At 62.4% G+C, this 47,601-nt stretch carries 42 protein-coding genes and 1 other RNA gene (1 of these 43 only partly in view); 16 read left to right on the top strand and 27 right to left on the bottom strand.

Features of this window, described 5'->3' with window-relative positions; translation table 11 throughout:
• The 10 genes from LY622_RS01910 to LY622_RS01865 form a co-directional block, all read right to left on the bottom strand.
• Positions 1–353 (bottom strand): aldehyde dehydrogenase family protein (locus LY622_RS01910; RefSeq protein ID WP_234289334.1); only part of this gene is annotated, 353 nt, incomplete at its 3' end.
• Positions 354–409: 56 nt separating this feature from the next.
• Positions 410–1,147, bottom strand: coding sequence for a FadR/GntR family transcriptional regulator (locus LY622_RS01905; RefSeq protein WP_234289333.1), 738 nt, complete (start codon positions 1,145–1,147; stop codon positions 410–412).
• 308 nt (positions 1,148–1,455) lie between these two features.
• Complete coding sequence (gene yiaK / locus LY622_RS01900; protein WP_234289332.1) at positions 1,456–2,469, bottom strand: 3-dehydro-L-gulonate 2-dehydrogenase; 1,014 nt, start codon at positions 2,467–2,469, stop codon at positions 1,456–1,458.
• A 76-nt stretch (positions 2,470–2,545) separates the two neighbouring features.
• Positions 2,546–3,886 carry an enolase C-terminal domain-like protein gene (locus LY622_RS01895; RefSeq protein ID WP_369413707.1) on the bottom strand — a complete coding sequence of 447 codons (1,341 nt, stop codon included), beginning with the start codon at positions 3,884–3,886 and terminating at the stop codon, positions 2,546–2,548.
• 269 nt (positions 3,887–4,155) lie between these two features.
• A complete protein-coding gene (locus LY622_RS01890; protein WP_234289331.1) occupies positions 4,156–6,153 on the bottom strand; it encodes a TRAP transporter permease in 1,998 nt (665 codons plus the stop codon).
• Between the two features lie 108 nt (positions 6,154–6,261).
• Positions 6,262–7,254, bottom strand: coding sequence for a TAXI family TRAP transporter solute-binding subunit (locus tag LY622_RS01885; RefSeq protein WP_234289330.1), 993 nt, complete (start codon positions 7,252–7,254; stop codon positions 6,262–6,264).
• Between the two features lie 14 nt (positions 7,255–7,268).
• The gene (kdgD, locus tag LY622_RS01880) at positions 7,269–8,219 is read right to left on the bottom strand and encodes a 5-dehydro-4-deoxyglucarate dehydratase (RefSeq protein ID WP_234289329.1); all 951 of its coding nucleotides are present in this window, start codon (positions 8,217–8,219) and stop codon (positions 7,269–7,271) included.
• A gap of 244 nt (positions 8,220–8,463) precedes the next feature.
• Complete coding sequence (locus tag LY622_RS01875) at positions 8,464–9,210, bottom strand: 16S rRNA (uracil(1498)-N(3))-methyltransferase (RefSeq protein WP_234289328.1); 747 nt, start codon at positions 9,208–9,210, stop codon at positions 8,464–8,466.
• Between the two features lie 11 nt (positions 9,211–9,221).
• Positions 9,222–9,743: a protein-export chaperone SecB gene (gene secB, locus LY622_RS01870; RefSeq protein ID WP_234289327.1), complete on the bottom strand. Its 522-nt coding sequence runs from the start codon at positions 9,741–9,743 to the stop codon at positions 9,222–9,224.
• Positions 9,744–9,771: 28 nt separating this feature from the next.
• Positions 9,772–10,194 carry a rhodanese-like domain-containing protein gene (locus tag LY622_RS01865; protein WP_234279897.1) on the bottom strand — a complete coding sequence of 141 codons (423 nt, stop codon included), beginning with the start codon at positions 10,192–10,194 and terminating at the stop codon, positions 9,772–9,774.
• A 261-nt stretch (positions 10,195–10,455) separates the two neighbouring features.
• Here LY622_RS01865 and gpmI point away from each other — a divergent pair, with 261 nt between their 5' ends.
• The 3 genes from gpmI (at position 10,456) to LY622_RS01850 (ending at position 14,583) form a co-directional block, all read left to right on the top strand.
• A complete protein-coding gene (gene gpmI / locus LY622_RS01860) occupies positions 10,456–12,033 on the top strand; it encodes a 2,3-bisphosphoglycerate-independent phosphoglycerate mutase (RefSeq protein WP_234289326.1) in 1,578 nt (525 codons plus the stop codon).
• A gap of 19 nt (positions 12,034–12,052) precedes the next feature.
• The gene (locus tag LY622_RS01855) at positions 12,053–13,219 is read left to right on the top strand and encodes a murein hydrolase activator EnvC family protein (protein ID WP_234289325.1); all 1,167 of its coding nucleotides are present in this window, start codon (positions 12,053–12,055) and stop codon (positions 13,217–13,219) included.
• A 71-nt stretch (positions 13,220–13,290) separates the two neighbouring features.
• The gene (locus tag LY622_RS01850) at positions 13,291–14,583 is read left to right on the top strand and encodes a S41 family peptidase (protein WP_234289324.1); all 1,293 of its coding nucleotides are present in this window, start codon (positions 13,291–13,293) and stop codon (positions 14,581–14,583) included.
• A 63-nt stretch (positions 14,584–14,646) separates the two neighbouring features.
• On the opposite strand, the gene LY622_RS01845 is transcribed toward LY622_RS01850, so the two are convergent.
• From LY622_RS01845 to LY622_RS01830, 4 genes are all read right to left on the bottom strand, one after another.
• The gene (locus tag LY622_RS01845) at positions 14,647–15,894 is read right to left on the bottom strand and encodes a UbiH/UbiF/VisC/COQ6 family ubiquinone biosynthesis hydroxylase (protein ID WP_234289323.1); all 1,248 of its coding nucleotides are present in this window, start codon (positions 15,892–15,894) and stop codon (positions 14,647–14,649) included.
• Positions 15,895–15,939: 45 nt separating this feature from the next.
• Positions 15,940–17,169, bottom strand: a complete 1,230-nt coding sequence (ubiH, locus tag LY622_RS01840; RefSeq protein WP_234289322.1) for a 2-octaprenyl-6-methoxyphenyl hydroxylase — start codon at positions 17,167–17,169, stop codon at positions 15,940–15,942.
• Between the two features lie 74 nt (positions 17,170–17,243).
• Positions 17,244–18,581 carry a Xaa-Pro aminopeptidase gene (gene pepP, locus LY622_RS01835; RefSeq protein WP_234289321.1) on the bottom strand — a complete coding sequence of 446 codons (1,338 nt, stop codon included), beginning with the start codon at positions 18,579–18,581 and terminating at the stop codon, positions 17,244–17,246.
• A gap of 44 nt (positions 18,582–18,625) precedes the next feature.
• On the bottom strand, positions 18,626–19,201 hold the full coding sequence (locus tag LY622_RS01830; protein ID WP_234289320.1) for a UPF0149 family protein: 576 nt from the start codon (positions 19,199–19,201) through the stop codon (positions 18,626–18,628).
• 156 nt (positions 19,202–19,357) lie between these two features.
• On the opposite strand from LY622_RS01830, the gene LY622_RS01825 reads away from it, so the two are divergent.
• The 3 genes from LY622_RS01825 (at position 19,358) to LY622_RS01815 (ending at position 20,541) form a co-directional block, all read left to right on the top strand.
• The gene (locus tag LY622_RS01825; protein WP_234289319.1) at positions 19,358–19,678 is read left to right on the top strand and encodes a cell division protein ZapA; all 321 of its coding nucleotides are present in this window, start codon (positions 19,358–19,360) and stop codon (positions 19,676–19,678) included.
• Positions 19,679–19,714: 36 nt separating this feature from the next.
• A non-coding RNA gene (gene ssrS, locus LY622_RS01820) (6S RNA) lies at positions 19,715–19,899 on the top strand.
• A 9-nt stretch (positions 19,900–19,908) separates the two neighbouring features.
• The gene (locus LY622_RS01815) at positions 19,909–20,541 is read left to right on the top strand and encodes a 5-formyltetrahydrofolate cyclo-ligase (protein ID WP_234289318.1); all 633 of its coding nucleotides are present in this window, start codon (positions 19,909–19,911) and stop codon (positions 20,539–20,541) included.
• A 412-nt stretch (positions 20,542–20,953) separates the two neighbouring features.
• On the opposite strand, the gene ilvA is transcribed toward LY622_RS01815, so the two are convergent.
• Positions 20,954–22,468 carry a threonine ammonia-lyase, biosynthetic gene (ilvA, locus tag LY622_RS01810; protein WP_234289317.1) on the bottom strand — a complete coding sequence of 505 codons (1,515 nt, stop codon included), beginning with the start codon at positions 22,466–22,468 and terminating at the stop codon, positions 20,954–20,956.
• Between the two features lie 265 nt (positions 22,469–22,733).
• Here ilvA and rpiA point away from each other — a divergent pair, with 265 nt between their 5' ends.
• Positions 22,734–23,408, top strand: a complete 675-nt coding sequence (rpiA, locus tag LY622_RS01805; RefSeq protein ID WP_234289316.1) for a ribose-5-phosphate isomerase RpiA — start codon at positions 22,734–22,736, stop codon at positions 23,406–23,408.
• A gap of 68 nt (positions 23,409–23,476) precedes the next feature.
• On the opposite strand, the gene waaA is transcribed toward rpiA, so the two are convergent.
• From waaA to LY622_RS01790, 3 genes are read right to left on the bottom strand one after another with little or no spacing between them, the layout of a single operon-like run.
• Positions 23,477–24,790 carry a lipid IV(A) 3-deoxy-D-manno-octulosonic acid transferase gene (waaA, locus tag LY622_RS01800; RefSeq protein WP_234289315.1) on the bottom strand — a complete coding sequence of 438 codons (1,314 nt, stop codon included), beginning with the start codon at positions 24,788–24,790 and terminating at the stop codon, positions 23,477–23,479.
• Complete coding sequence (hldE, locus tag LY622_RS01795) at positions 24,790–26,220, bottom strand: bifunctional D-glycero-beta-D-manno-heptose-7-phosphate kinase/D-glycero-beta-D-manno-heptose 1-phosphate adenylyltransferase HldE (RefSeq protein ID WP_234289314.1); 1,431 nt, start codon at positions 26,218–26,220, stop codon at positions 24,790–24,792. Before hldE ends, waaA begins: the two co-directional genes overlap by 1 nt.
• Entirely contained in the window at positions 26,210–27,307 is a 1,098-nt protein-coding gene (locus LY622_RS01790; protein ID WP_234289313.1) for a glycosyltransferase family 9 protein, read from the bottom strand. Before LY622_RS01790 ends, hldE begins: the two co-directional genes overlap by 11 nt.
• Between LY622_RS01790 and LY622_RS01785 the strand changes: the two genes are divergently transcribed.
• Complete coding sequence (locus tag LY622_RS01785) at positions 27,306–28,031, top strand: 3-deoxy-D-manno-octulosonic acid kinase (protein ID WP_234289312.1); 726 nt, start codon at positions 27,306–27,308, stop codon at positions 28,029–28,031. The two genes, LY622_RS01790 and LY622_RS01785, sit on opposite strands and share 2 nt — an antisense overlap.
• On the opposite strand, the gene LY622_RS01780 is transcribed toward LY622_RS01785, so the two are convergent.
• Positions 27,998–29,041, bottom strand: a complete 1,044-nt coding sequence (locus LY622_RS01780) for a glycosyltransferase family 9 protein (protein ID WP_234289311.1) — start codon at positions 29,039–29,041, stop codon at positions 27,998–28,000. The two genes, LY622_RS01785 and LY622_RS01780, sit on opposite strands and share 34 nt — an antisense overlap.
• A 5-nt stretch (positions 29,042–29,046) precedes the next feature.
• A complete protein-coding gene (locus LY622_RS01775) occupies positions 29,047–30,180 on the bottom strand; it encodes a glycosyltransferase family 4 protein (RefSeq protein WP_234289310.1) in 1,134 nt (377 codons plus the stop codon).
• A gap of 40 nt (positions 30,181–30,220) precedes the next feature.
• Here LY622_RS01775 and LY622_RS01770 point away from each other — a divergent pair, with 40 nt between their 5' ends.
• A complete protein-coding gene (locus LY622_RS01770; RefSeq protein WP_234289309.1) occupies positions 30,221–31,315 on the top strand; it encodes a glycosyltransferase family 9 protein in 1,095 nt (364 codons plus the stop codon).
• Here LY622_RS01770 and LY622_RS01765 read toward each other — a convergent pair.
• On the bottom strand, positions 31,269–32,048 hold the full coding sequence (locus tag LY622_RS01765; RefSeq protein ID WP_234289308.1) for a glycosyltransferase family 2 protein: 780 nt from the start codon (positions 32,046–32,048) through the stop codon (positions 31,269–31,271). The genes LY622_RS01770 and LY622_RS01765 overlap by 47 nt on opposite strands.
• Positions 32,049–32,210: 162 nt before the next feature.
• Here LY622_RS01765 and LY622_RS01760 point away from each other — a divergent pair, with 162 nt between their 5' ends.
• Positions 32,211–33,887, top strand: coding sequence for a sulfatase-like hydrolase/transferase (locus LY622_RS01760; protein ID WP_234289307.1), 1,677 nt, complete (start codon positions 32,211–32,213; stop codon positions 33,885–33,887).
• 6 nt (positions 33,888–33,893) lie between these two features.
• On the opposite strand, the gene waaF is transcribed toward LY622_RS01760, so the two are convergent.
• Together waaF and rfaD are read right to left on the bottom strand one after the other, a co-directional pair.
• Entirely contained in the window at positions 33,894–34,937 is a 1,044-nt protein-coding gene (gene waaF, locus LY622_RS01755; RefSeq protein WP_255761775.1) for a lipopolysaccharide heptosyltransferase II, read from the bottom strand.
• A complete protein-coding gene (rfaD, locus tag LY622_RS01750) occupies positions 34,934–35,899 on the bottom strand; it encodes an ADP-glyceromanno-heptose 6-epimerase (RefSeq protein ID WP_234289306.1) in 966 nt (321 codons plus the stop codon). The genes waaF and rfaD overlap by 4 nt, the downstream gene beginning before the upstream one ends.
• Positions 35,900–36,000: 101 nt before the next feature.
• On the opposite strand from rfaD, the gene glyQ reads away from it, so the two are divergent.
• The 3 genes from glyQ to gmhB all read left to right on the top strand — a co-directional run bounded on the left by glyQ (position 36,001) and on the right by gmhB (position 39,782).
• Complete coding sequence (glyQ, locus tag LY622_RS01745) at positions 36,001–36,993, top strand: glycine--tRNA ligase subunit alpha (protein WP_234289305.1); 993 nt, start codon at positions 36,001–36,003, stop codon at positions 36,991–36,993.
• A 2-nt stretch (positions 36,994–36,995) separates the two neighbouring features.
• Positions 36,996–39,062, top strand: coding sequence for a glycine--tRNA ligase subunit beta (gene glyS, locus LY622_RS01740; protein ID WP_234289304.1), 2,067 nt, complete (start codon positions 36,996–36,998; stop codon positions 39,060–39,062).
• Between the two features lie 168 nt (positions 39,063–39,230).
• Positions 39,231–39,782 carry a D-glycero-beta-D-manno-heptose 1,7-bisphosphate 7-phosphatase gene (gene gmhB / locus LY622_RS01735; RefSeq protein WP_234289303.1) on the top strand — a complete coding sequence of 184 codons (552 nt, stop codon included), beginning with the start codon at positions 39,231–39,233 and terminating at the stop codon, positions 39,780–39,782.
• Between the two features lie 314 nt (positions 39,783–40,096).
• On the opposite strand, the gene gyrB is transcribed toward gmhB, so the two are convergent.
• The 4 genes from gyrB to dnaA form a co-directional block, all read right to left on the bottom strand.
• Positions 40,097–42,517, bottom strand: coding sequence for a DNA topoisomerase (ATP-hydrolyzing) subunit B (gyrB, locus tag LY622_RS01730; RefSeq protein ID WP_234289302.1), 2,421 nt, complete (start codon positions 42,515–42,517; stop codon positions 40,097–40,099).
• Positions 42,518–42,520: 3 nt separating this feature from the next.
• Positions 42,521–43,645, bottom strand: coding sequence for a DNA replication/repair protein RecF (gene recF / locus LY622_RS01725; protein ID WP_234289301.1), 1,125 nt, complete (start codon positions 43,643–43,645; stop codon positions 42,521–42,523).
• 81 nt (positions 43,646–43,726) lie between these two features.
• The gene (gene dnaN / locus LY622_RS01720; protein WP_234289300.1) at positions 43,727–44,830 is read right to left on the bottom strand and encodes a DNA polymerase III subunit beta; all 1,104 of its coding nucleotides are present in this window, start codon (positions 44,828–44,830) and stop codon (positions 43,727–43,729) included.
• A 69-nt stretch (positions 44,831–44,899) separates the two neighbouring features.
• Positions 44,900–46,366 (bottom strand): chromosomal replication initiator protein DnaA, encoded by a 1,467-nt coding sequence (gene dnaA, locus LY622_RS01715; RefSeq protein ID WP_234279871.1) that lies wholly within the window; start codon positions 46,364–46,366, stop codon positions 44,900–44,902.
• A 502-nt stretch (positions 46,367–46,868) separates the two neighbouring features.
• Here dnaA and rpmH point away from each other — a divergent pair.
• The 3 genes from rpmH to yidC all read left to right on the top strand — a co-directional run.
• Positions 46,869–47,003 (top strand): 50S ribosomal protein L34, encoded by a 135-nt coding sequence (gene rpmH, locus LY622_RS01710; protein ID WP_043514730.1) that lies wholly within the window; start codon positions 46,869–46,871, stop codon positions 47,001–47,003.
• A gap of 13 nt (positions 47,004–47,016) precedes the next feature.
• The gene (gene rnpA / locus LY622_RS01705) at positions 47,017–47,388 is read left to right on the top strand and encodes a ribonuclease P protein component (protein ID WP_234289299.1); all 372 of its coding nucleotides are present in this window, start codon (positions 47,017–47,019) and stop codon (positions 47,386–47,388) included.
• A 117-nt stretch (positions 47,389–47,505) separates the two neighbouring features.
• On the top strand, positions 47,506–47,601 hold the beginning of the coding sequence (yidC, locus tag LY622_RS01700) for a membrane protein insertase YidC (protein ID WP_234289298.1). The gene runs 1,590 nt beyond the window's last position; the window shows 96 of its 1,686 coding nt (coding positions 1–96); the start codon lies at positions 47,506–47,508; its stop codon lies beyond the right edge, outside the window.

Here is a 47,601-nt window from a genome sequence, read left to right as displayed (position 1 = left end):
CGCACCACGCTGGCGAACAGGCGCAGCTGGCCGCAGGTGCGGCCGCGCTCGCCTTCCAGGCGCGCCCGGGGCAGGCCGGTCTCGGCCATGGCGCGTTCGATCAGGCCGTCACCGATGGCCTCAATCTCGGCGGCGATGGTTTCCAGGAACGTCGCGCGCTGCTCAAGAGTGGTCTCACGGTAGGCGCCGAAGGCCGCCTCGGCCAGTTCGCAGGCGCGCTCGACCTCAGCCTTGCTGCCGCCGCCGTAGGTGGGCTCGAGCGTTTCGCCGGTGGCGGGATTGACGGCATGGATGGGCGTGGAACTGCCGCTGACGGCTTCCTGGCCGATCAGCATCTTGCCTTGCAGGGACATAAAAGAACTCCTTGTGCTGCTTCCAGGTGCCTGGCCAGATGTAACGCGGCTAGCGGTCACTGGGTGCGATATTTGGCATACATGTTTCTGGCGCGGTTGAGGTGCTGAAACATGGTTTCCCGGGCCGCCTCGGCATCCCGCATCAGGATCGCTTCGAGAATATAGGTGTGCTCCTGCCGCACCCGCTCGAGATAGCGCTCCGATGTCACGGGATTGATCTCGATGCTGAGTAGCTTGGCACGGGGAATCACGCTCTGGCTCAACTGCTCATAGCACTGTGCGAAGAACGGATTCTGGGTTGCCTTGGCAATCGCCAAGTGAAAATCGAAGTCCTCCACGCGTGCCTGTGACTTTTCCTCTTGAGCCTTGATGAAGGCTTCATGGCGAACCTGCAGGACTCGACGGTCCTCATCATCATGCCGCAACGCTGCCAGCTCTGCTGCCGCTGGCTCCAATGTCAAACGCAACTCCAGCACGTGAAGGATATCTTCCACCGTGGTCGGATTGATGCGATTGGCGGGCCTTGCCTCAATGGTGGTCGAACGCAGGACAGTCGTACCGACCCCACGGCGTGTCTCGACTAGCCCAAGCGACTTGAGGTGGGTGATGGCTTCACGAATCACCGTGCGGCTGACACCGAAGGAGTCGCACAGGCTGTTCTCGGTAGGCAACTTCTCGCCCACGGCAATCTCTCCTTGGATGATCAGTTTCTCCAGCTGATCCGCCACATGGACTGATAGACTGCCCTGCTGTACCACCTTGCGCACATTTAGATGGGAATATCCTGTAGCCATATCAAATCTCTTGCTCATAGTCGAACTCACTCGCATAATGTATAATATAATACATTACTACAAAATAGCCAAGACATTCTCCTCGGGCATAGCCAACCAATTGAAATAGGATTCAAGGGATGGCAGTCTCAATAACCAAGCTGGTATAGCCTGAAGAAGACAATTCTGCCGGGCACACGCCAGTGAAGTCATTGAACCTTCACCTGCTTTCTTCTCAGCTATATGTCATGTGAGAAAACTTCATGTCAGATACGAACAAGTTACTTTTAGCAACATGGAAGAAATTTATGTTGTGGATCACAATAGAATCACCGCGACAATTCAAGAACTTTCTCCCAAACATCATCATCAACATTGATGCCAAACTTAAGGCCTAATCGCCTACGTTCCAAAGTGGATTGGCCTGGATACTTCACGGAATTTTCAGTATCACAAGGCAACGGCCCGCAGATATGATCGACCATACCGTTTGCCATCTCTTCAACAAATTCCTCTCCTCCAAAATGCCTCGGATCGAACACCATAAATACTTGGCTGGCGCCTGTACCGCTCCCCTTACCAACTCGGTCTATCTGGTGACTTGCCAACCCTTCAGAAAGCAAGGCAGCCATAGCATCAAGCATTATCGAGAGGCCAGACCCCTTCCAATACCCCATTGGGAGTATTCTACGAGACTCTTCTATCGCTGCAGGATCATCAGTAATTTCCCCTACCTTATTGTAACCGCCAAAAAAAGGAAGTACCCCCCCTTTTAGCCGCGTAGACTGGAGTTTCCCATACGAAAACTGAGACATTGCCATATCAAGAACAAAAGCACCTTGCTTACGAGGGACACTTATAACCAGTGGATTATTTCCAATTTTTTGATCTTCCCCCCCCCAAGCAGGCATACACGATTCAGTGTTTGTCCAACAAATGGATGCTAAGCCTTTTTCCGCAGCTCGCCAGCCATAACTCCCCCCGCGCATCCAGTGGGTTGTATTTCGCAACGCCACTATACCAACACCATTTTCCCTAGCCATGTGGATGGCTCTATCTATCGCCATCAACGCATTAACAACACCTATCCCGCAACGCCCGTCATATATTTCAACACTACCTAATGACTTTATTATCTCAGGAGAGCAATCCACCCTTACCCACCCCTTCTCCACATACTCAACAAATCGTGGAATACGGTTAACACCGTGCGAGTTAACCCCATCCAGAGTGCTTTGTGAATGAACCTCTGCACAAAGATTAGCACTATGCTCATCTAGGCCTGCATTAACTAACGACTTCTTTATTTTATCAAACAAAACACTGTATGAAACATTTACCATTACACACCCCTCCAGCCATTAACCTTACTTTATCGTGAACATCCAAACACATGATGAAAGCACGAAGTGAATGCAACTATCTCACCATGGCAGGCCTTTTGGGATCAAACTGCCAGCCGGGGATAAGATGCTGCATTGCAAAGGCATCGTTGCGATTTACAGTTGAAAGCTTATTATAAAGTTCATGAGCCTCCAGAAGTTTAGCTTCATCAATTTCGACACCTAGCCCGGGCTTATCGGAAATAGCAATCTTTCCGTTGATGATCTGGTGAGGCTCCTTGGTCAGCCGTTGACCATCCTGCCAAATCCAGTGGGTATCTAGCGCAGTAGGCTTACCGACAGCAGCTGCACCGACATGGCTAAAGATTGCTAATGAAATATCAAAATGATTATTGGAATGAGACCCCCAGGTTAACCCCCAATCATTGCAGAGCTGTGAGACTCTCACTGCCCCCGACAATGTCCAGAAATGAGGATCGGCCAATGGAATGTCGATTGCATCAAGCATGATTGCATGGCGCAACTCACGCCAGTTAGTTGCTATCATGTTAGTGGCGACTGGCAGGCCGGTAGCTCGTTTGAACTCAGCCATAACTTCACGACTTGAGAACCCTTGCTCCCCTCCACAAGGGTCTTCTACATAGGCCAAGACATCGCGCATATTCGAACAATAATCAACGGCCTCTTGAAGAGACCACGCGCCATTCGGATCAACTGTAATTCTCGCGTCAGGAAAACGCTTTGCCAGAGATTTAACCGTTTCCATCTCCTCTTGCCCATGCAGCACGCCACCTTTAAGTTTAAAATCCTTAAAGCCATAAAGATCATGTGCAGCATCTGCGAGTTCCAACACACTCGGCGTATCCATAGCTTCCTGACGCCGTAACTGATACCAAGAGTGGTTTCCCTCTTCAGCCCCGGAAGTAAAAGGCAAATCAGTTTTTCTCCGATCGCCCACATAGAATAAGTAGCAGAGAACTTCTACTTCGTCACGTTGCTTGCCTTCTCCTAGCAAATCTACAACAGGCACCCCTAGGTACTTCCCCATCAAATCAAGTAATGCCGCCTCAAGAGCAGAAACAGCATTGACGCGCAATTCAAATGTCCAGGAACCACCACCAAAGTCCTCAAAATCCGATTCTTTTCCAACACGGTGAAGCTTCGATACCAGTTGATTCATCTTAGCGATCGGCTGTCCCAAAACAAAACTCTCAATACTCCTCAGCGAGTCAAGAATGACTTTTCCACCTGGCGCTTCACCTAGACCAACATTCCCAGCGCTATCCTTGATAATGAGAATATTCCTGGTGAAAAAAGGGCCATGAGCCCCACCAATATTCATCAGCATGCTGTCATAGCCAGCCACAGGAACAACTTGAACTTCACGAATAATCGGCGACCCGTGCACATCTCTCACAGCTATCCCTCCTAACAATCAGTATATATAGACAACCGTTCCGGCATAATGACTCGCACCAAGTGACAGCTGATAAAGGTAAACATGTTCCCTAGCCTACTGACACTTCCTGCAAGCTGATATGGCTACGCCTTAACCCCAACCATGAAAAAATGCTCACTCCGACATATAAATAGACCACCATTAATACATATATACCCCCATCACCAACGGCATGTTATTCTACTTAACCTCCCACAGATTCATCAACGCACATCTCATTACCGTAGTTAATCAAGCATCTTGATTTTTTTATGAGCTGAAAATTTCTTCAACCTATTAATCTGTAAAAACCATACAACCCCTAGAACACCAATGCCAATGATATCTGCAACATATCCACCCTGAATCAGCACCAGCGCAGCAGCAAACATCAATGCTCTCTCGATCATTCCGAGGTGAACACGCCAAAACCCTACAACAGAAACCGCCAAGGCAAACACTCCAACGCTAGCGGTGACGATTGCAATAGCAACACGGGAGTAGTCGTCATGCTGGAGAAGCAAGCTTGGTGAATAGACAAACATGAATGGAACCAAGAACCCAGCTATCCCCAGACGAAGCGCGACCCAGCTTACTCGAGAGGGGTTTGCATTCGAAACACCTGCAGCCGTATAGGATGCCAAGGCCACCGGCGGTGTAATATTTGACAATACTGCAAAATAAAGGACAAACATGTGAGCTACAAGCGGCTCCACTCCTAAGTTAACCAGTGCTGGTGCCGCAACGACAACCGCCACAATGTAGCAAGCTGTTGTAGGAAGCCCCATTCCTAACACAATACAAGCCACCATCGTCATTATAAGCGTTGGGAACAAATACCCTTGGGAAGTGCTTAATATTATATTAGCTAATTGAAGCCCCACTCCAGTCAGCGAAATAACACCGACAACAATACCAACCACAGCTGTCGCCATGGTAATGAAAACGGCTCCCTTTGCACCACCCTCAAGCGTTTTCCAAAGCAAGCTAGCGCTCATTCGCGTTTCCTTACGAACCATGCTAACAAAATAAGTGGCAACGGTAGCATAAAACGCGGCAAAGACTGGTGTGTAACCCAAGAACAGGAGGGTTAAAAGCAGAATGATTGGAAGCAGCAAATGGCCCTTCCTTTTGATAAGAGGTTTCAACCTTGGCAACTGATCTTTAGGGAGACCAGTCAAATCTGTCTTCATTGCTTCGAAATGAACCATAAACCAAAGTGCAACAAAGTAAAGGATAGCAGGAACTAGTGCAGCAATTATGATCTGCGTATAAGGAACCCCCAAAAACTCTGCCATAATAAAGGCAGCCGCTCCCATAATCGGTGGCATAATTTGCCCACCGGTAGAAGCTACCGCTTCCACACCAGCTGCAAAATTCTTCCTATAGCCTACCTTCTCCATCAAAGGGATACTGAATACCCCTGTAGTTGCAACATTGGCGACAGCACTACCATTAATCATTCCTAGCGACCCACTAGCTAAAATTGAAACCTTAGCAGGACCTCCCGGCCGGTGCCCCGCTAGGGAAATGGCTGCGTTTGTAAATAAACCAGACATACCCGTGCCATTGAGGAATGCACCAAATAAGACGAACAAGAAGACGTATGTTGCCGATACTCCCAAAGCTATCCCAAATATCCCTTCATTCCCAAGATACATTCGCTCTACCAAGACCGTAAAGGAAAAGCCGCGATGTGCCAAACCTCCAGGAAGATAAGGCCCAAGATAAGCGTATGCTAAACAGATGACAGCTATGACAGGAAGCTGCTTACCGATTGACCGTCGCCCTCCCTCTAAAACGAGAAGCAGGGCTGTCACCCCCATTGCTATGTCTAGGGTGACAATATTTAACCCTCTCCTCGCAATATCTTCAAACATGAAGACAAGATAGCCTACACTCACAGCTCCTAGAATTGAGAACAGATAATCAAATACCGTAGGCCTGTCCATATTTGACTTTTTAGTCATTGGATACAGTAAAAAAACCAGCACTATAGCAAAGGTCAAATGCACAGCACGATGCTGCATCGCGCTCATTGTCAGAACACCAGCTGTCACCAAATGGAAGACAGACATCGACACTGCCACAAAAGAAACAAACAAACCAACTTTTCCTTTGATCTGGCGAAACCTGGTCGAGGCATCATACTTCTTTGCTATCTCATCTGCATCAATATCTTCCGCCTTCCTGGCTCCGATTACTGGTTCTTTCGGAACATCTTTGCCATGATTCTCATCACTCATGGGTTTGGGGCCTTCACATTTAAGAGAAAATAAAATAATGAATCGACTTGAAGCATTTGTTTTCAATAAAGATTACTCCAGGCCGAACCACCCTTTACCAGACGATTATCACTCTTTGATCTCCACCCCCCTCTCTTCAAAAAACTTTACAGCGCCAGGATGCAGGGGAATCATCGAACCTTTCTGAGAATTCTCAAGGGTCATGCTTTGATTAACATTATGCAAGTTAACCAGATACTCCTGATTACCATAGAGCACCTCCAACACATCATAGACGAATTTATCCGACAAATCTTTTCTCGCAAAAAGCCAATTCGCTTCGGCATAAGTTGCCACAGGATCTGGCTGATTTGGATAGGTGTGTGCAGGAATTTCGAAGGAAAAATAAGCAGCGTTGACCTCTTCGTTCATCTTCTCTACAAAGTCCTCGGAGAACGAAAGCAACTCATAATCGCCGGTACTCATAAGGTCCGTTATAGCAGCAAACCCCAAGGCTGCCACCATATTAGCACCATCTAACTGGTTATTTCTTAGCAAGTCAGAGGCTTGTGTACCAGTGACATACTCGGCAGAAATTCCACTTGGGAAATCGATGTCATCGATTACAGCAAACATCTCACGGGAGCTTACCTCCACACCACCGCCAACCTCCCCAACACCAAGTCTTTTTCCCGCTAAATGTTCGGGCACCTCAACTCCGGATCCTTTCCTGACGATAAACTGAAGCACATTAGGATACATGAATGTCATTCCAGACAGGTTATCCATAGGCATCCCTTCAAACTGCTCGATCCCATTAACCGCATCATAAGCAATACTCGACTGCCCAAAACCGATCTCACCATTACCTGTGTTCAATGTCTGAAATATTCTAGGCGTACCTGCAGTTGACTGTGCAGAAGCTCTCAAGCCTGGAATATTGTCATTTAACAACTGAGCTACGCCATTAGCGATAAAAAAGAAAGTTCCACCGCTAGACGCACCGACAACGGATACAAAGTCAGGAACTTCTTCATTTTTCTGAGCGAAGGCCGTGGTGCTGGTTACACAAAGGCCAATAGCACAAACACTCATGACACGAAATAGTCTTGGAATCATCATTTGGGCATTCTCCATCATGAAATTAATAATTTGGCCGTACTATTAAAAGGTCTGGCGATTCCGGTTCCAACTAGCTTCTCGAGCTGCTGCCTCTCCTCGATGCTCGGCATCACCAACGGTGCCCTGACACTCCCGGCCGATCGGCCGATGATTTCTGCGCCTGCCTTGATCAGGCTGACGGCATATCCTGCTTTTCGATCCCTTAGATCCACAAAGGGAATAAAGAATTCGTTGGTGATCTGCTTGACGACCTCACTATTCCCCTTGCGGAGTTCCTTGTAGAACTTGACGGCCATGTCCGGCACGAAGTTGAACACGGCCGAGGAGTAGGTGTTGACGCCGATAGCGAGATAGGCTTCGGCAAATATCTCTGCGGTGGGAACACCACCGATATAAACCAGGCGATCCCCCACGGTCTTGACGATCTTGTTCAGCGCCTGCATGTCGCCCTTGCCATCTTTCAGGCCGATCAAGTTCGGGCACAGGTCCGCCAACGCCTGGACCGACTCGGCATTGAGGATGCCGTTACCGCGGTTGTAGTAGATGACATTAAGCTCAGTGGCGTCGCAAATCTGACGTGCATACTCGACAAGACCGTCCTGGGGACATTCTGTGAGGTAGGGGGGCATCAGCAGGATGCCGTCAGCGCCCTCTTCCTCGGCGGCTTTCGCAAAGGCCTTGCCGCTTTCGACACTGAGACCGGCACTAGCGATTACTGGAAGCTTGCCATCAACCGCTTCGACGGCTACGCGCACGATCTTGCGATACTCATCGAGCGTCAAGCTGAAGAACTCCCCCGTTCCTCCCGCGACGAATACGGCTGAAATATCGTAGCTGACAAACCACTCAAGGCGCTGCCAATAGCTTTTGGCGTCGAATCGCCCCTGCCCATCAAAGTCAGTAATAGGGAAGGACAATAGTCCATCGCCTACGGCCGCTGCCACGGCTGCTCTGGAAAACGTCACTGGCTCACCTCTTGTCACAGTGTCTTGCTAGTAACGACGGAAACTGGGACCAGTACCAGCCATTAAGCTTGGATAAAGAAAGTCACCGCCTCTATGTCATACATCATACAACTTAGAGTCCTATCTACAGTATGGCAAGCCTCAGAATGCGAATATCGACTAAAGTTCAATCAATAAGCGGATAGCGATCTGCCCTCGCAGACTCTCGTCTCGATAGAATAATCGGGTAAGAAATGCTAGGTAATCACCCCAGATCCCCAAAGCGATACTGCAGAAGGGAGAGTGCCACCACCGGGGCGGTTTCGGTGCGCAGGATACGCGGGCCGAGGGAGAGGAGTGAAAAGTCGGCAGCCTGGGCGGCGTCGACTTCAATACTGGAGAGGCCGCCTTCCGGGCCGATCAGCAGCGCCACGCTGGGCGGCACGGTTTCCCGCGCCAGGGCACGGTCGGTGGCGGGATGAAGCACCAGGCGCAGGGCTTCGTCGCGCTCGTCGAGCCAGTCGGCCAGTGGCCTGGGGGGATGAACTGGCGGCACGGTGGCGCGGCCGCACTGCTCGCAGGCGCTGACGGCCACTGCCTGCCAGTGGGCGAGCTTTTTCGCTTCGCGCTCATCCTTGAGGCGCACGTCCCCATGCTCGGTGTATAGCGGCGTGATCGCCGCCACACCCAGCTCGACGGCCTTCTGGATGGCGTAGTCCATGCGGTCGCCCTTGGAGATCGCCTGGCCCAGGTGGACGCAGAGCGGCGACTCGCCGATGCCCGCCTCGACGGCCTCGATACGTGCCACCACCCGCTTGCGGCCCGACTCGATGAGCACTGCGCTGGCTTCCCGGCCTTGGCCGTCGAAGAGCCGCACAGGGGCGCCTTCGCCCATGCGCAGCACCCGCGCCAAGTGCCGCGCAGCCCCTTCGGGCAGAACGACGTCGCCGCCGACGGTGAAGTCGGCGGCGACGTGGATACGCGGGGCTCTTGCCACGCTCCTGGCTGACACGCGCGGTGCCCTTACTGGGTGGTCTGCTCGCCCTGCTGCTGGGCCTGTTCGGCCTCGCGCTTCTTCTTCTGGGCGTAGATCGCCTCGAAGTTGACCGGCGCCAGCATCAGGGGCGGGAAACCGCCGCGATTGACCAGGTTGTCGACGCACTCGCGGGCGTAGGGGAACAGCACGTTGGGGCAGAAGGCACCCAGTGTGTGCTCGAGCTGTGCGCCCTCGATGCCGCTGATGCGGAACAGGCCGGCCTGTTCGATCTCGGCCAGGAAGGAGGTGGTATCCTCCTCGCTGTGCTTGACCTGGGCGGTGACCTTGATCACCACCTCGAACAGGTCGTCACCCACCTTCCTGCTGGAGGTGTTGAGATCCAGGCTGACCTTGGGCTTGAACGGCTGCTGAAAAACGGCCGGCGAGTTCGGTGCCTCGAAGGAGATGTCCTTGACGTAGATACGCTGGACGGCGAACTGCAGCTGCGGCTTGTTCTGGTCGGCGGCCTGGCTGCCACCGGCGGCGTTCTGGCTATTCTCTTCGGCCATGGGAGTATCCTTTGCGTCTTGTGTTTGACTATTTCTTGACCACCGGCAAACCGTCGGCCTGCCACTGCATCATGCCGCCCTTGAGCTTGAGCACCCTGGGAAGGCCGGCCTTGGCCAGCTTGGCGACCGTAACGCCCGCTGACTGGCCATTCTTGCAGACGACGATGATCGGCTTGTCCTTCACTTTTTCCAGCTCCCGCATGCTGTCGTCGATACGACTCTGGGGGATGTTGCGCGCACCGGCAATGTGCCCGGCCTTGAAATCCCCGGCTTCGCGGGTATCAACGACCACGGCGTCCTCGCGGTTGATCAGCTGCGTCGCCTGACCGGATGTAACACCACTGGCGGCACTGTTGCGGACCTCGTAGGCGATCCAGGCAGTCAGCACCAACAGGAAGGCACCCACGAGGAGCGGGTGATTCTGCACGAATTCGAACAGCTGATCGATCATGGGTCCGGAACACTCTTCTCGATACACGTTTAGGGCAATCTGAAGGCGGCCAGTATACACCAAGCCATGGCCCCTGGCGGCATGGCCCGCGCTTTACCTGATATGACGCTCGACCATGCCGTGCGTTATGATGCCGCAAGCCGATTCAAGTCGCGACCCCCGTCGTCCCCGACGGCTGCAGATGCTGTGGGCAGCGTACCTCGCCTAGCGGGAAACCCGGAAGCCCCGGTCGCGCCAATACCCAACGAGGCCTTTACCCCGATGACGACACCTAGCCCCGCCGCCACACCTCGCCCGGTCGCCCTGATCATTCTCGATGGCTATGGCCATAACCCGGACACCACCGACAATGCGGTGGCCGCCGCTCACAAGCCGGTGATGGACCGGCTGTGGCAGGACAGGCCCCACACCCTGATCCACACCGATGGCCGTTACGTGGGGCTGCCCGAGGGCCAGATGGGCAACTCCGAGGTCGGCCACATGAACCTGGGTGCGGGGCGCGTCGTCTACCAGGAGCTCACCCGCATCACCAAGGCGGTCGAGGACGGCGACCTGGATGGCAATGCCATCCTCACCGACGCCATCGATGCCGCGGTGGCACAGGGCAGGGCCGTGCACCTGCTGGGCCTGCTCTCCCCGGGCGGGGTGCACAGCCATGAGGACCATATCCTGGCCATGGCCGAGCTGGCCGCCCGCCGCGGGGCCAGGCGCATCTTCGTGCACGGTTTCCTCGACGGCCGCGACACGGCGCCCCGGAGTGCGCTCGCCTCGATCGAGCGCACCAATACGAGGCTGGCAGAACTGGTCGGCGCCGACAACGGCTGCGTCGCCTCGATCATCGGCCGCTACTTCGCCATGGACCGCGACAACCGCTGGGATCGCGTCGAGAAGGCCTATCGCCTGCTCACCGAGGGTATCGGCGAATTCGAGGCGGCCAGTGGCGAGGAGGGGCTGCGCGCCGCCTACGAGCGTGGCGAGAACGACGAATTCGTCTCCGCCACCGTCATCCGTGGCAACGGCGAGCCCGCCAGCATCGCCGACGGCGACGCCGCCATCTTCATGAATTTCCGCGCCGACCGCGCCCGGGAGCTGACCCGAGCCTTCGTCGAGGATGGCTTCAGCGGCTTCGAGCGTCGGGTTCGGCCCGCCCTGGCGGGTGGCAGCCTGGTGACCCTGACCCAGTACGCCGCCGATATTCCCGCACCGGCCGCCTTCCCGCCGGCGGAGCTGCACAACACCCTGGGCGAAGTCATGGAGCAGCGCGGCCTGACCCAGCTGCGCATTGCCGAGACCGAGAAATACGCCCACGTCACCTTCTTCTTCTCGGGTGGCCGCGAGGAGGCCTATCGCGGCGAGACCCGGGTGCTGGTGCCCTCCCCGCAGGAGGTGAAGACCTACGACGAGAAGCCCGAGATGAGCGCCGAAGAGGTCACCGACCGCCTGGTGGAGGCCATCGACTCCGGCGACTACGACCTGATCGTCTGCAACTACGCCAACGGCGACATGGTCGGCCACACCGGCAAGTTCGACGCCGCCGTCAAGGCCATCGAGGCGGTGGACGCCTGTGTCGGTCGCGTGGTGGAGGCGATCGAGCGTGCCGGCGGTGCCTGCCTGGTCACCGCCGACCACGGCAACGCGGAACAGATGGTGAATCCGGAAACCGGCGTGGCACAGACCGCCCACACCACCTTCGACGTGCCGTTGATCTATGTCGGCCCCCAGCCGGTTCGGCTGCTCGATGATGGCTGTCTCTGCGACATCGCCCCGACCCTGCTCACGCTGATGAACCAGTCGATCCCCGAGGAGATGACCGGCCGGGTGCTGATCGAGCCGGCATGACGGGCAGGGCCCACACACCATGAGCCGAACTCGGCGCCGCCCGGCCCTGCGGACCCTGCTGCTGAGCCTTGCCGTCGCGCTGGCGGTGGGCCCGGCAGCGACGCAGGCCGCCCAGCCGAGCGAGCGTGAAGCCCGCGAACGCCTGGATGCCATCGGCAGCGAGATCCAGGCGGTCAGCCGGCGGCTCGGCGCGACCCGGGAGGCACAGGACGAGGCGACCCAGGAGCTGCGCCAGGTGGAGACGGCGCTGGCCGAAACCCATGGTCGCCTGGACGAGATCCAGGCCGACCGCCAGGGCCTGAACCGGGAGATCGCCGCGCTGGAAGCGGCCCGCGAAACCCTCGAGGAGGAGCGCGCCGAGCAGAGCGAGGCCCTGCAGGTCCAGCTCGACGCCCTCTACCGCCTGGGCCTCACCCCCCAGTTGAAGCTGCTGCTCAATCAGGATGATCCGGCACGGCTCGATCGACTGCAGACCTACCTCAACCACCTGGCACGCGCCCGCAATGCGCGCCTCGACGAGATCGCCAGCCTCGACGCCCAGCTGGCCGAGAACCGCCGAGAGCAGCACGAGCGCGGCCAACGGCTCGACGCCCTGGCGGAGGAGCTGGCCTCGCGCAGCGCCGAACTGTCCCGACGCATGGAGGAGCGGGAACGGCTGGTGGCCGACCTGCAGGGTCGTTACAGCGATGAGCAGACACGCCTGTCGGCACTCGACCGGGACCGCACCGAGGCCGAGCGAGTACTGGAGCAGGTGCGCCAGGAGATGGCCCGGCTGCAGCGGCCGCCCCCCTCCACCGCCATCGAGCAGACCCAGGGCGAGCTGCCCTGGCCGGTCCAGGGCAGCGTCACCTCGAGCTTTCGGCGCGGCGACGGGGTGCACCACAACGGCATGCTGATCCAGGCCCGGGAGGGCACGCCGGTCAAGGCCGTCCATGCCGGGCGTGTGGTCTTCGCCGACTGGATGCGCGGCTTCGGCAACCTGCTGATTCTCGACCACGGCGACCAGGTCATGACCCTGCACGCCCACCTTCAGCAGTTCCATGCCGAGGTGGGCCAGGCGGTCTCTGGTGGTGACACCATCGGCACGGTCGGCATGAGCGGCGGCCACGAATCGCCGGCACTCTACTTCGAGGTGCGCCGTAACGGCGACCCCATCGACCCCCAGGGCTGGATTGCCAGACGATGAAACACGCTATTTCACAAGCCCCTGAGCAAGGGCTATGCTGGTCTGCCTCGTCTCGATACCGCGGAGTTCGCATGTCCTTACGTTCTGTCGGCTTCCTGCCCGCTTCCCGGCGCCTGCTGGCGACGCTGCTGCTGGTCCTGCCGCTTGCCGCCCTGCCGCTGACCGCTCAGGCCACCGCCCCGGTCGATGAGCTGCCGCTGGAGGATATCCAGACCTTTGCCGAAGTCTTCGAGCGGATCAAGCGGGCCTATGTCGAGGAGGTCGACGATCGCACGCTGATACGCAACGCCATGCGCGGCATGCTCACGGAACTCGACCCCCACTCCGCCTACCTGGACCGGGACGAGTTCCAGAGCCTGCGGGAAAGCACCGAAGGCCAGTTCGGCGGCATCGGCATCGAAGTGGGCCTGGAAAACGGCCGGCTGACGATCATCACTCCCATCGACGACACCCCCGCCTCCCGTGCCGGCCTGCAGGCACGGGACACTATCCTGAGCATCGACGACACCTCCACCGAACGCCTCTCGCTACAGGAGGCCGTCACGCTGATGCGCGGTGAGCCGGGCAGCGAGATCACCGTTACCATCCTGCGCAGCGGTGAAGAGAGCGCCTTCGATGTCACCCTGACCCGCGAGATCATTCGTACCGAAAGCGTGCGCAGTGAGCTGCTTGAGACGGGTTACGGCTACCTGCGGGTCAGCCAGTTCCAGAACCGCACCGGCGAGCAGGTCAACAGCGCCATTCGCCAACTGGAGCGTGACGGCCCGCTGGACGGCCTGATACTCGACCTGCGCAACAACCCCGGGGGCGTTCTGCAGGCCGCCGTGGCCGTGGCCGACGCCTTCCTCGAGGGCGGCCTGGTCGTCTATACCGAAGGGCGGCTGCCGGACACCGAGATGAGCTTCTCCGCCAGTCGCGAGACCGCGGCCCCCGACGTGTCCCTGGTGGTGCTGATCAACGGCGGCAGCGCCTCGGCGGCAGAGATCGTCGCCGGCGCCCTGCAGGATCAGCACCGCGGCGTGATCATGGGCACCGAAAGCTTCGGCAAGGGATCGGTGCAGCAGATCATGCCGCTGGGCAACGGTGAAGGCCTGAAACTGACCACCGCGCTCTACTACACCCCCAACGGGCGCTCGATCCAGGCGCTGGGCATCGAACCGGACGTGGAAGTGGTACGCGGCCGGGTGGAAGTGACGGAAACGGGCCGCCAGCTGCGCGAGGCAGACCTGGAAGGCCACCTGCGCTCTCGCGACGACCCCCGCCAGCGCCAGGCGATGACGGAGCGACTGCGCGAGGACTACCAGCTGGGCGAGGCACTCAACCTGCTAAAGGCCCTGAACGTGCTCGACCGGCGCGACAGGTAGCGCTAGGAGCCTGTCGGATTTGACCGATCGTCGCAGTAGATCAACGTTAAGTCCGACAGGCTCCTAGCGGCAGGCGGCGGGCAGGCGCCCACGGTGCCCGGTCGCCTGCCGCATCAACAGCCGCTTGACCGGCACCAGGTGATCGACGCACGAAAGGCCGAGGTTGCGCGCCAGGGTCAGGGCCGGATGGCGGCTGCCGAAGAGCAGGCGAAATCCATCCATCAGCGCCAGCATGGCCGCATTGTCGCCGCGCCGGCGTCGCGTATAGCGGGCCAGCACACTCTCGTGCCCGATCGCCATGCCGCGTCGCCGCGCCGTGAGCACCTCTTCGGCCAGCACCGCCACGTCCATCAGCCCCAGGTTGACCCCCTGGCCGGCCAGGGGATGGATGCTGTGAGCGGCATCGCCCACCAGCACCAGGCCCGGCTGGCCATAGGTTTTCGCATGACGCTGGGTCAGCGGTACGGCAAGTGCCCGGTCCACGACCTCTACCCCGCCCAGGCGCGACTCGAAGGCCGCCGCCAGGGCATGGCCCAACGCATCGGGCGACAGCTCGACCAGCCTTGCGGCCTCCTGCGGCGACGTCGACCAGACGATGGAGCAGTAGCGGTCGTCACCATCGACAGTCAAGGGCAGGAAGGCCAGCGGGCCGGTCGGCAGGAAGACCTGGCGTGCCACGCCGCCATGGGCACGCTCCGTGCGTACGGTGGTCACCACGGCCATGTGCCCGGTGTCATGGGCGCTGACCTCGATCCCGGCCAGGGCCCTCAGCGGCGACTGGGCCCCGTCGGCGGCCACCACCAGCGCCGCCGAGAGGCGCTGGCCATCCTCCAGCAGCACCTCGCGCCCCGCCGCTGTCGTTTCCAGCCCGGAGACCCGGGCGCCGAACCGGACCGCTACGGTTGGCAGCTCGGCCAGGCGCGCCTCCAGCGCCGCCAGGATCACATCATTCTCGACGATATGCCCCAGCTCCGGCACGCCGGCCTGCTCGGCGGTGAAGGCGACTTCACCGCTGCCTTCGCTGTCCCACACCTGCATATGTTGGTATGGGGTCACCCGCCGCGCCTGCATCCAGGACCAGACACCCAGCCCCTGCAGCAGGCGCTGCGACACCGGCGTCAGCGCGCTGACCCGCATCGCCGGCTGGCCGCGCCCCACCGCCTCGGCGGCCAGCGGTTCGCCGCGGGCATCGAGCAGCGCCACCGACACCCCGGCCTGGCCCAGCAGGGCCGCCAGGGTCGCGCCCACCATGCCACCGCCAACGATGATGACCTCGAAGTGCGTGTGCGCTTCTCCATCCGCTTGCGTCATCTCACACTCCCTTATTGTCATGCTTGCTTCCGACCGCGGTAACCATCAACGCTCCAGCCCCATGGCGCGGCGGGCCAGCCCGCGACGCAGTGGGCCGACCAGGTTGAGCCCCACCAATCCCGCCGCCCGGGCATGGGAGAGCAAGCCATTGTCGATACCGAACAGCCGCACCAGGCCATCGCTGAAGCGAACGACATTGTGCCGGTCGACGATGCGCCGGGCCTCGAAGTCGCGCAGGGTGAGCATGCCACCCACCGCTTCGCCGTTGGCCAGTGCCAGCTCCAGGGCGGCCACCAGGTCCGTCACGCCACGCAGCGCCAGGTTGAAGCCCTGGCCCGCGACAGGATGCAACGAATGGGCGGCGTTGCCCAGCACCGCCAGCCCAGGCCGAATCGCCTCCCTCGCCGTGACCAGCGCCAGCGGGTAGGCGTGACGACTGCCGACACGCCGGAAGCGGCCGGCACGATCGCCGAAGGCCCTTTGCAGGTCGGCCAGGAAGTCACCGTCCCCCAGCGCCAGCCGAGCCCCTTCACGCCCCGCCCCATGGGTCCAGATCAGCGCCATCTGCTGCCCCGGCAGCGGCAGCAGGGCAATCGGTCCCTCTCGGGTGAAGCGCTCGTAGGCCGTACCCTCATGGGGCTGGCTCATCTCGACGTTGGCGATCAGCGCCACCTGATCGTAGGGCACCTCGTCGCTGTCGATGCCCAGCCGCTCCTTGAGCCCGGAGCGACCGCCGTCGGCCAGCACCGTGAGCCCCGCCTGAAACTCGCTGCCGTCGGAGAGCGTCAGCCGGTACCCCTCCGCCTCGGGCTCGATGCGATCCACGCTGGCAGGGCAGTGCCAGGCCAGGGGCAGCTCGGCCAGACGCCGGTGAAGGACTCGTCCCATCCAGGCGTTAGGGACGACATAGCCCAGGGCCGTCTGGCCGAGCTCCTCGGCCAGCAGCCGCGTCACGCCCAGCCGTCCCCGCTCGCTGACGTGGATCCGCGAGATCGAGGCGGCCTGCTCGGCCATCGCCGGCCAGAGGCCCATGTCACGGAAGCGCTGGGCAGAGCCCTGGGCGATGGCGCTGGACCGGGCGTCGAAGCTGGGCTGCCAGGGGGCGTTCGCCGCGTCCAGCATCGGCGCCGCCTCGATCACGGCCACCCGGAGCCCATGGCGCTCGATCAGCGGGGCCAGCGAGCAGGCCAGGCTGGCCCCTACCAGGCCGCCACCGACGATGGCGATATCCACGTTACGCGTGTCATTACGCGGCTGGGCCTTGGCATTGCTCATTTTACGCGTCCTGCGACAAGACATGATTCGTAATGTAAATTACATAATGGCATATCGTCCTCCGTTCCCGGTGGTCACTTATTCACCATCAGGGACTCGATTTCGCGCACTCCCTTGGGGACGCCGGCCGTCAGCACCTCATGGCCGGCATCGGTCACGGCCACGTCATCCTCGATACGGATACCGATACCGCGGAAGTCGGCCGGGATATCGTCATCGGCAGGAACATAGAGCCCGGGCTCGACGGTCAGCACCATCCCCGGCACCAGGGGACGCGGCGAGCCGTTGTGGCGATAGGCGCCCACATCGTGCACGTCGAGCCCCAGCCAGTGGGACGTGGAGTGCAGGTAGAAGCGCTTGAAGCTCGCGTCCTCGACTCGCGCCGATACCTCGCCCTGCAGCAGACCCAGGCGAATCAGGCCCGCCGTGAGGTCATGCACCACACCCTCGTGGATCTCGATCAGGGTAACCCCTGGCTGGATAGCCGCCACGGCACGCTCCTGGGCCTCGAGCACCACCTCGTAGAGGGCGCGCTGGGCCTCGCTGAACCGTCCACCAACGGGGAAGGTGCGCGTGATGTCCCCGGCATAGAGGTCCAGCTCGGCGCCGGCGTCGATCAATACCAGTTCGCCATCACGTAACGGCTGGTTATTCTCGATGTAGTGCAGCACACAGGCGCTGGCACCGCCACCCACGATGGTGGCGTAGGCCGGGCCGCTGGCACCTTGCCAGCGAAACTCGTGCTCCAGCTCGGCCTGGAGATGGTACTCGGCCAGGCCAGGCCGAGCCGCGCGCATGGCGCGCACATGGCCCCGCGCCGATATTTCCGCCGCATGTCGCATCAGCGCCAGCTCGCCCTGGCTCTTGATCAGCCGCGCCTCGTGCAGCAGGGGGGCCAGGTCGGCAAAGGCATCGGCCGGCCGCGCACCCTGGCGTACCCGCGCGGTCAACTGGCCGCGCACCTCGTCGGCCAGCGCCATGGCTTCAGGGTCCGCCAGCATCAGGTAGAGCGTGGTGCGTCCATCGAGCAGTGCCGCCAGCAGGTCGTCGCGCTCGGCATTCTCGAAGGCCTGGTCGACCCCGTGCTCGCGTACTGCGCCTTCCGCCCCCAGCCGGATACCGGTCCAGGCCTCCAGTGTCGGGTCACGGTCCTGGCAGAACAGGACGCTCTCGCCATCACTGCGCCCCGGCAGCAGCAGCAGCAGCGCGTCGGGTTCGGGAAATCCCGTCAGGTAATGGAAATCGCTGTTCTGGCGAAACGGATAGTCGCTATCCCGCGAGCGGGTGACGAGGGAGGCCCCCATCAGCAGCACGGCACTGTCGGCGGGCAGCTGCGCCATCAGCGATGCGCGGCGGGCGCGATACTCGTCGTTGGAGATGGTCGCGGGGCGGGGCAGGGGGTCTGGCAGCATGTCGGCTCCTGGCATCGGTAGGGAGACTCCTGGGACTCGGGCGGTCAGTGCTGGGTGGGCTCACCCGCTTCCACCTGCGGCTGCCCCGGCCGCTGTTCGGTATAGAGCAGCATGGCGGCCATGCGGGCGTGTTCGGTCAGCGCGAAGAGGTCGTTCTCGTTCTCGGCGCTGTCATCGATATCGGTCTCCATGGCGGCCAGTGCCGCCAGGTCGTCGACGGCTTCGCGCAGTGGCGCCGACCAGCCTTCGCGGGCCTCGGAGCCGGCATCCTCGATCACCTCGAGAAACCCCAGCGTCCATTCACGCAGCCCCTGGGCGCGCTCGGCCAGGGAGTAGAGTTCATCGGGCAGCAGCGGCTCGTAATTCAGCGAGCTGTCCGCCAGCGTCTCCAGGGTGAGTCGCCGCCACTCCAGCAGGGCCTCGCCGCTTTCACGGTCCCGGGGCTGTTCCACCCCCAGCCCCAGGCAGACCTCCTCCAGCCAGCCGCTGGCGCTCAGCTCGTGCAGGGCCAGCGAGGCGCAGAGCCTGCCGTCGAGAAAAGCGGGCGACTGCATGCTGCCGTGCAGCAGGAACAGGTCGGCGATGGTGGAAAAATCGGGGCGTTCGTCGATCGATGACATGACAACTTCCGTATGACAGGCTGTGAAGTGGGGCATCCGGACAATCCCACCGCGCGTTGACCGCCCGTGAGAGCCTCTCTTATAGTGTCCGGATGCCACGTCTTGATTGATAGGATGTTAACGCATCGGGCTGACAAGCCGACACCGGAGCCCTCCATGAGCGATGACGCCTCTCGGCCAACCGCCGAGATCACCCTGCTGGGCCGCCACTATGTGTTCGCCTGCAATCCGGGCGAAGAGCACAAGCTGGACCGTGCCGCGCGCTACCTGGACCGAGCCATGCTTGGCATCCATTCCCAGAATACCCTGTTGGGTAGCGAACGCGTCGCCCTGATGGCGGCACTCAATATTGCCCACGAGCTGCTGGAGCTGCTGGAAGAGCGTCGCAGCGGCGAACAGGACCTCAACCGACTCAGCGAACAACTGGAGCGCGCCCTGGCGAATACGTTGCCCCCCGATCGGATCCCCGCCGAATGACGTTGGACGGACTGGCCAGCTCTGATAGGATGAAGGTGTTCCCTGGGGTGTTGGCCAGTCGTTATAGTCCCTCGAGCCTATGCGCAATACCCAGGGCGGCCATTTGCTAGCCGGACCCGTGTGCATGTCCGTGCGACGGAAAGCCTGACGGTTCGGCTGCGGCCACCCACCTTGAACCAAGGGTTCAAGGGCCAGAATGACAGCGGCACTCTGGGGAACCCCATCGCATCATGAGCAACCTGTCCAATCCCTTCTCATCCGATCTGCCCGACTCCCGGCGCCAGCTGCGCCAGGCCTTGCGGCGCCGTCGCCGATCGCTCAGCCCGCGTGAACAGCACGCCGCCGCCCAGGCGCTCTGTCGTCGCCTGCGCCAGCTTCCCGACGTGATGCGCGCCCGCCGCGTGGCGCTCTACCTGCCCAACGACGGTGAAATCGATCCCCGACCGCTGCTCTCCTGGCTGGCGAGCCGCTCGGCCCGGGCCTACCTGCCGGTACTCAAGCCCCTGTCGGACAATACCCTGTGGTTCGTACACTACCACCGGGGTACGCCCATGGTTCGCAACCGCTTCGGCATCGCCGAACCCGAGACGCGGCACGGCGCCCACCGGGCACGACGCCTCCCGACCTGGGCCCTGGATCTGATCCTGCTGCCGCTGGTGGGCTTCGACGACCGGGGCCAGCGCATGGGCATGGGTGGCGGCTTCTACGACCGCAGCCTGGCGTTTACCCGCCGCCGTGGCCCTCGGCCGCGATTGATCGGCCTGGCCCACGACTGCCAGCGGGTGGAGCGCTTACCGGCAGCCCCCTGGGATGTGCCGCTGGATGCCATCGTCACCGACAGCCGGGTCATCCGCCCCCGCTGATACCATCCCCTGAAAACCGCCCATGAAAAGCCTGCCATGAAAAAGCCGGCCGCTGCATGAGCACCGGCCGGCTTGTTCGTGAACGTTGTTCTTCTGATCCTGCTTCATCTGATCATGGCACTGACTGCCGAATCATCCTCCCGTCAGCGCCTGGGCGTAGCCAGTCACCACCACGCCAATGCCGAAGGCCAGCACCAGTGCCATGACCAGATCGGGCTTTCGCTTCATTGCCTGCTCCCCTGAGTTGACCGCATGGAAGACGCCGCAACCTATCGCGACAGGGGGGACTATAGGCCCAGAGGCACCGCCAATACAACCGGTTCAGGCGACGATTACATAATGAAACCCACGCTATTTCGGGGCTTTGCTGTAAGTCAGCACTAACTTGGGTAAGTGACACCAGCATCGCTGGTCAAGCCATGAAGAGACGATAGGCCGGGTTGTCGGACTCCTTCCAGTAGCGATAGCCAATTTCGTCGAAGTACTCCTCCACATGGGAACGGTCTCCGTTGGGCACCTGCATGCCCACCAGCACCCGGCCATAGGCGGCACCGTGGTTGCGGTAGTGGAACAACGAGATGTTCCAGTCCTGGGGCAGGTGGGTGAGGAAGTTCATCAGGGCACCGGGGCGCTCGGGGAACTCGAAGCGATAGACCTCCTCCTCGAAGTGCTCCTTGGGCCGGCCGCCGCCCAGATGGCGAATATGCAGTTTGGCCAGCTCGTTGTCGGTGAGATCCTCCACCGGGTAGCCTGCCTCGCACAGCTTCTCGATCACCGCCTGGCGATCCTCGCCACCCGGCTTGACCTGGACCCCGACGAAGATGTGAGCCGCCTCGGGGTCGGCATAGCGATAGTTGAACTCGGTCACCATGCGACGTCCCAGGGTCTTGCAGAACTTCTTGAAACTGCCGGGCCTTTCGGGAATGGTCACGGCCAGGATCGCTTCACGCTGCTCGCCGAGTTCGGTGCGTTCGGCAATGTGCTGCAGGCGGTCGAAATTGGTATTGGCCCCGGAGTTGATGCACAGCAGGGTCTGGCCTTCGACGCCGGTCTGCTGGATGTACTTCTTCAGGCCCGCCAGGGAGAGGGCACCGGAGGTTTCCGAAACGGCGCGGGTATCGTCGAAGATGTCCTTCACCGCCGCGCACATTTCGTCGGCGGTGACGGTGATCACTCCGTCGATCAGATCGCGCATGATGGAGAAGGGCACCTCACCGATCTGCGCCACGGCGACCCCTTCGGCGAAGACGCCCACCTGGTCGAGCACCACCCGTTCGCCGGCCTCCATGGCGGCCTTGAGACAGGCGCTGTCCTCGGCTTCCACGCCGATCACCTTGATATCGGGTCGCAGGTACTTCACATAGGCCGCTACCCCGGCGATCAAGCCACCGCCGCCCACCGGCACGAAGATGGCATCCAGCGGCCCACTGTGCTGGTGCAGGATCTCCATGGCCACGGTGCCCTGGCCGGCGACGACATCGATATCGTCGAAGGGGGGGATGTAGGTATAGCCATGCTCGCGGATCAGCTCCTGGGCATGCTCGGCCGCCGCCGAGAAGGCATCGCCCTTGAGTACGACCTTGGCGCCCCGGGCGCGTACCGCCTGAACCTTGATCTCCGGCGTGATGCGCGGCATGACGATGATCGCCTTCACGCCCATCTGCTTCGCCGCCATGGCAAGTCCCTGGGCATGGTTGCCTGCCGACGCCGCAATGACCCCCTTGGCCTTCTGCTCCTCGGTCAGCTGCGCCATCTTGTTGTAGGCGCCGCGGATCTTGAAGGAGTAGACCGGCTGCAGGTCCTCCCGCTTGATCAGGATGGTGTTGTTGAAGCGCCGCGAGAGGAAGGGAGCCGGTGAAATCGGCGTTTCCCGGGCGGCTTCATAGACCCGGGCCTGGAGAATCTTCTTGACGGTGGCTTCTAGCATCCTGATATCCCAGAGGAGTGACGCGGAGGGCTGTGCTGCAGTGCAGAGAACCCCTATTGGTAGCATCCTCGCAGGCATGGCGTCCAGCGCACTGGCAGCAGGACCAGGATAATCGGAGTTACCCTTAGCGAGGGACGCCGGGGGAGGGCGCTTCCTCGCAGCCCTGTCGACGGACCCGTCCCGAGCGATGCTGCCATCGGCAGAAGAGGGCCACTGGCCTATAATGTCGCGGCAATCGCCACTCATCACAGACAGCGAGCATCACATGACCCAGGACGAACTGAAGGACGCAGTAGCCGCAGCCGCCATCAAGGAGATCGAGCCCTGGCTCGAGCGCGATACCATACTCGGCATCGGCACCGGCTCTACCGCCAATCGGTTCATCGATCGCCTGGCCCGGCTGCGCGACGACTTCAAGGGGGCGGTGGCCAGCTCCGAGGCCAGTGCCGAGCGCCTGCGCGGTCATGGCATCGAGGTCTTCGAACTCAATAGCGTCGGCACCGTGCCGTATTACATCGACGGTGCGGACGAAGTGAACGCTCACCTTCACATGATCAAGGGTGGCGGGGCGGCCCTCACTCGCGAGAAGATCGTCGCCGCCTGCGCCGACCGGTTCATCTGCATTGCCGATGCCTCGAAGCACGTGGCACGGCTGGGCGACTTCCCGCTGCCGGTGGAGGTGATCCCCATGGCGCGCTCCTATGTCGCCCGCGAGCTGGTCAAGCTGGGCGCCGATCCGGTCTATCGCGAAGGGGTGGTCACCGACAACGGCAACCAGATTCTCGACTGCTTCGAATTCATGATCGACGACCCGGTGGCCATGGAGGCCAGGATCAATGCCATCGTCGGTGTGGTCACCAACGGCCTGTTCGCCGCCCGTGGGGCCGACGTGCTGCTGCTGGGCAGCGACGCCGGCGTGGAGCGGCTGACGCCGGCCTGAGGTGCCCGGAGACCGGGATCATTCCGCTGGCTTTCAGGCAGGCGAATCCTGGCCATGGAAGTAAGCATTCACTCACCCAGCAGCGCAGACAAACCGGACATGGTGCGCCCCAGGGCGCCCCGGTTTTCCGCCATCACCGCCTGGCCGGCCTCGGCCAGGCGGTGGCGCTCGGCTTCATCGATGAACAGGGCAACCAGCGCCTCGGCCAGGGCCTCGCTGTCGGGGACTTCCACCAGGGCGGCGGCTTCACGCAGTGTCTCTGCCACGTCCTCGAAATTGGCGAGCTCGGGGCCCGTGAGCACCGGCACCCCCATGGCCGCCGGCTCCAGCAGGTTGTGTCCACCGATCGGCACCAGGCTGCCGCCGACGAAGGCCAGGTCCGCCGCGCCGTAGAGGGAGAGCAGCTCCCCCATGGTGTCGCCCAGGTAGACCGCCGTTCGGGCGTCAGGCAGTTCGTCCCGGGAGCGGCGCGCCATGGCCAGGCCGCGCTCCTGGCACAGGGCCGCCACGGCATCGAAGCGTTGGGGGTGGCGGGGCACCAGGATCAGCAGGGCAGAGGGGTAATGTTGTCGGAGCCGGGCATGGGCCTGCAGCAGCAGCTCCTCCTCGCCCGGGTGAGTGGAGCCTGCGGCCCATACCGGGCGCGAGCCCAGGCCGAGGCTTAGCTGTCGGCTCAGCGCCTCGGTCCCGGCGGTGGGTGTCAGGTCGTACTTCAGCGAGCCCACCACGTCGATAGCCACGGCTGCCATGCCCAGCGACCGGAAGCGCTCGGCATCGGCAGCGGACTTGGCGGCAAGCCAGTCGACGTGGCTCAGGGCATCCTGCATCAGCGGACGCAGCCGGCGATAGCCGCGGTAGGCGCGGGGGGAGAGACGCCCATTTACCACCGCCGTCGGTATTCCTCGTTGGTGGCAGGCCGCCAGCAGGTTGGGCCAGAGTTCGGTCTCGAAGAAGATCGCCAGCGCCGGGTTCAACCGGTCGATGAAGCGGCGGGTCGCACCGGGAAAGTCCAGTGGCACGAAGTGGTGCTCGAGCGGGCCATCGGCCGCATCTAGGGTCGCCGACTCTCGCAGCGCCCGGCTCAAGGCGCGGACACGCTCGGCGCCGGTCGCGGTCATGGTGGTGACGATCAGGCGGTGCTCGGGGTAGCGAGCCAGCAGGGCCTCGATCAGCGGCCTGGCCGCCAGGACTTCCCCCACCGAGGCACAGTGAAGCCAGATGCCAGGCTCCGCGGCAGGCCGGCCAGGCAGCAGGCCGAGCCGTTCCCACCGGGGGTTTGTGAGCGCTTGCTCACGCCAGACACGTTGCCATATCAGCGGTGAGAGCAGATAGAGCGCCGTCGAATAGAGGTGGCGTGCCCAGGGTCGGCCTCGGCGTTGCATCAGCTCTCGCGATCCAGGATCGTCGAGATCATCGCCGTGGTCGATACGCCGTCCTCGAAGCCCAGCACCATCACCTCGCCGCCGGCGGCACGGACCGCATCGCCACCGGCGATCTCCTCGGGGCGATAATCGCCGCCCTTGACCAGCACATCCGGAAGCACCGCCTCGATCAAGCGCTGTGGCGTGTCTTCCCCGAAGGGCACCACCCAATCCACCGCCCCCAGCCCCGCCAGGACCTGCATGCGCCGCAGCAGCGGGTTGATGGGCCGCTTGGGGCCCTTGAGACGACCAATGGAGGCATCGTCGTTGACCGCCACGATCAGTCGATCGCCGAGCCGGCGGGCATGCTCCAGGTAGGCCACATGGCCGGCATGCAGGATATCGAAGCAGCCGTTGGTCATCACCACCCGCTCGCCGCGGGCCTGGGCGGCCCGCACCGCCTCGATCAACGCGGGCTCCTCGATCACACCGAACTCGGCCAGCTTGTCGCCGTGCAGGGCCGTGTAGAGCTCGGCGATGGAGAGCGTCGCCGTGCCCGGCTTGGCCACCACCAGGCCGGCGGCCAGGTTGGCCAGGGTCATGGCCTCGGGGAAACCGTGGCCGGCGGCCAGCGCCAGCCCCAGCACGCCGATCACGGTGTCGCCGGCACCGGTCACGTCGTAGACCTCGCGGGCCCGGGTGGGAATATGCAGGGGTTCGTGCCCGGCCCGGATCAGCGTCATGCCCTTCTCGCTGCGGGTGATCAGCAGGGCCTCGAGTTCGAGCTCCACGCACAGCGCCTCGCCCCGGGCAGCCAGCTCGGCGTCGTCGCGGCAGTGACCGACCACGCCCTCGAACTCGGCCAGGTTGGGCGTGATCACACTGGCCCCCCGATACTTGCGGAAATCGCTGCCCTTGGGATCGACCAGTACGCGCTTCCCCGCAGCCTTCACCCGCTGGATCAACGCCTCCACCTGATTGAGGGTCCCCTTGCCATAGTCGGAGAGGATCACCAGGTCGCTATCGGGCAGGCCCTGCTCGACCCGGGCCAGCAGGCCGGAGGTGTCGACATTTTCCAGGCCATCCTCGAAGTCGAGACGAATCAGCTGCTGGTTGCGGCTCATGACCCGTAGCTTGGTGATGGTGGGGATGCCTGCGCTGCTCTCGAAGTAGGTCTCCACCCCGGCGGCCTCCATGCGGGCGATGAGGCGCCGGGCATTGTCATCGTCACCGACCATGCCGCTCAGGGCCGCGTGAGCCCCCAGGGAGGCGATATTGAGCGCCACGTTGGCCGCGCCACCGGGGCGGTCCTCGCTCTCCTCCACCCGGACCACCGGTACCGGCGCCTCCGGCGAGATGCGTGAGGTGGCGCCGTGCCAGTACCGGTCGAGCATCACATCGCCTACCACCAGCACGTGTGCCTGCTCCAGTGCGGTCAGATCAAGCTTCATCGGGTGTCTCCATTTCCTTGCTCTCGTTCGGCCCTGTCAGCAATGCATCGAGCCGTTGAACGACATCGTCGACACGAACCAGGGACATGGCGTCGGGATGACGAACGCGCTGACCCCAGGTGATCTCCTCGGGCTCCTTGTGGAGGTAGGTGCGCACCGCCTCGGGGTAACGATCGACCACATGCTCGCGCCACAGGTAGGGCGCCGCACGGTCGGGATTGGTGGTGGCATACAGCCCGATGACCGGGGTACCCATGGCGTTGGCCATATGCACCGGCCCGGAGTCGGGGGCGATCACCACCCGCGCCCGGCCGATGAGGGCCAGCAGGCCCTTGAGCGAGCTTTCGCCGATGACATCGATCACCGCCTCCGGTCGACTCAATGCCCGAATGCGCTCGCCCACTTCCCGCTCCTGGGTGCTGCCTCCACCGGTCAGCACCGTTTTCAGGCCGAACTGTGCCCAGGCGTGCTCGATGACCGCCGCATAGCCTTCGGCAGACCAGTTGCGGAAGTTGCGCAGCCGCGGGTTGGCACAGGGGCTCATCAGCAGGTAGGGGTGGCCACCGGTCAGCCTGCGGGCCTCCTCCTCGGCCTCGGCCGGCACCGGCAGGTCCCACGCCAGTCCCTGATCCTCGACGCCCAGCAGGCGAGCGAAGTCCATGAACGACTCCAGCACATGGGCCTGTGGATGTGGCGCCAGCTGGCGATGGGTGAACCAGTGTTGGGCATCCTTGGCCCGCGCCTTGTCGAATCCCACCCGCACGTCGGCCTTCAGCCCCAGGGAGAGTACGCTGGCCCGCAGCGCCTGCTGCATGTGCAGCAGCACGTCGAAGCGGGTGTCACCGAGCTGGCGCCATAGGCGCCGCATCCCGGCAAGGCCGCTGGACTTGTCGTAGACGACGAACTCGACCCCCGAGAGACCGGCCAGTAGACTGTGTTCCGCCTTGCCGATGATCCAGGTGATGCGAATGTCGGGCCACTGCCGCTGCAGCGCTCGGATGGTGGGGACCAGATTGCACACGTCGCCAAGCGCGGAGAGGCGCAGCACGGCGATATGGCGAGGTTGGGCAGGCAGAGGATGCTTCATGCACTTGGCAACATGTCGGACGGGAAAGGTTTTCATTCTATATGATGCGGACAGTCTATGTGACGCCAACCTGACGCCACAAATTACCCCGCAGCTATTCTCGCCGGTCCATTGGCGTGAAGCGGGCCGTGTGGTGGGCGAAGCGCCCGGCCGCGGCAGCAGCCTGTTCCTCGACGCGGACGGCGCCCAGTGGGTGCTGCGCCCCTACCGCCGCGGCGGGGTGATGGCGCGGTTTGCCCGGCAACGCTACCTGTGGACCGGCCGGGAGCGAACCCGAGCGTTTCGTGAACTGCGCCTGACCGCCGAGCTTTACGCCCGGGGCCTGCCCGTACCCAGACCGGTGGCTGCCGCCGTCACCCGGCACGGGCTCTCCTATGAAGCGGCACTGATCACGGTGCGCATTACCGGCGCCCGCTCCCTTGCCGATCGACTCATCGAAGGCAGCGCCAGCGACGCACTCCTCGAGGCGGTGGGCCGCACCATTCGTCGCTTTCATGACACCGGCCTCGATCATGTCGACCTCAATGCCCGCAACCTGCTGGTCGATGCCGAGGAGCGTATCTGGCTGATCGATCTGGATCGCTGCCGGTTGCGCACGCCCGGCAACTGGCAGGAGGCCAACCTTCGACGCCTGGACCGCTCCCTGGCGAAGTTCGGTGCCGGCGAAGCCGGTGCGACGATTCGCCGGGGTTATGCGGACGTCACCACCGCCTGGCGAGGTTGACCGCGCTCGGGATAGACCCGCTGGAGCAGCTCCTCGAGGCCCAGCAGGATGTCCGTCTTGCCCGGCATTTCGCCACTGCGCAGGAACACCGCCTCATGGCACTCCTCGTAGCGAGGCCAGTAGCGATAGGGCAAGGTGCGAAAGAAGATCCCCAGGGTCGGGGTGTGGGTGGCCAGGGCCAGGTTGCGCACCCCGGTATCGCCGCAGACCAGCACCGAGACCGCAGCCATCCAGGGGGCCAGCGCCTCCAGGGACAGGCGGGCCTGTATATCGACGTTGGTGTGCCTGGCCGCCACGTCGGTCAGGAAGTCGCCGGACTCCTCGGCCCTGTGTCCTTCCAGCAGAACGTGGCGGTAGCTCGGAAACTCGCGGGCGGCCTGGTCGATCAGGCGACACCAGGAGTCCAGGGAGAGGGACTTGCCCGCCGCCGAGGCAAAGGGAAAGTAGACGATCGTGGCCTCTGCCGATGACGGCCGATGACGCGGCATGGCGAACTCCAGCGGGTAGCGTGGCTTGTGCCCCATGACCTTGAGGAAGTCCAGCAGCACCTCGGCTTCGTAGTGATAGTTCGAACGCCGCAGTCCCACGTCATAGAGCAGGTAGTTCATCAGTCCACGGTAGGGAAATCCCAGCTTGATGCCGGCCGGAGTCGTCAGGGTCAACACCCGCGAACGCGAGGTATCCGCCAGGTCGAAGAGGATATCCACGGGCTCGAGGGCCCGCAACGAACGCCACTGCTCGGTGAGGCTTCCCGCCGTCTCCTGCACGAAGACCTCATCCACCAGGTCCTCGGGCACGGCATAGCGGTAGCGGCTGACGGTGGCCAGGGTCACGTGGGCCTCGGGGAACAGCCGCCGCAGCTCCACCAGGAAGGGCCGCGCGGCCATGTAGTCGCCGAAGGCACACTGGCGGATCACCAGGATACGCCGCACCTCCTCTACCGCCGTGCTCTCCAGCCAGCGTCGTCCGCGCCGGCTCAGGTAGGCGCACTTGTCGGTCCAGGCTCTCACTCGTCTCAAGCTCCCCGAGAATTTTCGTATTCACCGACCAGGCTGGACACATGGGCCGCCAAGGTAAAGTCCGCCAGCACGCGCTGGCGTGCCGCCTGCCCCAGCTGACGCCGCAGCTCCGGGTCACGTCCCAGCTCTGCCATGGCTTCGGCCCAGTCCCCGGGGGCTTGCGGTGACGCCAGACGCCCGCATGTACTATCGAGCAACTCCGGAATGGCGCCGCTATCGGTACCGACCACGGCCTTGCCGGCGGCCATGGCCTCGATGACCGTGAGACCGAAGGCCTCGTTGCGTGACGGCACGCAGACGATATCCAGCGCTTCGAACAGCCGCGGCAGGTCGCGGCGAAAGCCGGCAAAGTGAATTCGCGTTTCCAGGCCCAACGAGGCGGCTTGAGCCTGCAGCCGCGATACATAGGCTTCATCGCTGCCCTCGGCGGCGGTGAGGCCACCGATGACGACGCCATGCCAGGCCAGATCCGGATAGCGCTCGCGCAGCAGGCCCAGCGCCTCGATCCAGAGATCCTGGCCCTTGCCATCGGTCAGCCGACCGGGCAGGCCGATGGCCACACTCGTGGCAGGCACACCGAGTTCGCGGCGCAGGGCGTCGCACACCGCCTCGCTCAGTCGGGGGCGATAGGGCTCGGGGTCGATCCCGAGATAGAGGCGCTTGATCCGCTCCGCCGGCAGGGGGAAGGCCGCGACATTGCGCGCCCGCGTCGCTTCGCTGATGGCAAACAGCCGGGTGACCCTGCCATAGGCCCAGCGGTGGTAGAGGTCCTTCTTGGCACGCGTGACCCCCATGTGGTCGGTGAAGAACAGCTTGAGGCTTGGCCGCAAGGCCACCAGCAAGGCCCCCAAGCGCAAATCGCTGGACTTGTGGCAGTGCAGCACGTCGATACCCTGTCGTTTCAGGTACGCAAGCACCCGGCCGACCTGCAGCAGTGCCCGACCCCGGCTGGGTACCGTCAGCGGTTCGATGCCCGCCTCGACCAGGCTAGCAGCCACCGCAGAGCCCGCAAGCGCGAGGCCATGGGGCTCCCACCCCTGGCGCTTCAGCTCGGGTATAATCCGTCCAGGATACATTTCCAGTCCGCCCCAGCCATCCGAAAGGCAGATATGCATTACCTTGTGCGACAAGGTCGTCTCCTTCTTCGGCCACCGGGGCACGGGAGCCCAGATGACGTCTTCTTCCAACGGGGGCAATCCCCGCGAATCGACCCGTATACTGGTCGTGCGTAACGACAAGGTCGGCGACTTCATGCTGGCCTGGCCGGCGCTTGCCTGCCTCAAGGCCGCAGCGCCCACCCTGCATGTCAGCGTCCTGGTCCCCACCTATACGGCGCCTCTGGCCCGGCTGTGTCCCTGGGTCGACGAGGTGATCCTGGACCCGGGCGTCGACGCCGGTCGCGATGCGCAGCGTTCTCTGCTGGAGCGGCTTCGGGCGGGTCGCTTTGCGGCCCTTTTGACCCTCTATTCGACGCCACGTATCGGCTGGCTGGGCTGGCGTGCCGGCATTCCGCTACGCCTGGCGCCTGCCACCAAATGGGCGCAGCTATTCTACAACCATCGCGTCACCCAACGCAGGTCCCGTTCCACCCGGCCGGAGTATGTCTACAACATCGAGCTGGCCGACGCGTTGCTGCTCGCCCTGGGCATGGCGCCAGCCGCTCGCCCGGATCCACCCTACTGGCCGCTTCCCGCCGGCACGGCCACCGCCCAGAGGGCCTTCCTCGGCCAGGAGCTGGGCATCGCCACGTCACGCCCCTGGGTCTATCTGCATGCCGGCAGCGGCGGCTCGGCGGTGAACCTGACACCCGGGCAGTACGCCGAACTGGCTCGCCTGATCGATGAGCGCGCAGGCGAAGACAGGCCGATCTGGGTCATGACGGCGGGGCCCGGCGAAGAGGCCACCGCCGGTGAGCTGCGCGACCGGCTGGTGGTCGATGGCCTCGAAGCGGTCGTGCTGCCGCCACGGAAGGGGCTGGGCGACTTCGCGATGGCTCTTGCGGCGGCCGACCTGTTCATCGCCGGCTCCACCGGTCCACTGCATATTGCCGGCTGTCTCGACCGGCCCACCGCGGGCTTCTATCCGGCCCGCCGCTCCGCCACCCCGCTGCGCTGGCAGACCTGCAACAGCGAGTCGCGGCGCCTCGCCTTCAGCCCCCCGACGGGTGCCGCCGAGTCCGACATGGCCACGATCGACCTGGACGCGGCGGCCAGTGCCATCAGCGACCTGGTGCGTCGTCGGGAGGAGGCGACGTCCGAGTCCTGACCCAGAGGTCGGCATACTTGGCGAAGGTCGAGTGGGCCGAGAGCAGCGCCAGCAGCAGGCCCTGCCGCCCGTCCAGGAAGCCGGCCTTGAACAGATACATGCGCAGAAAGCAGCCGATGCCATGCCCGATGCCGGCCGCCAGGCTGCCCCGCTTGCCCCGCGCCGCACGCTGCTCGGCCCAGGCCTGGGCATAGTGGGCGGACTTCTCCAGGTAATGGCGCAGGTCGCGGTAGGTGAAGTGAAGCAGGTCGCCCTGAAGCGGTTTCACCGTCAGCCGCTCCGGATTTTCCAGCTTCTCGTGCACCAGGGAGGCGTTGTACCCGGCACGCTGGCGCGGATAGAGCCGTGCCACACGATCCGGATACCAGCCCGAGTGGCGAATGAAGGCCCCGAAGCACCAGGAGAGGCGTGGCAGCGTATAGATGGCCGGCTGGTTCAGGGCCACGGCGGCCGAGATGCTGTCACGCAGCTCGGGCGTTACCCGTTCATCGGCATCGATCATCAGGATCCAGTGACTCTCCACCAGCGCCTCGGCGCGCTGCCGCTGCACGCCGAAGCCCTGCCAGTCGTCCTCGACCACAACCTTATCGGTGAAGGCCCTGGCGATGTCGCGGGTGGCATCCACACTGCCGGCATCCACCACCACGATCTCGTCCGCCCAGCTCAGCGTCTCCAGGCAGGCTCGGAGGTGCGCCTCCTCGTTCTTGACGATCAGTACGGCAGCCAGGCTCATGGGCCTTTCCTTGTCAGCTGAGCGGGCCAACAGTTTACGGGTGCGGGCGCCGGGGCGGCAAACGACGCCTTCCACTCGCAAGGGTTCGGCCCACGACTTTTGGTGCAAACGGGTCTCGACTTGATAAGCTGCTAACTGAACTCACCACCTGCGCACTGTGCCATGCTTCTTTCCTTCTCGTTTCGCGACATGAACTACCCCCGCTGGTGTTCGCTGCTGATCATCGGCCTGTGCCTGGGTTATTCCGTCACCTCCCTGACACGACTGCCGATCTGGGGGCTCCCCTTCGTCGCGGCGACCTGGCTGGCCCTGAGCTACTCGCTTCGCTGGGGGCAGCCTCGTTCCCCGCAGCGCCCCGTTGCCCCCCGCGTCTGGTCCTGGGCACTGATACCCATCGCGCTGTGGGGGCTCTATATCTACCTTTCCGAAAGCTTCGGTAACGTCGACCTGAGCGCCGTCTTCTTCCACCTTCAGGCCGGCATGGCCGACCATGGCGGTGTCAGCCGGGTGGGGGCCGCCTTCTTCTACACGCTCTCCATGGCGGCACTGTTCGTGTCGTTCCTCTGGCTCCTCCGCCACGACCACCGCTGGCGTCGCGTGGAATTTTTCCTGGCCCTGCTTATGCTGGCCAGCAATCCCCTGCTCTACGGGGTGACCCAGCGCGGCGCGGCGATCGTTACCGATGACGGTGCCTGGCTGGACCGCCAGTACGTGGAGCCGATGATCCTCGACGCTCGGGACGACCCGCCCAATCTCCTGCTGATCTACCTGGAAAGCATCGAGCGCACCTATGCCGATCGCGAGCGCTTCGGCGACGCCTATGCCGATCTGGATGCCATCGGCGAGAATGGCCTGGTCTATGAGGGTGTCTACCAGCTCGACAACACCGGCTGGACCATGGCGGGCATGATCGCCAGCCAGTGCGGTACCCCACTGATGCCCGCCGGCCTGCTCCACGACCGGCAGTTCTCGCCGCTGGAAACGGTGGTGCCCGGGATCGACTGCCTGGGCGACCTGCTCTCCGAACAGGGCTATCGGCTCACCTACATGGGCGGCGCCAGCACCGCCTTCGCCGGCAAGGGCCTCTTTTACCGGGATCACGGATTCGACACGATTCTGGGACGCGAAGACCTTCAGCTACGCCTCGACGACCCCGACTACCTCAACAACTGGGGCCTCTATGACGACTCGCTCTACGACTTCACCATCGAGGAAATTCGCCGCCTGAACGAGGAGGAAGGTCCCTGGGGGCTGGTCAACCTCACGTTGGCCGGCCATGCCCCTCGTGGCTATCCTGCCCAGCGCTGTATCGATCGCCAGGGCGAATTCGATGGCGAGGATATTCTTTATTCGGTCGAGTGTTCGGCCTGGCTGGCCCGGGACCTGCTCGAGCGCCTGGATAGCGAGGCGTTGCTGGACAACACCCTGGTGGTCATCGCCAGCGACCACCTGACCATGCGGGTCTCGGCCTGGGAGCAGCTGATCCAGAGCGAGCGCGACAATACCTTCATGCTGCTGGGCCCCGGCATCCCCGTCGGCAGACAGGCCCGGGAGGCGTCCATGGTGGACGTTTTCCCCACCATACTGGACGCCATGGGCTTCACCATCGACTGGCACCGGGCCGGCCTCGGCGTGTCGCTGCTGTCCAATGAACCCACCCTGATCGAGGAGCACGGCATGGAGTTCGTGAATACGCGGTTGCGCGAGGAGAACGCCCTGCAGCAACGCCTGTGGGAGGGGCTCGCACCGCAGCGCGAGGAGCCGGAAGCGACACCGCAGGAACAGGTGGTGGAGACGCCGGAGGACGCTACCGGTGAGGTGCCCGCCTCGGTCCAGTGATACGCTTCAGCTACGGCCGATGAGCTCTGCCCTCGAGGCCAGTACCGCTTGCAGGACCCGCTGGGGCGAAAGCTGCACCAGACAGTTGGTATGGCCCAGCGGACAGGTACGCTGGAAACAGGGCGAGCACTCCAGCGCCAGGGTATGAATCGTGGCCTTGTCGGTCAGGGGCGGCGTGTAGCGCGGCGACGACGAACCATACAGGGCCTGGACGCGGGTCCCCACGGCGGCCGCCACATGCATCAGCCCCGAGTCGTTGGTGACCACCTGCCGGCAGTCGGCCAGCAGGTCCACGGCGTCGGCCAGCCGTGTCTTTCCGCACAGGTTGTGCACGCCCTCCCGCCCTTCTGCAATCACCGCGCCGGCCTCGGCATCCTTGGGGCCGCCGAGCACCCGCACCTCGAAACCTTCCGCCACCAGGCGCTGGGCCAGTTCACGAAAGTGACCCAACGGCCACTGCTTGGCCGGGCCATATTCGGCACCGGGCATCATGCCGATGGCCGGTCGTGACGAAAGCCCCAGGCTGTCGCGCACGGCGGCCAGGTTCTCCGTATCGACCCGCAGCCGCGGACGAGGGACCGACAGGGCCTCCAGATCCGCACCCGCTGGCAGGCCCAGCGCGACGAAGCGCTTGACGGTCTGGTCCAGCACCGTCTTGTCCAGCGTACGCCGCTCATTGAGCAGCCCGAAGCGTTGCTCACCGGTATAGCCGGTGCGCCGGGGTATGCGCGCCAGGAAGGGAACCAGCGCCGACTTCCAGGAGCGGGGCAGGACGATCGCCCGGTCGAAGCGACCCGTAAGCCGCTTCGCCAGCGTCCGCCGGGTGCCCCAGCCGAATTCGCCGTGGGTCACGTCCAGCGTCGCCACCTCGGCGACTTCCTCCATGCGTTCCAGGATCGGCTGCGACCAGCCGGGCGCCACGACGCCGATATGGCAATCGGGCTGGCGCTGCCTGAGTGTCTTCAGCAGGCTCTGGGCCATCACCATGTCACCGACCCAGGATGGGCCAACTACCAGGATGCGCTCGCCCGACGAAGGCACTGCACTCATCCAGTCTCTCCGCCGAGCCACCGCAGGTACTCCCCCACCCCCTCGGCCACGGTGCGGAATTCGCCATCATAGCCCGCCTCCCGCAGCCGTGAGATATCGGCCCGGGTATAGCTCTGGTAGCGGCCCTTGAGCTCGTCGGGAAAATCGATGTACTCGATCCTGCCCTGGCGGTGGAAGTCGATGACAGCTTCACCGATCGCCTTGAAGGGCTCGGCACGCCCCGAACCCAGGTTGAAGATTCCAGACTTCCCGGGGTTGTCGAGGAACCACAGATTGACGTTCACCACGTCGCCCACATAGACGAAGTCACGGCTCTGCATGCCGGCCTCGTAGCCATCCCAGGCGCCGAACAACTTGAGGTCCTGCCCCGCCGATATCTGGGTGTGGTGGTGGAAGGCGACGCTGGCCATCTTGCCCTTGTGCTGTTCCCGCGGGCCATAGACATTGAAGTAGCGAAACCCCACCACCTGGCTCGTCAGCTCATCCCAGTGCTCACGCACGTACTGGTCGAAGAGCAGCTTGGAGTAGCCATAGACATTGAGCGGCTTCTCGTACTCGGGCTCCTCGCGAAAGACCTGGCTGCCTCCGTAGGTCGCCGCCGAGGAGGCGTAGATGAAGGGGATGCCCTGCAGCTGGCAGAAATGCAGCAGCACCTTGGAATACTCGAAGTTGTTGTCGAGCATGAAGCGGCCATCCCACTCGGTGGTGTCCGAGCAGGCCCCCTCATGGAAGATGGCTTCGATGGGGGGCAACCGCGAAGGCTCACCACGCAATACCGCCTCGACTCGCTCGCGAAAGTCATCCTTGTCCAGATAATCTCCGAGCGTGCAGTCGGCCAGATTGACGAACTTGGTGCCGTCGAGAAGGTCGTCGACGACCAGCACGTCCGTGCGACCACGCTCGTTGAGAGCCTTGACGAGATTCGAACCGATGAAGCCGGCACCACCTGTCACTACGATCATTAGGGTTCCTCGCTGCGGCGCCGTTGACTGCGCCTATAACCGATGTGCCTGTGATTGTATACTTGACGCCTCGTGAATTCATGGCCAACGGTGCTTTCCCAATGACACTCTCGACACTATCGTCGACTTCGACCCCGGGGTCGACGCCGGACGCGACGACCTTCCAGGGCCTGATCCTGGCCCTGCAACAGTACTGGGCCGAACAGGGCTGCGTGGTGCTCCAGCCCCTGGACATGGAGGTCGGCGCAGGCACCTTTCATCCCGCCACCTTCCTGCGCTCCATCGGACCCGAGACCTGGAATGCCGCCTACGTGCAGCCCTCCCGCCGGCCCACCGACGGTCGCTACGGCGAGAACCCCAACCGGCTCCAGCACTATTACCAGTTCCAGGTCGTCATGAAGCCCTCCCCCGCCGACCTGCAGGCGCTCTTCCTGGGCTCCCTCCAGCGCCTGGGCATCGACCCCTTGGTACATGACATTCGCTTCGTCGAGGACAACTGGGAGTCGCCCACCCTGGGTGCCTGGGGGCTGGGCTGGGAGGTCTGGCTCAACGGCATGGAGGTGACCCAGTTCACCTATTTCCAGCAGGCCGGCGGCATCGAATGCTACCCCGTCACCGGCGAGCTGACCTATGGCCTCGAGCGTATCGCCATGTACCTGCAGAACGTCGACAGCGTCTATGACCTCGTCTGGACCGTGGCACCGGATGGCTCCCGGGTCACCTACGGCGACGTCTACCTGCAGAACGAGCGGGAGCAGTCGGCCTACAACTTCGAGCAGGCCGATGTGCCCGCGCTGTTCGCCGCCTTCGACCATCAGGAAAGGGAGTGCACCAAGCTGCTCGAGGCCAGCCTGCCGCTGCCCGCCTACGAACAGGTACTCAAGGCGTCCCATACCTTCAACCTGCTGGATGCACGCCACGCCATTTCCGTCACCGAGCGCCAGCGCTACATCCTGCGCGTGCGCACCATGGCCCGCGACGTGGCACACGCCTATTACGATTCACGCAAGGCCGCCGGTTTCCCCATGGCCCCCGAGGCCCTGCGCCAGGAACTGCTCGCCAAAGAGCCGCTTGCTGAACAGGGAGACGCTTGAACATGGCTGTTGATACCTTTTTGCTGGAACTGGGGACCGAGGAGCTTCCGCCGGGGGCCATCGATGCGCTCTCCGACGCCCTGGCCGACGGCATTCGCCGCGGTCTCGCCGATGCCGATATCGCCTTTGCCGACGTTCACGCCTGGGCCACCCCCCGCCGCCTGGCCGTGCAGGTCACCGAGCTGGCCGACAGGCAGCCCGACCGGGAAGTCGAGCGTCGCGGACCCGCGCTGGCCGCCGCCTACAAGGATGGCGAGCCTACCAAGGCCGCCCAGGGCTTTGCCCGCTCATGCGGCGTCGATGTGGCCGACTTGATGCACCTGGAGACCGACAAGGGCACCTGGCTCGGCTACCGCGAGCGGCAGTCGGGTGAAGCGACGACGGCACTGCTGCCCGCTATCGCCGCCAAGGCGGTAGCCGCCCTTCCAGTGCCCAAGAACATGCGCTGGGGGGCCTCGCGCATCGAGTTCTCCCGCCCGGTGCATTGGCTGGTGATGCTCTATGGCAGCGACATCGTCGACGCCGAGGTCCTCGGCCTATCCGCCGGTCGCACGACCCGCGGCCACCGCTTCCACGCCCCCGAAGCGATCGAACTGGCCCATGCCGACGACTATCTTGTCGCCCTGGAAAACGCCTGGGTACTGGCCGATCGCGATAGGCGCCGGGAGCGCATCCGCGAGCAGGTGCTGTCCGAGGCGGAGGTCCAGGAGGCCACGGCGGTCATCGACGAGGATCTGCTCATCGAAGTGAGCGGCCTGGTGGAGTGGCCCGTGGCGCTGGCCGGCAGCTTCGACGAACGCTTCCTCGAGGTTCCCGCCGAGTGCCTCATCTCCTCGATGAAGGCCAACCAGAAGTACTTCCATCTGCTCGACGATGCCGGCAAGCTCAAGCCCCTGTTCATCACCATCGCCAATATCGATAGCCAGGACCCGCAGCAGGTCATCGAGGGTAACGAGAAGGTGATTCGCCCCCGCCTGGCCGATGCCGCCTTCTTCTACGACACCGACCGCAAGCAGCCGCTCGCCAGCCGCATCGACGGTCTCACCAGCGTGTTGTTCCAGCAACAGCTCGGCACCCTGGCCGACAAGGCCCATCGCACGGCGGCGGTCGCCGCCTTCATCGCCGGCCGCATCGGCGGCGACGTGGCCCATGCCCGGCGCGCCGCCGAGCTCGGCAAGTGCGACCTGATCACCGAAATGGTGCTCGAATTTCCCGAGCTTCAGGGCATCATGGGCCGCTACTATGCCAGCCAGGATGGCGAGCCGGCCGACGTCGCCCAGGCGCTTGAGGAGCAGTACCTGCCACGCTTCGCTACCGACGCCATTCCCGAGACCCGTACCGGTCTCGCACTGGCGCTGGCCGACCGGCTCGACACCCTGACCGGCATCTTCGGTATCGGCGCACGACCCACCGGCACCAAGGACCCCTTCGCCCTCCGCCGCGCCTCCATCGGGGTGCTCAACATCCTGGTCAAGGGCGAACTCGATCTGGATCTCCGCGAGCTGCTGGAACTTGCTGCTGCGCAACATCAGGAGCTCCCCTACGCCGAGAGCCTGGTCGAGGAAGTCCTGACCTATATGCTCGACCGCTTCCGCGCCTGGGGACAGGATGAAGGGATCGAGGCCGAGGTCTATCACGCCGTACGTGCCCGGCCGGTGACTCGCCCACTGGACTTTGCCCGGCGTCTTCGTGCCGTTCATGCCTTTGCCCAGCGCGAAGAGGCTTCCGCCCTGGCCGCTGCCAACAAGCGTGTCGCCAACATCCTCGCCAAGCAGGACAGCCGAGTCGTCACCAGCGTTGACCCGGCATTGCTGCAGGAATCGGCCGAAGAGGCGCTCTTCAAGGCCATCGCCGCCCAGCGCGAGGCTGTCATGCCGCTGTTTGCCGAGGGCCGCTACCGTGAGGCGCTGGATGCCCTCGCGAGCCTGCGTGATCCCGTCGATACCTTCTTCGACCAGGTCATGGTCATGGCGGAGGATGAAGCCACCCGCACCAATCGCCTGGCCCTGCTGGCTGGCCTCCAGGGGCTGTTTCTCGAAGTGGCGGATATCGCCCTGCTCCAGCAGTAGCCTTCGCTTGATGTGCCAGAGCCGGCGAGAACCTCTCGCCGGCTTTTTCTTGCCTGATGTTTCACGTGAAACATTCACCCTCGGCAACCACCGCTTGGCGCCGGATGTTTCACGTGAAACACTATTCCCCTGCCCGCCAGGTTCCGATCTGCCATATACGGATGTGCCATGTACGATGCCAGCAAGCTTGTCATTCTCGACCGAGACGGTGTCATCAATCACGACTCCGACAACTACATCAAGTCACTCGAGGAGTGGATTCCCTACGCCGGCTCCATTGATGCGATTGCCCGCCTGAGCCAGTCCGGCTGGAGTGTTGCCATAGCGACCAATCAGTCGGGGATCGCACGTGGCTACTACGATGAAGCGACGCTGGCGAGCATGCACGATGAGCTCAACCGTCTCGTGGCGGCCGCTGGCGGCCGTATCGCGCATATTGCCTACTGCCCTCATGGACCCGACGATGGCTGCGACTGTCGAAAGCCGCGCCCGGGGCTGCTCGTGCAGATCCGTCAGGCACTGGGGTTAAGCAGCCTTTCCGGGAGCTGGATAGTGGGGGATAGCCTGCGAGACCTGCAGGCCGGTGAGGCGATGGGCTGTCGTTCTGTGCTGGTGCGAACCGGCAAGGGCAAGCGGACGGAAACCAAGGGTAGCGGGCTGGAACAGGCAATGATCTTCGACGACCTGGCGGCCTTTACCGACTGGCTGCTGTCACAATAAGCTCGTGGGACTGGCTACGGCTTCCCCTGGTACGCATACGGCGATCTCCAAGGCGACTCGCCTCTTGCCCTAAACCGTTGGGCTCCCCTGCGAGCTCTATCAATCGACATACGCCCCACCTCCCTCTGGCAGTCGCGCCAGCTTTTAGCGGGCCCCCTGCGCCGCCTCTCGCTGTATTACAGCTCCCAACCTATTGTTAGAGCACTTTTTCACAGCAAAAAGAGGGCCTGCTTTCGCAGGCCCTCTTTTCTTGGTTACCCGACGCTCGGCGTCGGACAGTGCCGATGTTTCACGTGAAACATCGCATCGCATGGCTAGACGTCGAGGTTGGCAACCAAGGCGTTATGCTCGATGAAGGCCCGGCGCGGTTCCACTTCATCACCCATGAGGGTGTTGAACATCATGTCGGCCGCGACGGCATCCTCGATCGTCACGCGAAGCAGGCGGCGAGTATCGGGGTCCATGGTGGTTTCCCAGAGCTGATCCGGGTTCATCTCGCCCAGCCCCTTGTAGCGCTGTACGGCCAGGCCACGCTGAGCTTCCGCCATCAGCCAGTCCAGCGCCTGGTAGAAGGTCTCCACGGACTTCTTGCGCTCGCCCCGGGCGATATAGGCACCCTCCTCCAGCAGACCATCGAGCGTGGTGCCCAGGGCAGCCATGGCGCGATAGTCGGCACTGGTGAAGAAATCGATGCCCCAGACATAGTCGGTGCTGACACCGTGCGCGGTCAGCGTCACCGCCGGCAGGTACAGCTCACGCTCGTTGTCCTCCTCGAGGCGGAACGTATAGCGAGGTCCCCCTTCATAGGCCACCAGCGCATCCATCTCGGCCTGCAGGAACTCTATCCAGTTCTGCATGGTGCCACGGTCCTTGAGGCTCGCTTCACCTTCCAGCGTCGCGGCATGGACGACCTTGCGCAGTACCACGTTGGGATAGACTCGCGACAGGCGATCGATCCGCTTCATCACGTCACGATACTGTTTGACCAGGGATTCCAGCTGGCTACCGGTCACCGCGGGTGCGTCGGGATTGACATAGAGTCGGGCACCATCCATCGCGGTGGTAGTGAGGTAATCGATCAGCGCCTGCTCATCCTTGAGATAGGTCTCCTGCTTGCCCCGCTTGATCTTGTAGAGGGGCGGCTGGGCGATGAAGACGTGCCCCCGCTCAATCAGCTGGCCCATCTGACGGAAGAAGAAGGTCAGCAGCAAGGTGCGGATATGCGACCCGTCGACATCGGCATCGGTCATGATGATGATGGAGTGGTAGCGCAGCTTGTCGGGGTTGAACTCTTCCCGGCCGATGCCGCAACCCAGTGCCGTGATCAAGGTGCCGACTTCCGCGGAGGAAAGCATCTTGTCAAAGCGTGCCTTCTCGACGTTGAGGATCTTGCCCTTCAGCGGCAGGATCGCCTGGGTGCGACGGGCACGTCCCTGCTTGGCGCTGCCACCCGCCGAGTCACCCTCGACCAGGAACAGTTCAGACAGGCTCGGGTCCTTCTCCTGACAGTCGGCCAGCTTGCCGGGTAGGCCAGCAATGTCCAGGGCACCCTTGCGGCGCGTCATGTCCCGCGCCTTGCGCGCCGCCTCACGGGCCCGCGCCGCATCCAGCATCTTGTTGACGATGGCTTTCGCCTCATTGGGCTTTTCGATGAGGTACTCGGCAAACAGCCGTCCCATCTCCTGCTCCACCGCCGTCTTCACCTCTGAGGAGACCAGTTTCTCCTTCGTCTGCGAGGAGAATTTCGGATCCGGCACCTTCACCGAGATGATGGCCGTCAGGCCTTCTCGAGCATCATCACCGGCGGTATTGACCTTGGACTTCTTCAGCAGGCCTTCCGTTTCGATGTAGTTGTTCATGGTGCGCGTCAGCGCCGCGCGGAAGCCGGCAAGGTGGGTGCCGCCATCGCGCTGGGGTATGTTGTTGGTATAGCAGAAGATGTTTTCGGTGAAGGAATCACTCCACTGCATCGCCACTTCCACCTCGACGCCATCTTCGCGCACGGCATTGAAGTGAAAGACCGGGTTGAGCACCGTCTTGTTGGTGTTGAGATGGTCCACGAAAGCCCTGAGGCCCCCTTCGTAGTGGAACAGCTCCTCCTTCCCTGAGCGCTCGTCCATCAGGCGAATCGCCACCCCGGAGTTCAGGAAGGAGAGTTCGCGTAGACGCTTGGCCAGAATATCGTAATGGAACTCGATATTGTGGAAGGTATCCGTCGACGGCTTGAAATGGACACGCGTTCCGGTCTTCTCGGTCTTTCCCACGACGCCGAGCGGGGCCTGGGGCACGCCATGACGGTAGATCTGTTCGTGAACCTGGCCGGCACGCCAGATTGTCAGGCGGAGCTCTTCGGAAAGCGCATTGACCACCGAAACACCGACTCCGTGCAAGCCGCCGGACACCTTGTAGGAGTTGTCGTCGAACTTGCCCCCGGCATGGAGCACCGTCATGATCACTTCGGCCGCCGATACGCCCTCGCCTTCGTGCATATCGGTGGGCACGCCACGACCATTGTCGCTGACAGTGACCGACTCATCGGGGTGGATGACCACGCGTATTTCGCTACAGTGGCCGGCCAGGGCTTCATCGATGGAGTTGTCCACCAGCTCGAACACCATATGGTGAAGGCCTGTCCCATCATCGGTATCCCCGATATACATGCCGGGACGCTTGCGAACGGCATCCAGGCCCTTGAGTACCTTGATGCTCGTTGAGTCGTAAGCCTGCTCGCTCATTGACTACTCCGTCATGAAGTCTATCTGTGCCTGTGGCACCAGCGTTCCTGACCCGTCACTGCCATGTTTCACGTGAAACATCTCCAGCGGGGTTTGAGACTGCCAGGGTCCCACCAGGGCATCGTGTTCGACACTTGTAATGAAGGCTTGGCAGCGCATCGATTCCAGCAAACGGCAGAATACCTGCCGATGCCTGGCATCGAGTTCCGCCGGCAAGTCATCGACCAGGTAGAGGCACGACTGGCCGGTCGTTTGCTCCAGCAACCTACCCTGCGCCAGCTTGAGCGCAGTAACGACCAGCTTTTGCTGGCCACGCGACAAAACCTCGACTGCTGGATGCCGTCCAAGACGAATACGCAGGTCGGCCCGCTGTGGCCCTTGCTGGGTAAAGCCCATCTGCTGATCCGTCGCGCGCCCCTGTTCGAGAATATCGAGCAGGCTGCGCTTTCTGTCCCAACCGCGTGAGTAACCCAGCGTCAGATCGGGCAGCGCCAGTAGTTGCGACAGCGTTTCCTCGAAGACAGGCAGGAACTCTGCCATCCAGTCGCTTCTGAGGCTATCGACGCGGTCGCCCCAGTGTGCCAATTCGTGCTCCCAGGCCGACAGCGATTTGGCATCCATTCTATCACGCCTGAGCAATGCATTCCGATGTTTGAGGGCGCGCCGCGCGCGCCGCCAGGCATCGAAAAATCCATGTTTCACGTGAAACACTCCCCAGTCGAGGAACTCCCGTCGACCGGCCGGAGCCCCTTCCAGCAGCCGGAACGCATCGGGGTTAACCAGCTGGAGTGGCAGTGTTTCGATCAACTGCGACAGCCGCTCGACGCGCTCCCCCCCCATACGTATTTCCAGCTCGGGGGCATCGCGGGAACGACGAATGCCGATCGGCACCGGCGGCTCGCCGTCGAGGCGAGCGAAGAGTGTCATGGACTGCGCATCATGGGAGATGGCGTTCCTCAGCTGGCGAGTCCTGAAGGAGCGCCCCATGCCAAGGATGTGGATGCCTTCCAGCAAGCTCGTCTTGCCGCTCCCATTGGCGCCGACGATGAGATTGATGCCCGATCCCGGCTCGAAATCGACTGCAGAGAGATTTCTTAAGCCATTGAAACTTAATCGGTTAATCAGCATGTATCACGCTAACACCGCTACCACGGCCCGTAACGGCAGTGGTGCCGCACGGGCAGCCAGGTAGCGGTCCGGCATATCCATTCAGAGGCGCATCGGCATGACAACGTAAAGTGCATCGCCGCCGCCCGGCTCCTCCATCAAGGCACTGCTGTTGGAATCCGCCAGCGTCATCTGCATGCGATCCTCATCCAGCACGTTGAGCACATCGATGAGGTAGCCCACATTGAAGCCTATCTCCAGCGCATCGCCGCCGTACTCGACGGCCACATTCTCCTCGGCCTCTTCCTGCTCGGGATTGTTCGCCATGACCTGAAGATTGCCTTCCTTCAGGTGCAGGCGCACCCCCCGATACTTCTCGTTGGAGAGGATGGAGGTACGCGACAGCACCTGGCGCAGCTCCGTGCGATCGGCGATGAACACCTTGTCCCCTCCCCTTGGCACCACGCGCTCGTAATCGGGGAACTTGCCGTCAACCAGCTTGGAGGTAAAGGTGTAGTCGCCGGTGTGAGCACGCACGTGGCTCGCGCTCAATGTCAGCGTAACCGGCTCGTCGCTGTCATCGAGCAGGCGCACCAGCTCGAGCACGCCCTTGCGCGGCACGATCAGCTTGCGGGCCGGCTCGACCTGGATCTCGGCGGGGCGAGAACAGACGGCTAGCCGGTGGCCATCGGTGGCCACCGTGCGGACCAGGTTCGAGCGCAGCTCAAGCAGCATGCCGTTGAGGTAATAGCGGACATCCTGCTGGGCCATGGCGAAGGAGGTGGCATCGATAAGATGCTTGAGCGTTCCACGGGGCAGGCTCAGCTCCACATCGCCCTGGGTGTCCTCGATATTGGGGAACTCCGCCACCGGCAGCGTCGACAGGGTGAAACGGGAGCGACCGCTACGCAACACGGCGCGACCATCCTCCAGGCTGAACTGGAGCTCGGCCTGGTCGGGCAGCGATTTACAGATATCCATCAGCTTGCGCGCCGGGACCGTGGCCGATCCGGGCACCTCCACCAGGGACGCGGCGGTACGGCCGATCAGCTCGACTTCCAGGTCGGTGCCCGTCAGCGCCACCTGCTCATGATCGACCTGTATCAGCACGTTGGACAGCACCGGCAGGGTCTGGCGGCGCTCCACCACGCCGGCAACCAGTGCCAATGGCCGAAGCAGCGCCTCGCGGGAAATGGAAAATCTCATGTCGGCTCCACGTCTAATCCTGAAGAAAGGTGTCGGGCGTTGGCATCAATGGCCAGGGAACCTCGCGGCTCAGCTGGTCAAGAGCCGCAGCAGGTTCTTGTAGTCCTCGCGGATATCCGCGTTCTCTTCCTGCAATGCCAGAACCTTGCGGCAGGCATGCAGTACCGTTGTGTGGTCACGCCCACCGAAGGCATCGCCAATCTCCGGCAGGCTGTGATTGGTCAGCTCCTTGGCCAGTGCCATGGCCACCTGGCGAGGCCGGGCAACGGAACGGGAACGGCGCTTCGACAGCAGGTCGGACAGCTTGATCTTGTAGTATTCGGCAACGGTGCGCTGGATGTTGTCGACCCCCACCTGCTTGTCCTGCAGGGCCAGCAGATCCTTGAGCGACTCGCGGATGAAATCCTGGGTAATCGGCTTGCCCATGAAGTGGGAGTCGGCAATGACCTTCTTCAGCGCCCCTTCCAGTTCGCGCACGTTGGAGCGAATCTTCTGGGCAATGAAGAAGGCCGCATCGTGGGGCAGGTCGACCTTGGCCTGATCGGCCTTCTTCATCAGGATAGCCACCCGCGTCTCCAGCTCCGGCGGCTCGATCGCCACCGTCAACCCCCAGCCGAAACGCGACTTGAGCCGCTCCTCGACGCCGCTGATCTCCTTGGGGTAGCGATCGGAGGTCAGGATCATCTGCTGGCCACCCTCGAGCAAGGCATTGAAGGTGTGGAAGAACTCCTCCTGGGAGCGCTCCTTGCCGGCAAAGAACTGGATATCGTCGATCAGCAGCGCATCGACGCTACGATAGAAACGCTTGAAATCGTTGATCGCGTTCAGCTGAAGCGCCTTGACCATGTCGGCGACGAAACGCTCCGAATGGAGATAGACCACCGTGGCATTCTCCCGGCGGGTCGCCAGTGCGTTACCCACCGCGTGCATCAAGTGTGTCTTGCCCAGGCCGACACCGCCATAGAGAAACAGCGGGTTGTAGGCGCCACCCGGGTTTTCCGAGACCTGACGGGAAGCCGCCCTGGCCAACTGGTTCGACTTGCCCTCGACAAAGGTCTCGAAAGTGAAATTGGGGTTGAGGCCACTGTTGTGCTTGAGGCTACCCTCGACCTGCACCTCCCGCTCGCCAGCGGCACGCCGGGCCGACCGACCCTCCTCACGCTGGCGGTCGATCTCACGCTCGTCGCCGATATCCCCCCTCGGAGGGGTGTGTACGGCAGGCCCCAGGGGCGATCGCGGGCTGGCCGAGACCGGCGCCCCCAGCTCCCGCGGCCTGGGGGCTGCGGCGCGGCGGCTGCCGACCGTCAATACCACACGGGGAGGCTTGGCCGGCGCCAGGTCGCGCAGCAGCTCATTGATCCGCTTGGCATACTTATCCCCAACCCAGTCGCGAACGAAACGATTGGGTGCCAGAAGACGCAGCTCATTGGACTCCCCCTCTTCCGCCTGAAGAGGGCGGATCCAGGTGTTGAACTGCTGGGCGTTCAGCTCATCCTGCAGGAAATCCAAACACTGTTGCCAAAGAGCAAGCGACACTCGACCTCACCATCCGGTTGATGCATGACCGGCCATTGTATCCTTCACCCGTCGGGTTATCCACACGCAGCCGCCGCTGAAGAACGCTGTGGAAAACTATACATGGATCAACAGGATAACCCCGGTATGGATCGGGCAGCAGCCCGCGCTGTGGACAGAAGCGACAATTTCACACAGGGGCTCTACAGGAACCCTACCGAAAGCACAGAGCTTCTCCACAGCCAATGCTGCACTGCACACATTTGTTTAACAAAGGTTTTTTATGGTTATCCACAGAAAGCGTCCCCAGTATTAATAACAGCTTCAGTAAAACATCATCTAGTAATTATTGATCCTCCATCCGCACGGCGATTGAAAATTGGGTGGCCTGAGGAATTGCGTCGGGGCCCCGAAGTCACTACAATTTCCGGTCTTGAACCGAATCTCCCCAGGTTCCCGCAAGGAGCCCGGGCATTTCCTGTAAGACGTTCCGTCCAAACACACCACGTGGGAATCAAGAGTTATGAAACGCACCTTTCAACCCAGCGTTCTGAAGCGCAAGCGTGTGCACGGCTTTCGTGCTCGCATGGCCACCAAGAACGGCCGTGCCGTACTGTCGCGCCGTCGCGCCAAGGGCCGCAAGCGCCTGAGCGCCTGATTGCGGATTGCGCGTGTCCGGTCATGACTTTCCCCCGCAGTTGCGACTGCTGACTGCCGGGGATTATCGACTTGTCTTCGATCACGCTGCATTCAAGGTTCATGGCAATGGGCTGATGGCCCTGGCGTGCCCCAACGGACTGGGCCACCCCCGTCTCGGCCTGGTCTTCAGCAAGAAGAACGTCCGTAGAGCCGTGGATCGCAACCGCCTGAAACGGCTGACTCGCGAATCCATCCGCCTCCAGCAGCATCAGCTTCCCGCCGTCGACATCGTGGTACTGGCTCGGCGGGGCGCCAATGAGCTGGACAATGCGACACTGCATCGCCAGCTCTCCGGCATGTGGCGTCGGCTGGAGCGAGACGTACGCAAGTCGATGGTATCCTGACCGGATGCGGTGCCTGTCGCCGCCACGATAGCCTGCCTCGGGCAGGCTTTCGCATATCAACATGGCAGCGCATACCGTTCCAGCGGCATGTTCACTACCCACCGGGCAGAACTCTCAATGGACGTAAAACGACTCCTTTTGCTGATTCCACTGGCCGTGCTTGCCTACTTGCTCGTCATTCAGTGGAACCAGGATTACGGCCAGGTTGCTCCT

Origin of the sequence: Halomonas alkalisoli (genome assembly GCF_021412585.1) — a bacterium.
In the GTDB taxonomy this organism is placed as follows: domain Bacteria; phylum Pseudomonadota; class Gammaproteobacteria; order Pseudomonadales; family Halomonadaceae; genus Halomonas; species Halomonas alkalisoli.
Note: the sequence above shows the minus strand (reverse complement) of the source record. Positions and strands in the feature narration are given on the sequence as shown.

Excerpts from the sequence above, each read along its gene's own strand:
- LY622_RS01905 (WP_234289333.1), bottom strand. The coding sequence starts at position 1,147 with ATGGCTACAGGATATTCCCATCTAAATGTGCGCAAGGTGGTACAGCAG.
- yiaK (WP_234289332.1), bottom strand. The coding sequence starts at position 2,469 with ATGGTAAATGTTTCATACAGTGTTTTGTTTGATAAAATAAAGAAGTCG.
- LY622_RS01890 (WP_234289331.1), bottom strand. The coding sequence starts at position 6,153 with ATGAGTGATGAGAATCATGGCAAAGATGTTCCGAAAGAACCAGTAATC.
- LY622_RS01885 (WP_234289330.1), bottom strand. The coding sequence starts at position 7,254 with ATGATGATTCCAAGACTATTTCGTGTCATGAGTGTTTGTGCTATTGGC.
- secB (WP_234289327.1), bottom strand. The coding sequence starts at position 9,743 with ATGGCCGAAGAGAATAGCCAGAACGCCGCCGGTGGCAGCCAGGCCGCC.
- LY622_RS01865 (WP_234279897.1), bottom strand. The coding sequence starts at position 10,194 with ATGATCGATCAGCTGTTCGAATTCGTGCAGAATCACCCGCTCCTCGTG.
- gpmI (WP_234289326.1), top strand. The coding sequence starts at position 10,456 with ATGACGACACCTAGCCCCGCCGCCACACCTCGCCCGGTCGCCCTGATC.
- LY622_RS01855 (WP_234289325.1), top strand. The coding sequence starts at position 12,053 with ATGAGCCGAACTCGGCGCCGCCCGGCCCTGCGGACCCTGCTGCTGAGC.
- LY622_RS01850 (WP_234289324.1), top strand. The coding sequence starts at position 13,291 with ATGTCCTTACGTTCTGTCGGCTTCCTGCCCGCTTCCCGGCGCCTGCTG.
- LY622_RS01845 (WP_234289323.1), bottom strand. The coding sequence starts at position 15,894 with ATGACGCAAGCGGATGGAGAAGCGCACACGCACTTCGAGGTCATCATC.
- ubiH (WP_234289322.1), bottom strand. The coding sequence starts at position 17,169 with ATGAGCAATGCCAAGGCCCAGCCGCGTAATGACACGCGTAACGTGGAT.
- pepP (WP_234289321.1), bottom strand. The coding sequence starts at position 18,581 with ATGCTGCCAGACCCCCTGCCCCGCCCCGCGACCATCTCCAACGACGAG.
- LY622_RS01830 (WP_234289320.1), bottom strand. The coding sequence starts at position 19,201 with ATGTCATCGATCGACGAACGCCCCGATTTTTCCACCATCGCCGACCTG.
- LY622_RS01825 (WP_234289319.1), top strand. The coding sequence starts at position 19,358 with ATGAGCGATGACGCCTCTCGGCCAACCGCCGAGATCACCCTGCTGGGC.
- LY622_RS01815 (WP_234289318.1), top strand. The coding sequence starts at position 19,909 with ATGAGCAACCTGTCCAATCCCTTCTCATCCGATCTGCCCGACTCCCGG.
- ilvA (WP_234289317.1), bottom strand. The coding sequence starts at position 22,468 with ATGCTAGAAGCCACCGTCAAGAAGATTCTCCAGGCCCGGGTCTATGAA.
- rpiA (WP_234289316.1), top strand. The coding sequence starts at position 22,734 with ATGACCCAGGACGAACTGAAGGACGCAGTAGCCGCAGCCGCCATCAAG.
- waaA (WP_234289315.1), bottom strand. The coding sequence starts at position 24,790 with ATGCAACGCCGAGGCCGACCCTGGGCACGCCACCTCTATTCGACGGCG.
- hldE (WP_234289314.1), bottom strand. The coding sequence starts at position 26,220 with ATGAAGCTTGATCTGACCGCACTGGAGCAGGCACACGTGCTGGTGGTA.
- LY622_RS01785 (WP_234289312.1), top strand. The coding sequence starts at position 27,306 with ATGCACTTGGCAACATGTCGGACGGGAAAGGTTTTCATTCTATATGAT.
- LY622_RS01790 (WP_234289313.1), bottom strand. The coding sequence starts at position 27,307 with ATGAAGCATCCTCTGCCTGCCCAACCTCGCCATATCGCCGTGCTGCGC.
- LY622_RS01770 (WP_234289309.1), top strand. The coding sequence starts at position 30,221 with ATGACGTCTTCTTCCAACGGGGGCAATCCCCGCGAATCGACCCGTATA.
- LY622_RS01765 (WP_234289308.1), bottom strand. The coding sequence starts at position 32,048 with ATGAGCCTGGCTGCCGTACTGATCGTCAAGAACGAGGAGGCGCACCTC.
- LY622_RS01760 (WP_234289307.1), top strand. The coding sequence starts at position 32,211 with ATGCTTCTTTCCTTCTCGTTTCGCGACATGAACTACCCCCGCTGGTGT.
- waaF (WP_255761775.1), bottom strand. The coding sequence starts at position 34,937 with ATGAGTGCAGTGCCTTCGTCGGGCGAGCGCATCCTGGTAGTTGGCCCA.
- rfaD (WP_234289306.1), bottom strand. The coding sequence starts at position 35,899 with ATGATCGTAGTGACAGGTGGTGCCGGCTTCATCGGTTCGAATCTCGTC.
- glyQ (WP_234289305.1), top strand. The coding sequence starts at position 36,001 with ATGACACTCTCGACACTATCGTCGACTTCGACCCCGGGGTCGACGCCG.
- glyS (WP_234289304.1), top strand. The coding sequence starts at position 36,996 with ATGGCTGTTGATACCTTTTTGCTGGAACTGGGGACCGAGGAGCTTCCG.
- gmhB (WP_234289303.1), top strand. The coding sequence starts at position 39,231 with ATGTACGATGCCAGCAAGCTTGTCATTCTCGACCGAGACGGTGTCATC.
- gyrB (WP_234289302.1), bottom strand. The coding sequence starts at position 42,517 with ATGAGCGAGCAGGCTTACGACTCAACGAGCATCAAGGTACTCAAGGGC.
- recF (WP_234289301.1), bottom strand. The coding sequence starts at position 43,645 with ATGCTGATTAACCGATTAAGTTTCAATGGCTTAAGAAATCTCTCTGCA.
- dnaN (WP_234289300.1), bottom strand. The coding sequence starts at position 44,830 with ATGAGATTTTCCATTTCCCGCGAGGCGCTGCTTCGGCCATTGGCACTG.
- rpmH (WP_043514730.1), top strand. The coding sequence starts at position 46,869 with ATGAAACGCACCTTTCAACCCAGCGTTCTGAAGCGCAAGCGTGTGCAC.